We start from the raw sequence: 47,130 nt of genomic DNA, 5'->3' as shown, positions 1-47,130 counted from the left end.
TGGTAAACAATAACTCTACTACGGAAAGCCCTCTTTATTTTGGCGAAGGTATTGATTAAAAGACAATAATATCTATAAAATGTCTATTTAATCTAATCTGGTTTAGGCAAATGTAATATTTTTACACTTTTATAGTGGATCTATGGAAAAAATATTAATTTTGGCAACACACAGATAAGTATTATTTCTCTTTTTTATCCTACTACAGGAACCTTGTCACTAGTGATATTACGTAGGTAAGCGCAAAAACATGAAGTTAGCGATCGCTTCTGCAAAACCAGCAAATGAACTGTAGTTTTTGGCAACAATAGAAACATTCATACCCAAATTTTTGGCATTGGCTGCGGTGTAGGGGCCAAAACAAGCAATAACAGTCTGTTGATAATCTGCTTTTGAGGTGATCATTTGCAAGAAGCCTGAAATTTCAGCAGTGCTACTAAAAGCAATCACGTCTATTTTGCCTTGACGGATTAAATTTAACTCTACATCATATAAAGTTTTGTCTAAACACCGTGTCATGTAGGTTGGTACGGGAGTTACAGTCATACCCAAATTTTGTAATCCAGCTAGAAAATTAGGAATAATATTCGGTTGTGCTATCCCAACTACCTCTGGAACAGGAACCAGTATAGTTTGCTTGTTGATATTTGGAATTTTAGCCAACTCAGCAATAATTCCTTTGGGGCTAGGTTCTTGGGGAACTAAATCTACTTTCACACTAAAACTCGTCAATCTTTCTGCATCTTTGCCAACAGCAGAAATTCGACAATTTTTCAGCACCGAAGTTTCTATTCCCAATTGTTCTAAACGTTGAAAAAATCCATCGATACCATTTCTGCTGGTAAAAGCAATCCAGTCAAATGTGTTTATCTGTGTTAATGCTGCATCTAAAGCTGTAAAATCTGCTACCAAATAAGTTTCTATGGTTGGCATTAGCAGAGGTAAAGCACCTTTACCAATTAATTCTGGCAATAATCTAGCGGCGTAATTGCGGGGTGCTGTAACGAGAATACGCTTACCGTATAAGGGTAGTTGCACAGATGGAATCAGCAAATGGGTCTACCTAATTACAAATGTAGTTTGATTCTGACAAAAAATATGTTTAACATATCTTAATATTTGTCTCTACAAAACTGACATAAATTGACATAGAATCATTAAGAAGATAACTTAATATAACTAAGTAAAAAAGTTAAAAAGCTTATCACAAAGCTTACAAGGGGTTATAGCTCAGTTGGTAGAGCACCTCAATGGCATTGAGGGGGTCAGCGGTTCGAATCCGCTTAACTCCATTTATTTATTATTGTTGATTAACAAATTATTTGTATTGTAACTATAGGAATCCGGTTTGATTAATGTATTCCCATCCCATCTCGCATTTGATCTATGGCTTTGTAGAGAAATCGCGCGATCGCATTAATCAAAGCTTCACGCTTACCATTCATTATTTGCTAATGGATGGAAACCGTAGTCTTTGGCGATAGCATGTAAGTCTTCAAGTGATAGGACTTTAAGGTGTTCTCTTGATAGCATAATAAATGTCTACTCTTGATAGTGGACTTAGTTAGGACTTACGCACAGTCTACGAATTCTTGGCGCTCTTGGCCTCTTGGCGGTTCGATAAATTAAGCTTTTTAGCAATTTTTGCGTAAGTCCTGTTAGTAATCAATAATGAAAATTCATTTACACCTGATTTAAATCAAAACTTTGGCTGTTAAAAATCCAATAAATTAATACTATAACCACATTTGAGTACATTCCCATCTACAATGAGAATCGGAGATTAAAGATGACGGAAGCGTCGCAGCGTAAAAAGGTGATAGTTGTTGGTGCAGGTTGGGCTGGGTTAGGTGCAACCTATCACCTAGCAAAACAAGGTTACGATGTGACTCTTCTCGAAGCAGGTTCTTACCCTGGTGGACTTGTTGCAGGTTGGAAAACGCCAGGAAGACGTTCAGTAGAAGCGGGTATTCACGGTTTTTGGTATCCTTACAGAAATATCTTTGCCCTTATTCATGAATTAGGGATTAACCCCTTTACCACTTGGACTCGTTCATCCCAATATTCACCCGCAGGTTTAGAAGTTGAATCACCAATTTTTCAAAACTTACCCCAACTTCCCACACCTCTAGGGACTTTTATCTATACTCAATTTAAACGCCTACCATTAATTGACCGCCTTAGCGCCTTACCTTTACTTTACGCCGTCATTGATTTTGATAATTCTGATGCAGCTTGGCGAAGATATGATTTTGTCACGGCGCGAGAATTGTTCAAAGATTTTGGTGTTTCTGCACGACTTTACAGTGAATCCTTTGAACCAATGCTATTGGTGGGCTTGTTTGCACCTGGTGAACAATGTTCCGCAGCAGCAGCTTTGGGGATGCTTTACTATTTTATTCTGGCGCATCAACCAGATTTCGATGTGGTTTGGTGTCGGGGAACTGTTGGAGAAAAAATCTTTCGCCCTTGGATACAATACATTGAAAAGTTAGGGGGAAAATTCCTCACTAGTAAACGTGTAACTGACTTAATTATCGATAGTAATAATCAGGCGACAGGCGTAGTTTGTGGGGAAGAAGTGTTTGATGCTGATGCAATAATTTTTGCTGTCGGTGTCACTGGGATGAAAAAGATTGTCTCTACTAGCAACAGTTTGCAAACTCGTACAGAATTCCGCAATTTAAATAACTTAGGGGCGATTGATGTTTTAGCAACTCGTCTTTGGTTTGACCGTAAAATTACAATTCCTCGTCCTTCTAATGCTTGCTTTGGTTTTGATCAAACTACAGGCTGGACATTTTTTGATTTGAACGCCCTACACGATGAATATCAACATGAATCGGGGACAGTTGTAGAAGTTGATTTTTATCATGCTAATCAATTTATTCCTCTAGAAGATCAAGAAATCATACCGATAGTGCAGCGTTATTTGGCAAATTGTATACCCGAGTTTCAGCAAGCAAAAGTAATTGATGGCAGCGTTATTCGTTTACCACAGGCGGTTACTCATTTTGCACCTGGTAGCTATTGCCATATGTTACCAGCTAAAACTAGTGTAAAAAATGTATTTATGAGTGGTGATTGGATTGTTAATCGCCACGGTTCTTGGTCTCAAGAAAAAGCTTACGTCACAGGTTTAGAAGCAGCAAATTTAGTAATTTCTCACTTGGGTGAGGGTACACCAGCACACATCATATCAGTGGAAGCTGATGAACCTCACATTCAATTAGCAAGGATAGTGAATAGAACTGTAAATCATGTGAGTAAGTCTATCTTGCCTGATTTTTGGCTACCTTAAAAGGGTTATTAAACAAAAAATTATGGAAGGCGAATAAAGCCTTCCCAAATTTTAGACAACATTTCCCCAGTCTCCAAGGACTGAACAAATAACCTCTACGCCTTGTGTCCGTTGTGATGAAATTTCATACTTACCCGGACTGCAAGAAATTCAGTCATAGTTCAATCCTCCTGATGCTTTTCATAGAAATATCTACACTTCCACACAAGATTAGGTATTGCTATCTTGCTTTTTGTCTGACATTCAATCCATCAAGCCCCTGTTTTATCCAACTCAGACATTCATATTCTGATGTGAATATTTTGGGTGCTGCAATGTTATTCAATGAGTCTGGTGGATAGTGATCGTAAAAAGATTTACCTTCTTCTCGATAAACAATTATGAGGCTATTACGGTAAACATAGCGGTTCTTAAAGTAATCACTCTCGCTGACAAACTCTGAATTTTGGTCTATATGTTCTTTAGCAATCTCCAGGATATTACTGACATTGCTGCCATATATTTTTGCTGGATTTTCTATTTTGTGGAATTGACTTTTGTAACCAATTGCTGACAATAATTTATACGAATAAATTTCGTAATTATCCGCTTTCCCAAAAACAAAAGGAATGATTAAATAGCCGTTGTAAGAAAATGCGTGTTCGTAGAGTAGACGACCCATCTTTACCTCCTATATTGTCACTTTGCTAGAAAGTCTCCTCACTTTTAACCACAACAACAATTATCCCTCTTTTTGCGAAGAATTCTGAGTTAGTTCACATAAAATCAGGGCGATCGCTCTTTGTATTTTATCTGCCAAACTCAACTTACCAATAATTTATTGGTGATTTTGTCAGGAAGATTTTTCAAGCGCGATCGCTAATAATATCATTGACTGAATGTTGCAAGTACGATGGGTATCACCCATCATACCAATTTTGAATATGAGCTTTTAAATTTGAGATTCCAAAACGTAACAATTTTAACAATTATCTTCTTTCATCGATTTTAAATAATACAATCTATCAAATTTTTCTATCAATATTAGATACTAAATAAAAATTGACGCGTTTATACTTCAATAAATAGTTGAGCAAGTAAAGCAGAGACGCGATTACTCACATCTCTACTTATTTGGTTAAATGGTTGTTAAATTAAGAAGCTTTCGCATGTTTATAATTTGCATCCATCCAACAACGGGGTAAATTTTCACCAGAAGGAAAAACTAGATTTTCTTTTTTGTAAGATTCTGGTGACTGTTCTTCTTGACCTTCTTGATCTCTAGCTTGAATACTATCAATGCTAGGGTCAATTAACTCTTGAACATCAAGGATTTTCAACAATTCACCACTATCTTTAATTTGTAGCAACATATAAATAACCTCCGTAAATTTAAATTGCTTCAATAAGGGAATCAAAAAAAGCATAAAAAAACTATGTACCAATCCTGTTTCTCAATCTTTAGCAAATACTTTTGCTGCTAGAGTTGACTTATAAATAGACTGATACGCAGTTATAGTTTCTCTTTCAGAAAGAGAATGATTGATTATGAAGTCAAGTAAATTTCAAGCTATTTAACACAAAATAAAAAAAGATTAAATTTCGCGTTGGAATTTTTCTAATATATCTACCAAATTTACCTGACATTGCAGAGGTAATAAGTCAATCAGAGGAACTTCTCTTCTACCACCACCAATTTTGACAGAAATAGATTCTAAGACCTTGATCACATCGTCTTCATCTACTGGCTTACTCTCAGTGATTATGGGATAAAATTGTTCTGCAACAACAGTATGCAATTTGGCGTTTGATAGATACAAATGCCATTTGGCAATATCGATGTAAACGTTTTCGCCAATTTCATTTGCTAGGGCTTCCAGTAATTCTGTGGTGTTAGTCTTTGCCATAAAAATAACCCTAAGGAACGGAAGCGAATTTATAAACTATTACTATTATCGCTCAATTACCAGGAGACTCTACAGCCACAAGTTACAATTGCCCCAGCTTGATCAGTCCGTCTTCAGGTGGATTTAGAGGGAATTTCAGAATAATCAGCGATCGCCGCAATATAAATTAAGTGAATCAACAATACCACTGACCAGCCTGCTGTCACCCAAGGTAGCCATTCCCAGGTAGTTTTGAAGAAATTGTGAAAAAACCACAATCCTGAATTACACGCTGCAAATATTGCCACATGGACAGCAAAATTCATCCGGTCATCTAATTTGCGGTAAGCTGGGTCTTTGCGATCGGGTCTACGAGGCCAACGAGGAGGCATATACTTTGTTACAGATTTTAATAAAATTTGCTTTCTGACCCATTTTAGGATTTTTTAGGCTGTTGTTACCATCTAGCCAAAAAATCAACTGGACTTAAAATTAATAAAGATATGCAACTGGGTGAAAAGCAATGACTACCTTTTGGCAAACTGAGCCTGACCTTTTCTATCCAGACAGCGATGGCAATAAGCTAAGATTGCCGATTACTGGTGAAATGCTGTCGTCAGTATGACATTTCCTAATAGTTTAGATAAAAAAATAGGACTGACAGCACAATATTGTTATAAATTATCCTGTCAATCCTGTTATACATTATTTTCTATTATTGTTTGTTTGACAAACAATAATATCAACAGCGAATTTATTCACTAATTAATTTGAAGTAAAGTTAACTTGATTGAGATTGTAGTTGCTGTTGAGTTTGTCTATCATACTGATCGCCTATCGCTTGAGTATCTTGTCCCTTTAAATTAACGGTGACAACTTTATTTTTTTCTTCCTCAGCTTTCGGCATAGTCAAACACAAAACACCGTTCTTAAATTCTGCTTGTACTTGATCGTTTTGAATTCTACTAGGTAAAGGAATCATGCGTTGGAAACGACCATAGCGAAATTCCGAACGCCTCATCCCTTTTTCTTCGATTGTAGTTTCAGATTTGCGTTCACCACTGATAGAAACAGCTTCAGCAGTGACTTTTACATCCAAGTCTTTAGCTTCTATACCAGGAAGTTCTACCCGCAGTTGGATATTATCAGGATTTTCGTGTATTTCAGCTAGTGGCATAAAAGCAAAACCAGCCATTTCATCACTATCATCACTAGTAGTGATCATCCGATCAAACAAGCGATTCATTTCGCGTTGCAAGCTAGAAATTTCCCGGAAAGGATCGTAACGGTTAATTTGCCGGAAAGGGTCCCAACGTATTAATGCCATATTTCAGCCCTCCGATTCCATCTCAAGCAAGAAGTGCTAACCTTTTGCTTCTAATTTTAAATTATCAAGGGTAAAAATTTGCCTCATCAGCCAAATGGATGACCTTTTATTTTTCATAAATTAAAACTACTTAATATGTTGATATCTGTTCCCTATTTCCTATAGCAAATCGGTAATGGGAAAAAGCAATGATCAACAGCGAAGCATAATATTGTAAGCAATTAGCCGAACTTGGTATAACAACATAAAGTCTGTTATTTTTGGAAAAAATCACCTGATTTGCCGCCAGTTTTACTTATTAATTGAATTGCTTCAATTTGAATCGATTTTTCTAAAGCTTTTGCCATATCATAAAGGGTAAGAGCCGCAACACAAACAGCTGTCAGGGCTTCCATCTCTACACCAGTTTCGGCTTTGGTTTTAACTGTTGCCTGAATTTGATAACCAGGTAGTTGTGGATCTGGTGTTATGACTACTTCTACTTTGTGTAAAGGCAAAGGATGACATAGAGGAATCAAGTTAGCTGTCTGTTTAGCAGCCATAATTCCCGCTAGTCTTGCTGTTGCTAGTACATCTCCTTTTGGGACATTTCCTGCTTGGATAGCAGCAAAGGTTGCGCTCAACATTCGCACTCTTGCAGCTGCTGTTGCTTGGCGGGCTGTGGATGGTTTCTCTGACACATCTACCATTTGGGCTTGCCCTTGGTGATCTAGGTGCGTCAGATCAACAGAAGCAGTTTGAAAATTATCTTGCGTCATTCGATTTCCTGTGTTACTATTAGATACTGTGACAGCAAGGGCGTGTAGCTCAGTGGACTAGAGCACGTGGCTACGGACCACGGTGTCGGGGGTTCGAATCCCTCCTCGCCCGTTTATAAATTTAAAATAAAAAATTAAAAATGAAGAATGTAGCTTCCTCACTTTTAATTTGTATTTTTCAATCTTGAATTGCATTTAAAGCATAATAATCTTGACCACGACCAAGAGCGAAACGTAGGGAAGTGGGAAGGGTTTTACTGGATTGGGTAAGGAAGACAATCATACCAAGTCCGGTTAACGCTGCTGTGAAACCGAAGCTAATGCGGTATCCCACTTGTTCAGCAGCAAAACCCACAATGGGCCCTGCGATCGCTATACCAAAATCAAATCCAGCTATGCATATGGCAAAAATACGTCCCCTTTCTTGAGGAAGTGAACGATCTGCCATCAGTGTTGCAATCATCGGAATTAGTGTACCGCCTCCCACACCTTCAATCAGGGCAGCGAGTAAGAAAATACTGGCATTGTTGGCTAGATACATCAATACCATTGATATAGAGTAAAAAACTAAACCAATAGTCACAAACAATCCTCGCCCCAAGCGATCGCTTGCCCTACCAGTAAATACCCTACCACTAAAGCTAGAAATTGCCGAAGCTGTATAAAACAACCCAGGATTTAACTCAACTTGGGTAGATTTAATATACAGTGGTGCAAAAGTATGCAAAGTCCCAATAGTCAAACCAACCATTAACATTACAAATGCTGGCACTCTCACCCTGGGACTAACCAACATTTGCCAAAAATTAGAATTGGGGTTTTTGGTTTGCAGCTTGTCAATCGGTGGATTAACAATTGGCAAAATACATAACACCCCTAACCCACCCAACGCCGCAGATAACAAAAATAACGCCGTATTTCCAGCCGCAGCTTGTAAATAACCACCCAAAGCTGGCCCTACTGCTAAACCAATCGGATTCACCAAACTCATGTAGCCAATAATCTCACCACGATTACTAGTCGGGGCTAAATCTGCTACCAGCGCTATGTAAGCTGTTGCAAAAGCAGCAATACTAATGCCATGAAAAGCACGCAACACAATTAATAAAGGTATATATGTCGTGAGTTCATAACCAAGGGGAGCGATCGCCACCACCACCATCCCAATCAAGAGTACAATTTTACGACCCCGTTGATCTGCTAAACTTCCTAACCAAGGACGAAATAACAACAGTCCGATTGCAAAACTACCCATTAAAACCCCAATTTGTTGCTTACTCGCCCCTACTTCTTCTAGATAAAGTGGTAAGGTCGGCAACAAAGAAGTCAAACTAGACCAGAACAGTAAACCTGCTGTAAACAAAATCAGCAGGTTCCTTTGTAGTTGAGTATCAATTATATTAAGTACTTTCACGGTAAATGCAAGTTAATTTAAGTCAATCGTCAAGAGTTAATTGTCAAAAGTCAATTGTCATTGAATTTTAGACTTGGCATTATGGACTTGGAAGTTTTAACTAACAATTATTGTTACATTACTTAATAATAGCTAATACTTCAGGATTGTGACAGATTAGTTGGGGATCGGGGATTGAGGATCGGGGATCGGTTATTCTCCATGCACCCTGTATCATGTTCCCTGCTCCCTCCCTTTCAAGGGTAGGTTTTTTATAATCTCGAAAATAGTTGAGAAAATTCTCAATTGCTTAACGTGGTTTGGTTGTTTCAGGATTTTTAAATCGGCTGAAACAGTCAAAAAATGACCAAATACAAAATACCTACCATTGAAAGTTGCTCCATCCTCCCTAATCCCCATTACCCCTTATCCCCAGAGGGGGCCCCACCTTCCCCGATCCCATTACTACTTCCCTGACTCGATAGATAGGACGTCCTTGGGATTCATGATAAGTACGCATTAGCAACTCTGCTAACAAACCAAAGCAGAATAACTGTACCCCTGTCACTAACAACAGAACAGCTAAAATTAATAAAGGGCGATCGCCAATATCTTGACCCAAAGCTAATTTTACCCAAGTCAAATAAACGCCGATCGCACTTCCCGAAAGCATAGAAATTAAGCCCCATAACCCAAAAACATGCATTGGACGGGTGAGGAACTTTTTCATAAAGGCGATCGTAAATAAATCCATCATCACCCGAAAAGTCCTTGACAAACCGTACTTACTGTGTCCAAACCTACGCGCATGGTGACGTACGGGCATTTCGGTAATTCTTGCGCCTTCGATATACGCCAAAGCTGGTAAAAATCGGTGCAGTTCTCCGTATAGGTTCATATCTGCTACCAATTCTGCACGATAGGCTTTTAATGAACAACCATAATCATGTATATGTACGCTGGTGATCTGCCGAATTAACCAGTTGGCAATTTTAGAGGGTAATAGTCTTGTCAAAGCGGCATCTTGGCGATTTAGCCGCCAACCACTAACCAAATCGTAGCCTTCATCTAGTTTTGCCAACAGCATCGGTATATCTGCTGGGTCATTTTGTAAATCGGCATCTAAAGTTACAATTGCTTTGCCATGTGCATAGTAAAATCCAGCCGCCATAGCCGCAGTTTGGCCGTAGTTACGCCGCAGAATCACTGCTTTTAAATCGTCGCGGATTTCTGCTTGTTCTTTGAGGAACTGTGCGGAACCATCACTAGAACCGTCATCCACACAGATAATTTCGTAACTAAGATTACTAGCATTTAAAGTAGAAGCGATCGCCTCCAGTAAATGAGGCAAACTTTCCACTTCATCACGCACAGGTACCACCACTGAAACACTGGGAACTGGTGAGGAAATCGCCTCATATTGTCCAGCCATCCCATTAGAAACTAATCCACTCCTCATATTTGTCTTTGCGTCTTTTTTAAGTAGGGGTATAGGGGTATAAGGGTTTAAGAGTGTAGGAAAAAGGTTAGAGGTGTAGGGGGAATATTAAGAGAATATTTCTTTCCCCACACCCTTATACCCATACACCCTTACCTCCTTATACCCTTGCTTTCGTAACTTTTCACTACTCTGCCAGCACCGCGTAGTTGCTGATAGTATGACTGACTCACCTCATCGCCTTGTTCCGAGAGAATGTCAATCCCTATACCATTACGCCCTTTATCTTTACCAGAACTATGGATATAATAACCATCTCCTAAATAGAGTCCCACATGAGTAGCTTTTTGGGGAGTCCCAAAAAATACTAAATCACCCGGTGTCACCAGTGCTAGATCAATTGGTTGGGTAAAATCTTCTTGTTGATAAGCATCTCTAGGTAAGCAAATACCCACCGAACGAAACGCCGCCTGGATTAACCCCGAACAGTCATAATTTGGCCCAACTGTACCACCCCAAAGATAATAATTAGGTTGTTGCATCGCTTTGTGGGTAAAAGCAATCACTTCTGGGAGCAATTTTTTGATTTCTGATTCGGAAAATGATTTAGCCTGATAAGGTGTAGTGGCTATTTGTAACAAAACCAAATCTGCAACTGACAACCAGCCTGGGTAGTCATCCTCACACAAACACACTTGTACAGATGTGTCAATAGCGCTGTCGCGCATGGCTTCGCTAAGGTGCTTTTCTACATCATTTTTTGATGTAACCCACAAATGTCGCCCAGCCTGAGCTTGGGTAGCCAAGCGTGTACATTCTAAAGAATCATATATATTCAGGTTAGCTAGACACTCATACTCACCTGATTCTAAATTTGCGATTTGAGATTTGAGATTTAGAGACATTCTGCAAACACAACAATGACTTTTTTTAATCAAGAAGAACAACTCGAAAAGCTAGGTAATGGCATTTTAGAAGCAACTTGGACAAAATTTCCGACTTTAGAGCGCAACCAAATTGCTTTGACTTGGATTGTCTACGATCCACCCGTGTTGGTAAATACTGGCGGTGCGCTGACTCCAGATGCTTTTTGGAACCATCCAGTCCGTGGTTTTACGTATCGAGGCTTAGAGCGAATTTATCCAGCCAGTGTGGTGAAGCTATTTTACTTGGTAGCAGCACAGGAATGGATAGAAAAAGGTATGGTTCAGACTTCTAGTGAGTTGGAAAGAGCCGTACGTGATATGATTGTCGATTCCAGTAACGATGCTACTAGTTTGGTAGTAGATATACTGTCAGGAACTACATCAGGCCCAGAATTGCCACCAGGCCCATTTGAGACGTGGAAGCAACAGCGTCATATTGTGAATCGCTACTACCAATCCTTGGGTTGGCCAGAAATGGAAAGCATTAATGTCTGTCAAAAAACTTGGTGTGATGGCCCTTACGGACGTGAACGCGCCTTCTATGGACAGTTACTAGAAAACCGTAACATGTTAACAACTAATGCGATCGCCAGGTTGTTACATAGCATAATTGGTGGTGTAGCGGTATCTAGTACGCGATCGCAATCAATGATGAGTCTACTCAAACGTAGTCTCAATCCTGATGATTTACCAAAAAACGTAGAAGAAGATCAAGTTACAGGCTTTTTAGGTGCTGGTCTTCCCCAAACAGCACAAATTTGGTCAAAGGCAGGTTGGACTAGTCAAGTCCGACATGATGCTGCGTATATAGAAATACCCAATTATCATCCTTATCTTTTAGTGGTATTCACCGAAGGCAAAGCACACGCTCAAAATCGTGATATCTTACCTTTTGTTTCTCAGCGTATTGCTGAAGCACTTGCCAGTTTAAATTAGAGAAAGATGGGATTCCATTAGGAAATATGGAAAAGGGAGGGAGATATAAAATCAGTGAACAGTGAACAGTTATCACATCCCCAAGGATAAATACATAACTGATATACGTAAAAATAGTTTGAGATTTAAATTGTTCTTAAACAGCATACATCCTTGCTTCCAACTTAATGATTAATTAGTATTGGTCAATAGTAAGATATATGGATTTAGTTGATCGTCAGGAATGCCAATTAAGAAAATTGAGTCAGCAACTGCAAAAGGAAATCAGCAAGTGCAAGTTACTTGAGCAAAGGCTAGAAACTTCTGAAGCTCAGATGCGTGCTGTGTTTGAGGCAATGACCGATGTAGTGCTTATGATCAATTTGCACAACAATCAACTCGGAAGTATAAAAATTCTGCCAACAAAACCTAATCAAATATACACAGATGATACTGATGTAATTAGTCAGACGGTAGAACAATTTTTTCATGAACAGACTGCTCAAGTATGGCTAAAAAAAGTTAGACAAGCTGTAGAACTACAGCAAACACTTTATTTTGATTACTATTTGGATCGGCAAGAGCATAAAGTTTGGTTTAGCGCTAGTATTTCCCCGAAATCAGACCAATCGGTTCTTTGGGTAGCACGAGATATCAGCGATCGCAAGCAAGCTGAAATAGAATTACAACATGCAAAAGAAGTAGCCGAAGCAGCCAATAAAGCCAAAAGCCAGTTTTTGGCAGCCATGAGTCATGAACTGCGTACTCCCCTCAATAGTATTTTAGGTTTTTCTCAAATCATGTATGACGATACTTCCTGCAACAGTGAAAACCAGGAGTATCTTGAGATAATTAACAAAAGTGGTCAACACCTGCTGCAATTAATTAACGATGTACTAGAAATGTCAAAAATTGAAGCAGGTAAAATCAAACTGAATGAAAAAAAATTAGATTTATATAGTCTGTTAGATAGCTTAGAAGATATGCTGCGCCTCAAAGCTACAGACAAAAAACTTACTCTCGTCTTTGAGCGATCGCCATCAGTACCACAATATATCATTACCGATGAAAGTAAACTGCGACAAGTTTTATTGAACTTGTTGGGTAACGCGATCAAATTTACTCAAGCAGGAAGTGTGACTCTACGCGTCGTCATTAGTCCTACGTCATTTGTCATTGGTGAACAAGAAAAACAAATGACATATGACCAAGGACAAATGACTATTCATTTCCAGGTGGAAGATACAGGTTCCGGTATTTCTTCAGAAGAAATCAACAATTTATTTGAAGCTTTTGTCCAAACCAATACTGGTAGGCGATCGCAAGAAGGGACAGGTTTAGGATTAGCAATTAGTCGCAAGTTTGTACAGTTAATGGGTGGAGATATTACTGTCAATAGTGTGCTAGGACAAGGAAGTATATTTGCATTCCACATTCGAGCCAAGTTAGCACAGACGACACAACAGCAAAACCAGTTGTCAAGTCAACGGGTTAAGTGTTTAGCGCCAAATCAACCGATTTATCGCCTATTACTTGTGGAGGATAATCAAGATCACCGCCAGTTTCTCGTCAAACTCTTAAAACCCTTGGGTTTTGAAATACAACAAGCAGAAAATGGTCAAAAAGGCGTAGCTATATGGGAAAGCTGGCATCCCCACATTATATTTATGGATATGCAGATGCCTGTGATGGATGGTTATGAAGCCACTACGGAGATTAGAAAAAAACAAGACGCACAAAAGAATAGATCCGATCATGCGAAGAACAAAAATATCCCCACGTCTTCTTTTCATACCAAAATTATTGCCCTCACAGCCTATGCTTTTGAGGAACAGCGACAGGCTATGATATCTGCTGGTTGCGATGACTTTATCAGCAAACCATTCCGTGAAGAAGAAATATTTGATCAAATCGCAAAACACTTAGGTGTAAGCTACATTTATTTTGAATCAGGTATAGTTGACCAAAATAATGCCGTGCAATATAGAAGGTTAACTCATGAAGATCTAAAAGTAATGCCAGATACATGGATACAAAAACTATACACAGCAGCTAAAGAGTGTAACGATGAAATTATTTTCCAACTCTTGGTTCACATTCCCACACAGTATCCAAATTTAATTGAACTTCTAACGCAAATAACTTATAATTTTCGCTTCGACGAAATTATAGAAATAACTGAATTTTTAATCAGAGAAAAACTCGAATGAATTTTACATTTATAAGATAATATTTAACTACTTACTACCCTCGACCCTCTGCCTTTCTTTATAAAGATATAAAAAATCACTATTGAGAATTAATGATGACAAAAGCAAAATCTAATAATTACTAAAAGTTTATTTTTTATTAATTGAATGAATTTTATCATCCGTTGAATTGAAGATCTATCTCTATATATAGTGAATATTCAAATCTTTATATTACCTTAAAAACAGGGATGTAGAAATAGATTTTTTAATGTTAAATGTAGATATTGCCAAACATTGGCTCAATATGGGCAAAACCCATTATCTATAAAAGTAATATTGGTTGAGGAGTGAATGTGAATACGATTGTTTTTAATCCAGGAGTTGTCGGCTTAGTTAGTATAGCAACTGCCACAGTTTTAGCTGGTAGTTTGCCTGCGGTTGCTCAGACGGCTGACTCTACTAGCATTGAAACACAGGCAATTACTGCAACAAGTGATGCAGTAGAAAATCCAGTAGTATCCAATTCTAGCCAAACTCAGGAACAGTTTTCGGCGATCGCTACACCAGAGACAGATAGTCCCACATTTACACCCGTTCCTGGTACAGTAGCAACATCATCTGCGGCACTTACGACTCAAAACCAAGAGCCAAACCAACAGCCAAGTTCTCAATTATCTGCTCCTGCTCCTAAAGTAGCACAATCAGATATTCTTCCAGGTCGAGCAACTCGTGGAGGATCTAGCTATATCGGTATAGCAGCAAACATTGGTTTGAATGGTGGTGAATCCTCTTTAGGTGATGGCAATTTTATGGTCATTAGTAAAGTTGGTCTGTCAAGAACTTTATCTGTCAGACCTTCAGCAGTATTTGGTGACAACACCACAATTCTAGTTCCCATCACCTACGATTTTTCCTTCCAGCAGTTGGGAGATACTTTTAATGAACCTGTACCAATTGCTCCTTACGTCGGTGGTGGTGCAGCGATTAAAACAGGTGATGACTCTGAGTTTACTTTTCTCTTATCAGGTGGTGTAGATTTTCCACTGAGCGATCGATTTACCGCAACAGCCGCTATCAATGCAGCATTTTTTGATGACACTGATATAGGCTTAACACTCGGAGTAGGTTACAACTTCGGTATATAGAAAATTGGGGATTGGGGATTGGGGATTGGGGATCGGGGATCGGGGATCGGGGATCGGGGATCGGGGATCGGGGATCGGGGATCGGGGAAAATCAATAGAAAGTGATTTCCCCTTGTTTGTTTTATCCTCTTTATGCTTTTTGTCCTCCTTGTCCCCGATCCCCTTTCCCTACCTCTACTTCGGACTCACCTGCTCAATTGTCTTGATTTTGCCATCATCGCTCACTGTCCAAACATCGTAGACACCAATCACATCACCATTTTGGTCAATATCTACGTTACCGCTAGCTCCTTGGTAATTTATATCTTGACCTTCTTTGAGTAATTTCAAACCTTCGCACACGTCACTAACCTCTACACCGGGAGCATTAGCAACTTCACGGATTTTACTAGCAATTCCAACACCTGTATTCTCCTTCGCAGCTTGGGCAGATAAAACTAACAAAGCAGCTGCGTCCCAACCATGAGGTGTATATGGTGCTGGCGCGGATTTCCTTTTTTCTTGCCAAAGCTTAGTAAAAGCTTCTAGTCCTTTACCATTGGAACCGGGAACTGTACCTATGGCTCCATTGACAATGTATTTACCATCAGCAGTTTTGCCAACTCGTTCAGGGAATGTATCTGACTTCACACCATCAGTTAGCATGATCTGCACCCCTTGAGTCACACCTTGCTGGTATGCGGATTTCAGAAATAGAGCTCCGGTTTCTTCGTAAAATACGCCTAGTACTGCATCTGGCTTACCTGCAAAAGCTGCTTGGGCTTCGGTATCAAATGTAGTAGCTTTGGGATCATAGCGAACGGAGTTGTTTTTATTAATTACGGTTCCCCCTAATTTTTCAAATGCTTGTACAAATGCTTTTTCAAAACCTACACCGTAGTCATTGTTAATCACGACGGTAGAAACTTTTTTAAAACCTTTTTTATTAGCAAGTTGGGCTAAAGCTTGAGCTTGGTAAGTATCTGGAGGTGCAGTACGCGCCCAATAGCCTTTGTAGTCACCTTTTGTTGCTTTTTCGGTAAATACGGGGCTGGTGCTACCGGGAGAAATGAGCATAACTTTATTTGGCACAGCAATAGAGACGGCTGCACTAGAAACACTACTAGCAAAAGAACCAACTACACCAGCAACTTTATCTAAGGTCGCCAGTTTAGTCATACCAGCAGCACCAGCTTTGGGATCAGTTTGATCATCCACTGCAACTAAACTCACAGGTTGTCCATTGACGCCGCCACAAGCATTGACGGTATTTACAACTAGGGGAACAGACTCTACCATCTGCTGTCCGATCGCAGCTAAGTCACCAGTTGTTGGTAGCAGTGAACCGATTTTCAAACCTTCTGTAGTTGCAGCTACTGGGGTACTAGTAGCTCCACTATCACTGGTATTCTGGGGATTAGTAGGAGATTGGCTGTTGGTATCACCACAAGCTGCAACTAAAACGCCTGTTGTGAAAGTAATTATGGCTAAAGCAAAAGCATTTATAGTTTTTTTCATATACTTTTTGATTACACTCCCTATTTTGCTCAGAAGCTTATCAGTGAACTACAGATTGTAACACCTGTGAATAGCACTCCCCTAGCCATTCTGTTTTTTTATCTTTTTTGAGTGATGGCAACAAAGAATTTAGTCCAGACTGAGACAAGCCTTTACCAGTTGCTTTATAGGTTTCAATACATTGATTTAGCCCATAATTCCACCACCAACGCGCACATCCAAAATGTTGAGCTAACACTTGAATCTGTTCATCGGTTGGATATATCCTGACTTTTACCGCTTGTCTTCTCATCTCAACTACTCCATTTATCGACCAATTACTACTATATACATATCACAGTAACAAGATGCCGGAAATATTTTGGCAATTCCTCAAACATCTTCTCCCCCGGCTTCGCCATTGGTCGAAGATGGTTTCGTTATTGCCGTGCCAGAGGAATTCCACCACTGATTCGGAGTACCAAATGAGCGTGGGGAACGAGGGCGAGTTAGTTAAATGATGATTAACACGTGCAAATTTACTTCTTGATTGCAAGACTAAGTTTAATCACACATCACTACTAAAGGATAAATAATAGCATCTGCCAACAGGAGTAAAACAAGTTAGTTTTCCCAGAATATAAATAAAATAGAGACGCGACACATTCATCGCGTCTCTACTTCAAAAACGGAGAGGGAGGGATTCGAACCCTCGGTACGGCCTTTCGATCCGTACAACAGATTAGCAATCTGCCGCTTTCGACCACTCAGCCACCTCTCCAGGTATATCGAATATAGATATTAGCAGATGTTTAGATGTAAGTCAATAGTCATTGGCCACTAATTCATAGTTACTATTTTTTACAAATGACGAAGGACAAATGACTAATGACTAGTTTTATAGCACTTGCGATCGCAACCAGGCTAATGGCAAGCTGCCTAACTTTTGCCACTGAGGTACGTAAGCGCGCTGATTGAAAACGTTGTAGTCATTACGCTCAATCTTTTCCAAAATTCTACTGTAGTGCATGAGGGCTGCCCACACAGGCAACCGCGCATCTGGAGAGAGGTAGCTAATTCCCTTTTCTGCTTTTTTGTAAAATTGGCGAGTGCGAGCAATTAAAAAACGCATCAGGGAACGCCAGCGTTCATCCACTACCCCTTTGAGCAAATCTTGTTCAGTGTAGTTAAATCGCGCTAAATCCTCTAGAGGAATATAAATTCTTCCCCGTCGTGCATCCTCATGTACATCCCGTAAGATGTTGGTGAGTTGACTGGCTATTCCGAGTGCGATCGCTTCTTCGGTAGGAATATAAGGTGGTTGATTGCGGTTCCAGGGAGCGGTGTTTTGCTTGGTATCGACTCCCATGACCGCCGTTGACATTAGTCCTACCGTACCTGCGACACGGTAACAATACATGTATAACTCGTCAAACTTCTCGTAGCGACTGCGATGTAAGTCCATACGCTGACCGGCAATCATATCCCGAAAGGGCTGAATATCTATCGGAAAGCGCTGGAGGGTATCCACTAAAGCTACATCAAAATTATCCACTGGATATCCCGCAAAAATGGCTTCCAGCTGCTGTTCCCATTTATCTAAAGTTTCTGGTGTGGTAATAGCAGCCGCCGGGCCATCTACCAATTCATCGGTACGGCGACACCAGGCATAAATTGCCCATATGGCTGGACGTTTTGCCTTACTCATCAGCAAAGTGCCAAGATAAAAAGTTTTGGCGTACTTTGCTGTAATTTGGCGGCAAAGTTGATAGGACTCATCCACAGAGACCGGCGGTTTCATGCGCGGGGGGGAATCAGACAGTTGCAGCATTCGTTGCGGGCTGGGGGGTTTGCATTTGCAGGTTTGATGAATTTGCCACTGAGCTTCCTTCAGCAATTACCTGCGCTGTCAGCTTACCAGAAAGCACAGCACCTTCCATACTACCGAGATAGGGTTGCATAGTGTAACTCCCACTCAGAAAGAAGTTGCTAATCGGTGTTTGCTGAGAAGGACGATACTGTTGACGACCAGGAGTTGCTTTATAAACTGAACGCGGCGTTTTGACTACGTGATATTTCAGCAATTTTGCTGGATTGTCTCCGTGAAAGTGTGAGGGAAAGAGTTTTTGCAATTCGGCAAGAGTTACCTGCAAAATCTCTTCATCGGATTTGGCAATCCAATCTTTTGCCGGAGCCAAAACCAATTCCAGCATTGAGCGCTCAGGATTGGTGTACCCACGGCAGGTATTGCTCATATCAGCGTAAACGCTGAGTAGAGACGAGCGCGAAAATAGCAACTGGTCTATATCAGTAAGCTTGCGGTCAAACCACAACTGCAAGTTTATCACAGGCACGCCCTCTAACCCTTCCAGCTTTTGGAAGAAGTCATTTTCCTTCCAAGGAGCTGGTACCATCACCTTCATGACGTCTACTGGCATTGCTGAGACGTAAACATCAGCAGTTTCTATGTAATCTGCTGCTCCATTAAGTCCCCGCATCAAGAACCCTTTCACCGTACCGTCTTCATTTAGCAAAATTTCTTTTAATGGGACATTTGACCGTACTTCTCCGCCACGTGCTGTAATGTAATCTACCAATGGCTGACACAGGCGTTCTGTTGGTGAACCATCCAAAAATGCCATTTTTGAGCCATCTTTTTGTTGGAGGAAACGACTCAAGGCAGTCAGTAATACTACGGCTGAAATTTCATCTGGGTTGATAAAATTTAGCGATTTCGAGGCAGCAATAAAAATATCTTGTTGCACATCCTCGCTGACTCCTTGCTGTTTAAGCCATTCGGAAAAAGTATATTGATCTGTTGAGTCAACATACTTTTGTCCTCGGAGCATAGCGGGAGCTAATCCCTTGGCTAGCTCGATTTTTTCTCCCCAACTGAGCATATCGTTGTTCCGCAAAATTGCCACAATCCCATTTAATGGTGCTGGCAAATCTGGAAAATCAAATCTACTGTATGTTCCTGGTTTTTCTGGTTGGTTGAAGATCATAGTGTGTTTTTTCCACTGCAAATGGTCTTCAATACCCAGTTCTTTCAGTAGTTGCAACATGTTGGGGTAAGCCCCAAAGAAGACATGCAAACCAGTTTCGTACCAGTCGCCGTCTGCATCTTGCCAAGCAGCTACTAACCCTCCAAGTACGTCCCGGCTTTCCAAGACAATGGGGGTGTAACCTAAATCTGTCAGATATTTTGCACAGGAAAGCCCTGCTAGTCCAGCTCCGGCGATCGCTACTCGCATTTAACCTTACTGCTCTTTAATATTTCTTAAGGGTTTTGCCGTACTCATTATACTTTGCAAACCGTTACATTTGTGTTTTGTCATTGGTCATTTGTCATTGAGCATTGGGCATGGTATTGAGTTAGGTCGAGTGGGAGTATTATCTCCCGCCCCTCTCCTGCGCGAACCGGACATACCCGTTTGCGTGTATCCGGCTCCATCGTCCACTCCAAAGGCCTAATCACCTCACAAAAACTCTCCCCTCGCCACCATCACTACTTTTCCTCCCACATTCACATCTATGGTTGTACCTTTTTGCTCTGCTCGCAGCAAAATCAAAGAAGGTCTGTTAATTTCATATCCCTGCTCAACTCGTAAATTAATTTCTGGTTTGCCGAAATAAGAATATTGAACTAAATAGCCAGCTAAACATCCATTGGCGCTGCCAGTAGCAGGGTCTTCCGGTATGCCGATATAATCACAGAATACGCGCACATTCAGATCATTCTCTGGTTTGTATGTTTCTGGGCAAAATACAAGAATACTTTTCGCATCCATACTATTAATCAGTTCAAAATATTTCTCTTTATTGACCTGAATTCGCTTGACAGATTCCAGAGTCTTTAGAGGGACAATAATAAAGGGAACTCCTGTAGAAACTGCTTGAATTGGAAAACGAGAATCGATCTCTTGTGACTGTATTCTCAGAACTTCAGCTATTGTTTGGCTATCCAATATTTGATGAAAAGTTGGCGCTTTTTGCTGCATCCACAAATATTCACCAGCAGCATTCGTGTCATCGATTGTTACTGGTATTTGCCCAACTTCTAAGTTTAATAAAATTTTTTTAACTGAGCTTTGAATAATCTCTTTTTGGAGGATATAAGCTGTACCTAAAGTCGGATGACCTGCGAAAGGCAGTTCTTGTTTTGGTGTAAATATTCTTACGTCGTAGCCCTCAGATACTGTTTCGGTTGAAGTCACAAATGTAGTCTCAGAATAGTTGATTTCTTTAGCGATTTGCTGCATTTGCTCTGAATAAAGACTAGCGGTGTTGGTAAAAACGGCTAGTTGATTACCAGTATATTTTGCTTCAGCAAACACATCGACAATGTAAAAAAATAGACTACTCATTTTAGATTTTACGTATTTAAACTAGAGTTTCTTAGCAGATCCTTGCATGTTTTTGGGATCTTGATTTGTGTGTCTTATAAAAAATTTAAATTGAACAACCAGTATATTTTGTCTTTCATATGTAAAACTTTTATGAAACTTTGATTTGCTTATTGAGCATTAACAGTATAAGATGATCCCTGCTGGTAATCGCTCATTTGGTGTGTATCTAAACCGATGCATATTCTTTTCAAAAGGAAAGAATTTATGCACAACATAGTTGTTGAAAAACTTGGGAAAACATAAATAAAGTTGCACCTATAGGAAGGTGCTGTGTTCTGAACATTGACAATAACCATGATATTGTTTGGACTACTTTGGGTTACATCCTGGATTGGTTCATTTTTGTCGTTAAATCAAAGTTTGCCACCAAGCATGGCATCAAAAGTTGATGCGACAAAATTTTCTGCCAATATAGGTAAACTGGTTAGTAAGCCTCATCCATTTTTTGTACAGCCAAAGCAATCACTAAAATTTTGGACTACGACGCTACTACCTACACGTTTTCTGAAAATAGATTGGGGAGACAAAACATCAAAACCTATCCTAAATAAACCATCCAATGCTTTGAAAGCAAAGACTAAAAGCAGCAAAAATCAATTCTGCTCTTCCCTCCAACTGACGGAAATTCGACAGCCTTCTGTCAAAACTACCAATAATTTATCAGCCGCTACATTCATAGAAGCAGCTTCTACCCAAGCAGATTTTCTCGCAGATAAGATTTTGCGTTCGTCCTTGAGGACGCTGCATCTAGGACAATCACTGCATAATTTCTTCCGCTTTTCTAGTCATTTTGAGCCAATTTTTAGTTTTTCATCAGCTTTCCCAGTAGCTGTTGTGCATCGCGACGAAAGTAATTACGAACTCTGGGTGAATAACCGCTTGATTGCAAATTTACCCAATAGGTTACAAGCAACTTTGATGCAACAACGTTTGCGGCGATTGTTGCACTCACCAAATCTAAACGCATCAGAACTGCAACCAGCATTAGTTGATGGTGTCCCAGCATTAATGTCAGGAAATCGCTATCTGTTTGGCATTAACAAACAAATTACCCAAAAAGCCAACAGAAGCGCTGAATTATTAGCAATTGAATGGACGAATAACCTGCGTATCGCGATGAGCGCACCGACATTATCACTTGTGGAAGGTCAATTAGAGATGTATGGTTTAAAGCCTTCCCAGAAAAAAATGTATGGCTTGGCTTCTTGGTATGGTCCATTTTTTCATGGTCGCTTAACGGCAAATGGTGAAATATTCAATCAAAATGAATTGACAGTTGCTCACAAATCCTTGCCTTTTAATACCTTCTTAAAAGTGACTAACTTGCAAACAGGTAAAGCGGTGATTGTGCGAGTAAACGATCGCGGCCCTTATATTCCTCCTCGCAGTCTGGATTTGTCACAATTAGCGGCTCGTTGTATCAACAGTGAAGTAGCCGGAGTTGTACCTTATGAAGCAGTAATTATGCAACCAAGTGAAGCAAAAATAACTCTCAAAAATCTGAGTCTGAAAAACCAGAAATATAATAAAAAGCTGGCAATTGTTGCGGATTTTTGACTAAAGTAAACAGTTATCAGCAAGCCCTGAACTAAAGTTCTGGCTGAAAGTTTAAACCCGCTTAAGCGAGTTGAGATTATTGGTGTTGTTCCTACGTTTTTTCAGAGTTAAAATCAGTTAAAATTTTTTCTTAGTTAATTAGAGCTAAAAGTTTAATTTAGCTCTAATTACAAGTTGTTGCAACTGCTGAAAAAACTGAGGAGGAAGGAATCCATAATGGCAGCAGCGCCAGACATGCATCGTTTTGGACATCACTTAATAGTCGGTATTTCTGGTACTAAATTAAACGATGACGATAAACACATACTGAGTGAACTCAAGCCAGTGGGGATGATCTTTTTCGCCAAAAACTTTCGTTACGGTGTTCACTATGAAGAATGGCTGCCAATCTATCAGGATCTAGTTAATCAAATTCGGCAATATGCTGAACGTGACTCGATGCTGATTACTATTGATCATGAAGGTGGTACTGTCCATCGTCCATATTTACCAATCACTCGATTTCCCCATGCTTTTTTATTGCAGTCTCGTGCGCGTGAAGTCGCCAAAGCAGCAGGATTAGAACTGAAGTCACTAGGAATTAATGTATCTTGGGCGCCTGTAGCAGATATTTTCTCTAATCCTGGTAACCCAATTATCGGACCTCGTGCTTTTGGTATGACTCCAGAGACTGCTGCTGCTGGTGCGCGTGAATATTTTCTGGGATTGCGGGAGGCTGGAATTATTGGTTGTGCTAAACACTTTCCTGGACACGGAGATACCAGCACAGATTCCCATCTAGAGTTACCAGTACTGAATTTAACAATAGAAGAACTACGAAATCGCGAACTTATACCTTTTCAAGCACTCATCGCCGAACAAGTGCCGATGATCATGACTGCTCATATTTTATTTCCCCAGATAGATGCTAATGTACCTGCAACACTATCACAGACGATATTGACAGGAATACTCAGAGAAGAACTTAATTTTGCAGGAGTGATAGTATCTGATGACCTAGATATGAAAGCTGTCTCAAATATGTATACTAAAACTGGGACTGTGGCGCAGACATTTAATGCTGGCTGTGATTTATTCATTGTCTCCCGCAATCTACCTTCATCATCTGTGGAACGCACCTTTGCGATCGCTCAAGATTTTGTAGATTCTCTCAGCAACGCTAGCCTTGATGAACGCATTGTCGAAGCAGCAAGAATGCGAATTGATAGCCTAGTAGCCACGACTCCCCAATACTCAGTTTCAACTCTAGATCAAGACATACTCAAGCAACATGCAGAATTAGCGATCGCTTGCACTTTTAAAGTGACATAGGCTTGTATCTCGACAAGGCGATCGCCTTGCTAGCAATTTAATTTTATAATCAGTTACAGATCACGTTAAATTATTAATTATGAACTAGAGAATAAATTAATGGCTTGGGTTTTTTTGTTTCTGGCGATCGCTTGTGAAATCTTTGGAACTACTTCTCTCAAATTGGCAAATGGCTTCTCAAAACCGACTTACTTAATTGGTGCAGTTATTGGATATCCTTTAGCATTTAGTTTTTTTGCATTCTCTCTTAAAACAATTGAAGTTAGTGTTGGGTATGCTGTCTGGTCTGGGATAGGGATTATCGGAACATCAATATTGGGTGCAATCATGTTTCAAGAACATATCAGCCTAACCAAAGCTTTATGTATTAGCTTGATTTTTGTAGGAGTTATTGGTTTAAATTTAATTAAATATTAGTAAAATTCTGAATTAAATTGTTTTGTAATATCTATAAAAGTACACTATAACTTATTAGGAGAATGCTTATGGTTTCCCCTAACGAAATTGAAATCAAGTTGTATGAAGCCTATGATGCAAGCTACCAAGTTTTTCTGAAAAATTGGCAAGTAAATCGTCAAGTAGCTCTCGATTTGATGCAAAAACACCTCAATCCACAGCCCCCACAAGTAGCCGTGTTAAGTGTAGGGGCTGGTCCAGGTGATTTTGATGTACAGGTTATAGATACTCTCAAGCAAAAAATATCAAAAGAATTTAAGCTTCGTTATGTCGCTGTTGAACCAAACCATTTACATCGACAGCGTTATGAGCAAAAAATTAATCCTTCAGATTTTGCTGATGTTGATTTAAAAGTTCATCCAGAAAAAATTGAAGAATTTTGGACAGATGAAAAGTTTGATATTATTCACTATACCCATTCGATGTATCATATGCCAGATCACGAGCAGCAGCTTGTGCAAAAAGCAATGGAGATGCTGAAAGAAAATGGCTTTTTGCTACTCACACTTGATACTAGAGACGCTGTTATATTTGACACCATCTTTAAATATGCTGCTCTCACAGGAGAGGGCTTCACAGATATGCTACAAATGGAAAAAATGCAAGAAATTGTAGACAATCTAGGATTGTCCTATGAAGTGGTAAATTATCCAGAATACATGGATGTAACACTTTGTTTTGAAGAAAATTCGTCAGCAGGGAAAGCGCTTATGGATTTTTTCTGTCAATCAGATTCGAGCCAACTTTCTGATGAACAACGGCAAGAAATGTTACATTTATTAGCGTCTAATATAAGTGAGAAAGATGGTAAGAAATTAGTTCCACTACCTGCTGCAACAATGGTTATTTGCAAGTAAGTAAAGGAAAGGCTTTGACGCTTAATGAGGACTTTAGTCCTCACTACAAACTTCCCTTTCTGTTATCCTTATTCTGGTTGATTTACTTGTAGCCAATTAAATAAATCTGCGACCACAGTAAAATCTAATATAGCTTCGCCAAGTGCTTCTAATTTATTTAAAGAAAGAGACTGTATGCGCTGTTGAGTTTCTGGTGATAATTTTCCCAGCCTTCTTTGTAGTAGTCGCAAGATAATAATTTGTTCACCTTCTTGTCTGCCTTCTTGTCTACCTTCTTGTTTTCCTCGCTCGTAGCCTATACGTTCGCCCGTCGTAATATAAGTCATACTACGCTCCTGCTCAAACTGTTTAAATTCTTCCCAAAACTGATTTTCCAAGGCTTTTGGTAATATCATAACCCAATCAATAAATCGATACAGGTTGCGGATATCCTGTTCTTGTAAGCCCAAATCATAAAGCCTGCGAATCAAGCTAAATTTCCATGCTTTGCGTTGTTCTGGTTGTTTTTGTGTTTGTTGGGTTTTCAAATGCGCCATAACCACAGTTGCAAATGGGTTACGGCTATTTTCTAACTCAGTCCAGCGATTTTCATAATCCAAAAGCTTAATACTTCCAAATTCAAAAATTAGGTGAGTATCGGGATAATTGTAACTGTAATTGTTTGGTTGCCATTCACGATTTGCGCCACAGAGAATTGCCAGACTATTTGCTGGTTGATCGAAGCGGTCGAATATGCGAAAGTTGTAAGTAAACATCCGCTTGGTGAAATTATCTTCTTTTTTGGCTTGAATTTCAACATGCACTAATAACCAAAGTTCTTCTCCTTGGGTATGCCAAACTTTAACTAATTTATCAGCATATCGTTTACCTTGTTCGGCTTTACGGGCGATTTGTTGAAACTCTTTATCAAGAAATTCGTAAGGACGTTCCCAATTAATTAATGCAGCTGTTTGAGGAAAAAAGAACTGCATTGCTTGAGGAAAATAAGCTTCTAGAATTTCTTTCCAAGGACTATCAAAATCGGCGCGTTCATTAATCTCGGTCATGAATTATTGATTATTACCTAGCTGAGGATTCCTCTGTATTATTCTTTCAAAGCTAATTGATTAAAGCATGTAGAGTGGGTCAGTACAATTAAGTACTTAAATTCGAGGACTAAAGTCCTCACTACAAACGCCTCCCAATACTGCTCGGTTAAGGATTTGTCGTCGTAATTTTGGGCATGTAGAGACGTTGCACTGCAACGTCTCTACAGGTTTTAAATGTCAATCGATTTGTCTTATCCGAGCAGTATTGAGATCGATTTGTCTTATCCGAACCGTATTGAAACGCCTCCTTATCTTCCTTGTCCTCTTAAATCCCGTGACTCTTCCCAATCACCCAATGACGACGGAAAAACCGTGCTAAAGAAGACTCTTCGAGTGATAGAAAAATTGGGCGTCCGTGGGGACAGGTGCGGGGGTTGCGAGTGCGTTGCCAGTCATCTAAAATTTGTTGCATTTCTGGTAAGGAAAGGGGTGTACCATTGCGAATGGCACTGCGACAAGCAACAGCTACTTGTGCTGTTTGTAAATCTCCTCCTCGACTCAGTTCTAAAATTGCGTCTGCACAGTCGTCTCGCTGCTGTAACATTGCGGGTATACTGCGGATTGCCCAGAGTTGTTCACCAAAAGGTTCAATATCTAAACCAAGGCGCTGTAGTTGAGACACTTGCACTGAGGACAATTGATAGAGAATGATCGGTGGTTCCATCGGAGTAATTTGCCAGCGATCGCACAATTGTTCGTACAATATCCGCTCATGAGCAATATGCTGTTCCACTAACCACAAACCGCCGGGATGTTCAGCGACTATATAAGTATTGTTAACTTGTCCGACGGCTTTTAAGGTGTGAGAAGTTGAATTATCTTCAGATGAATTGGAAGGATTAATGTTGTAAGCACCGCTTTCTTCTGCTACTTTAATTAATTTCCCAACTCTACTAGTGTGAACTGCTTCTTGAATTGTGTCAGAATTAATCTGGAGTGCTTGTTCAATGGCTTGGCTGACTTGGTTTTGCCAATAATTCAAATCATTGAGATAAATTTCTGTCTTGGCGGGATTGCGGTTCCAATTAATTTGATCTGGAGAAATCACCAGATGTAGACAACAAACCGGATAGCGATCGCGTGGTAATGTTCTGTGAAATGCTCCTAAAATAGTTTTTTCTAATTCCGGCGCTTTGACTATTCTGCCGTTTACCGCAACCCGCAGCCAATCTGGACGATGGCGATGACAGCGATCAGGTAATCCCACAACTATATTTAGGGAATGTTGGGGAGAATTAGACAATTCTATTTGCAGTTCTTGTAAGTCTCCCGGACGTACCTGGTGGATCAGTTGCGGTAGGAGTTTCCCCATCGTCGCAGCTGGAGAGATGTTAAACCATTCCCGGTCATTTTGCCAAACTTGCCAAGCAACTTGCGGGTGACAAATGGCTATTTGATAGATATTTGCTTGTACTGCTTTCATTTGCTGTGCGATCGCTGGTAAACCCTGACGTCTAGCGATACAACTACCAAAGAGATTGGAGACTGTGACAACTGTACCAGGTGCGATCGCGGCTGCTTGTTGATGTAGAATTTGCCCTCCATAGCCATATACTACCCGTGTTCCCCCAGTAAACGGAGCAGATACAAGCGGAGATGGGCGACTCAAGATTTCTAACTCAGCCAAAGTCGTCAAACTGTGCAACGCTTCACCACGAAATCCCAAACTAGTGATTTTCCATAAATCTGCACAGCTATGAATTTTACTGGTACTGTGGGCTGATGCTGCTCGTTGCAAGTCTTCCAAGTTCATCCCGCAGCCATTATCAGCTACTTGGATTCGCCATTGTTCTGGCCAAAGAGAAACCACAATCCGTGTTGCACCTGCATCGAGGGAATTTTCTACTAATTCCCGCACTACAGCTGCGAAAGAGTCTATCACTTCTCCAGCTGTAATTAAATGTACGACTTCTTTTGGTAAAACTTGGATTGTGGATACCATCTAGTAGACCTTGACTAGGGTAGTCTCGCCACAGCACAGCTTGGCCGTGAGGGAAATTATGGGAGTATAAAAGGGATTTGATATCCATTTTATTGCCAAATGAACTATCTTGAGTACGCTTGATTTTCTTTAAACCCTAGTTCGACTGTTTGACGCACTCCTTCATAGCTGAGTTTTTTCAGAATTATTCATAGATTAAGTACCAAGATGTAAGTTCATGATTCTTTTCAAGATACAATACGCAGCTGTACCGACTCTGGGTTGAGATATCAGTGGGATGCCACCCTTCAAGCTGGCATGATTCAATTACTTCTGTTGGGCAATTTTTCCAGTTAGCAATTGAACTAAAGGGAAACAGAGAACTCATCACAAAAAATCTTGCGACTTTGAGGTCTTTACAAAAGCCTAGAATTTTCTTTCCTTTTGCTATACGTTTGATATTATTGCTGATTTCCAAAAGTGCTGATGTTCGGTACTGCTTTTGAACCCATAAGGTTCCCAATTCAACATATTTTGATTCTGAATTTGCTTTCAGCGAATCATGCCAAATAAAACAACAGCCAATGATTTGACCCTGAATAACGACAAAATGTGCAAAGCCGTCTTGAAATCTTTCCCACAAGCTGTCCGCTCTATTTTGAGACAAAGCAATGCCTGATTCATTTTGTAGCCTTTCTATTAGCAATGGCATCATTTCTTTACAAACCATTTAGCTTTTGCTGTATATACTGGGACAGTTTATATTTTGTCAAAATATTGAGGGGTATATGGGCTGCTCCTTGGATATATCCCAGGCAATTTTCACTTTGACAAATACAATTAAATCCTCGATCCATTGACCATTCCGTTGAGGGATAAAAGAATTTTAATTCTTCTCCAATTTCTATTTTTCTAAGAGTAATCAATATCCTATTTTTCGTATCAAAAAAAACATTAGGAGCGCAGCTATGATTGATATATTGCAAAAACTCAGGGTCGAGCATAATATGTTGATGCTCGCCAATTTGGACAGTTAAATAACTAGGACTATCAAGGATTTCTTTCGGGCTAAAATTAGCGATGATTTGTCCATCCTCAAACTCAGCAGTAGTATGTAAGGATTTGCTTTGAGTAACTGAACACTCCCAAACCTCAGCAAAGGGTGCGACTCTCTTTTTTATGATATTTTTTTCGGTTTTCTGCATTGTTTTTACTCTGGGAAAATTTAATTTCTGCTCTGATGGGGCGAATGGTCGCCCACAATCGTTGTATAGTCAAGCTTTTAGGATCTGGGCAATATAACAGCGATTTACAGAATTTTGCAGCGGAGATAAAGTAAGACACAAAAAATCAGCAGAATTGATATTAACTTGACAAGTTATAGCGTTTTCCGACCTAGTGAGGTACGGTTTTAAATTTGGTTATATTTTTGGATAAAGATTGAAAAAGATTAGGTGTACCTCAGTAGCTTAGGAAACGCTATAATATTTAATCCGTAATTAATAAGACTTTTTAACAAGGCTAAATAGTTTTAAACAGCTTATTAAACGGTTAATAAGAGTATATTTATAGGAAATTTAAAATTTAGTCAAGGAAAAATTGTTGCCTGCTTACTCGAAAATAAGCTACATTTTGTTCTCTGTGTTCCCAGAGAGCAGAGCAAAAACAGTGTGATAACTATGTCATATCAACCTGAAAAACTATTGTCATTAAGGTATAGCAACTGTTTCAGATATTGCTAAGATTGTCAAGGACTTTTTCGTTCATAACAGAGTACATCATTAATATCCCTATCTGTTTCCCTGCTCCTCTGCTCTAAAAGCGATTATTATGCGATCGCCTTGCAAGTATTGAAGGAATTTCAATTAATTGTGGACAGCATGGAATAAACTCTCACTTGTCTATTAATTAGATATACATAAATTTATATTTCTTGATATAAAAGCATATATATTTATCAATCTTCATGAAAATATTTATTCTTTTTAAAAAAAGCTCGATAAAAATAAGTTTTTTGATAGATTGCTGTTGATAGTGGAAATCAACAAACTATTAGGCAAAAACAATTAATTTAGGTGGCTATTATGCTTGATTCTGTTGCACACGACTTGAAATCTCGTCTGGAATTGGGTCAACCTGGTTTTACGATTTTGGATGTACGCGATCGCAGCAGCTACAATACAGGTCATATTACAGGAGCAGTACCCATTCCCTTAGCTGACTTGGCAGACCGCGCTAAAATTGCTTTCCATAGCAAGCGCGAGATTTTTGTTTATGGTGAAAACGACAAACAAGCAGCCGAAGCTTCACAACTTTTAAAAGAGGCTGGATTTGCTCATGTCTGTGAAATTAAAGGTGGTTTATCCGCTTGGAAAACAGCCGGAGGTGCAACAGTAGGAGCTTAGAATTCAGTTATCAGTTATCAGTTATCAAATTTAAACTGGTCACTGTTAACTGATAACTGGTAACTGTTCTAATTTTTCATAGCTACAAGCTTAGTATCTTCAGGATTCAGCAATCCATTTAATAGTGATGCTGGACGTTGACTGTAAGGCCAAGCAAAAGCATGACGGAAAGCTGCATCCTGACAAGCTTGGAGTTGTTGAAAATTAATTATGTCGTAGGTGAGAAGATTTTCGTACTCAAACGGTAAGCGGACGTTGTGTAGTCCAGCGTTATCTGTGCAAATGGCGATATCGACTCCAGCATCAAAACAACGGTCGAAGACAATCTTAAGTTGGCGGATATCTTCTAACGTACCTGTTTTTAGGTAAGTTGTGGGGCAAACTTCCAAACACTGATTCTGTTTTGCTAAATCTGGAAGTAATTCAGGGTACAACAAAGGAATTTGGATTCCATGACCAATTCGCATCAAAAATGGTAACAGTTCTGGATAACAACCGACTGTTGTTTCGTAAAGGTGTCCTGTTGTACCAATTCCTAAAGACAGCGCATAGTTATATAGTTCTACCCATTCTTCTAGGCGATCGCCATAATAACTATCTCCCCCTGCCACGTCTACTGCACAAACGTACTGCTTATTTTGTGCAGCTAAGTCTACAATCGCTTTATTCACCTCATAGGGTAGGCGCGAATGCATACAAAGAATTTGACTAGTGACAATCGGATATTCAGGTAGTTTACTTGCCTTACCTACAACTTCGACAATTTCTGCCATTTTGTCAATTCTTTGTGATTGACTCAGGTGTTCTGGTGTTCGTAGATAAGGTGTATAACGCAGTTCTAAGTAAGCCAAATTTTCAAATATATAAGCACCCCGTAATAGCCGATAAATAAAGTAGGGTAGAGTCTCTACAGTTTGTACACTTTCTACAAGAGTGTGTAACTCTAAATACTCATCTAAAGTATTACGCGGACGTGTGTAAAACTCTTCAAAACCTTCATAGTCAGCAAACCGAGAAATTAACTCCGACGAATGACGTTCAAAGTACCGCCATAAAACTCGTGGTACAACCGAACCACCAAGGTGTCTGTGTAACTCTGCGTATAAAGTCATAGTAGTGCTATTCAGAACAAATATTAATTATTATTAACAGTAACAAATAAAAAAATAATTTGCTTGTTGTCGTGTTATTTGTCATTGGTAGGGTTTGGTGTTTGTTTACTGTTAGTAACCTAGCTGTGTTTATTCCTGCTTATTTACCTTAAAAGCTTTTAATTTTATGCTTGAAATTCAGTGTTTTGTACGAAAACCAAAGTGTGATCGCTCACTGAAAAAGCTTGCAATTAATATGGGCGATCGCTCATATCAATAACTAATTTGATTTGTTCGCAAAGACACACTTGCCAATTGCTATTTCGTTTGATGTGATATCTGTCTGCGATCGCCCCTACTAATATTTTTGTTTTAAAAGGTTGACATCTGCTGCAAAATTTGGCGATAATTTCAATTTGTGAAAACTTTAGCTTTTTAATATAAACTCTTGGCTAACGTTATTGTTATAGGTGCCCAGTGGGGCGATGAAGGAAAAGGAAAAATCACCGACTTACTCAGCCGCTCCGCAGATGTGGTAGTACGTTATCAAGGGGGTGTCAATGCTGGACACACAATTGTAGTCAAGGGTCAAACCTTTAAATTGCATTTGATTCCCTCTGGTATTTTGTACCCGGATACAGAGTGCATTATTGGTTCTGGAACAGTCATCGATCCACAGGTTTTAATCGCAGAACTCGATCAAATAGAAGAACTTGGCATTTCTACCAACAATTTATTAATTGCTCAAACAGCACACGTAACGATGCCTTATCATCGCTTGATTGATCAGGCATCAGAGGAACGCCGAGGAAATCATAAAATAGGTACGACTGGTCGAGGTATTGGTCCAACCTATGCCGACAAATCGGAACGGACAGGCATCAGGATGTTAGACTTGATGGACTTCCGAGGACTACGTGATCAACTAGAGTGGACGATCAATTATAAAAACGTCATTTTAGAAAAGCTTTACAACTTACCACCGCTAGAACCCCAGAAGGTGATAGATGAATATCTGGGGTATGCGGAAAGATTGCGACCTCATGTAGTCGATACCTCCTTAAAAATCTACGATGCGATTCAGCGACGACGTAATATATTATTTGAAGGCGCACAAGGTACACTTCTTGATCTAGATCATGGGACTTATCCCTACGTCACCTCTTCTAACCCAGTAGCTGGCGGGGCTTGTGTTGGTTCAGGGCTAGGCCCGACAATGATAGACCGGGTAATTGGGGTAGCAAAAGCCTATACTACTCGTGTTGGCGAAGGGCCTTTCCCCACAGAATTAGATGGGGAATTAGGAGAATTGTTGTGTTCCCTTGGTGCAGAATTTGGCACAACCACCGGACGCAAACGCCGATGTGGCTGGTTTGATGCGGTCATTGGTCGCTATGCTGTGCGTATCAATGGCTTGGACTGTTTGGCGATTACTAAACTAGATGTCCTTGATCAACTAGAGGAGATTAAAGTTTGTATTGCCTATGAGATAGATGGGGAACGCTGTGAGCATTTTCCCACAAGCGCCCGTAAGTTTACTCAGTGTCGTCCGGTTTACAAAACCTTACCTGGATGGCAGCAGTCTACCAGTAACTGCCGTTCTTTAGATGACTTGCCACGCCAAGCGTTGGATTATCTCAAATTTTTGGCAGAATTAATGGAAGTGCCGATCGCGATTGTTTCTTTAGGAGCCAGCCGCGATCAAACTATCATTGTCGAAGACCCGATACATGGCCCCAAACGGGCTTTGCTACACGCCGATGGTTCTCCAGCTTCATTGCTGAGTGCTTAGGTTAGCGATCAGGGATCGGGGATCAGGGATCGGGGACAAGGAGGACAAGGAGGACAAGGAGGACAAGGAGGACAAGGGAGATAAGGAAGAGAATAAACACTAATCCCCTTTCCCTGATCCTGATCCTGATCCCCTTTCCCCGATCCCCCAATTTGTCAATTAACAACTCACAATTTCTATGGAACTTACGATTGATTGTAAAAAGCGGCCGGAAGGTAGCAAACCTAATGCTTTGCGTCGTTCTGGATTTATACCTGCTAATTTGTATGGTCACAAAGGTAGCGAGTCTATTTCTCTAGTAGTTGATGCTAAAACTGTTGAGAACTTGCTCAAGAAGGCTCGTGTCAATAAAACTGAGTTTGAACTCAATGTAACAGATTTGGATTGGCGCGGTAAAACGGTGATCCGAGAAGTTCAAACTCATCCAGCAAAGGGAACACCTTACCATTTGAGTTTTTTTGCTTCCAGCAAAGGTTGATACAGTTTGTCATAATTGCTGAAAAGACCAGGGTGAAAACCCTGGTTTTTTGTTGATTGAATTACATAGAATACATAGACGCGCTCATAGGCTTCTCGTAGAGTACCCGAAGGGCTTCTCGAACAGTAGGACAAGTAGGACACAAAGAAAAAATATGACTGTTTCTATTCCACCTTTAATTGAACAGATGTTACAGCCTGAGTTTTATCCTCATGCTGTACAAGAACCAGTAAAGTTAATTCAGACGCATGTTTCTTATGTGTTGTTGACTGGGGATTATGTTTATAAGTTGAAGAAGCCTGTAAATTTTGGCTTTTTGGATTATTCGACATTGGAAAAGCGCCAGCATTTTTGTCAGGAAGAGTTGAGGTTAAATCAACGAGGTGCTGGGGAATTATATCTAGAAGTATTGCCTATAAGTTTGGTAGGCGAGCAATATCAACTAGGGGGAGCAGAAGCTGTAGAGTATGCGTTGAAAATGCGTCAGTTTCCCCAGGAAGCTTTGCTGAGTGAAATGTTTGAGCAGGGGAAGTTAGAGGAGAAACACATAGCAGAATTGGGACGAATAGTAGCAGAGTTTCACGGTAAAAGTGCTACCAATGATTACATTCGTTCTTTTGGGGAAGTATCACAAGTCCGGGCTGCATTTGACGAAAATTACCAGCAAACGGAAAAATATATTGGTGGACCACAAACTCAAGTGCAGTTTGAGGAAACAAAGCAGTATAGCGATCGCTTTTTTGCAGAACGTGCAGATTTATTTAAAAGTCGCATTAATCACAACTATATTAAGGAATGTCACGGTGATCTGCATTTAAGAAATATTGCGCGATGGCAAGATAAAATTTTGCTCTTTGACTGTATAGAGTTTAATGAGCCGTTTCGCTTTGCTGATGTCATGTACGATGTGGCGTTTACAGTGATGGACTTGGAAGCACGGCAGTGCAAAGATTTAGCTAATGTGTTTTTGAATACTTATATTGAGCAAACTGGAGACTGGGAAGGTTTGCAGGTATTACCTTTGTATTTAAGCCGCCAAGCGTATGTGAGAGCAAAAGTAACTTCGTTTTTGTTAGATGATCCTGGTGTACCGCCAGAAGCCAAGCAAGAGGCGGCGAAAACTGCTGCGGCTTATTACCAGCAGGCGTGGGAGTATACTCAACCGCGTCAAGGACACTTAACTTTAATGTCCGGAGTATCTGGTTCTGGCAAAAGTACAACGGCTAGGTATTTAGCTCAACAGATCGGAGCAATTCACCTGCGTTCAGATGCAGTGCGGAAGCATTTAGCGGGGATTCCTCTACTGCAAGCTGGTGGAGATGATTTGTATACACCCGAAATGACTCAAAAAACCTATGCACGTTTGCTGGAATTGGGAATAATGCTCGCAAGTCAAGGTTTTAATGTGATTTTAGATGCTAAGTACGATCGCCAGCAATTACGACAAGAAGCGATCGCTCAAGCCCAAGATAAGCAAATACCTTTACAAATTCTGGGTTGCACTGCACCGCCAGAAGTTTTACAACAACGTCTACAACACCGCACTGGTGATATTGCTGATGCAACTGCTGAATTGTTGGATTCACAACTTGCTGCTGCTGAGACTTGGACTGAAAAAGAAAAACCACTAGTAAAAATTTTGGACACAACTCAACCAATACAGGCACAATTAAAGGAAATATCTAAACTAATGCCTTAATAGAGGATTTGAGATTTTGGATTGGAAGTTATTACTGAGTAGAAAAGTAATTTTTGTCATTGACTCCGAAATCTAAAATCCAAAATCACGCCACGTGCTACAACGGAGGGTAGACGGGAAGCGGCTTCTGAAAATACCTCCGCAACGCAGTGGCTCCAAAATCCAAAATCCTGTTAGAGGTTGACCTGATGGCACCACAAAAGAACAATTTCAACCAATTTCTATCGGTTTCGCCCAACTTTCTCAATCAAATCCTGTTTGGGGTATTTTTAACACTCATTTTTTTGGTAGTTGGTTATGCACTACCTATAAGCCTTTTCTTGGGTGTGTTGGGTGGTTTGGCTGTAGGCTGGCTGACTACTGCTAATAAAAGTAGCCCTCAGAGTGATGCAATTGCTTCTTCTGAGGGTATTGATGCAGGTTTGAAATACTGGTTATTTTTCTTACTTGGCTTTGTCTTTTTGGGATACAAACCATCTGTAAGCATCTTGCTGGGTTCGTTGGCTGGTATTGGCGGAGGCTGGCTGATTGCTTGGTGGAAAAGCAAGGAAGAAACTAGAACTCAAATTCCTGATGAATTAACAGATGAGACACAGCTAGAATTACCCCCTACCCCAACTGTCAAACGACGCATCCGAAAGCCTATACGTCGTTACCGTCGTTCATCTGATAATTCCAACTGGCCACAATTTTGGCGGAGGTAAAAAAGTTTTGGGGATCACAGATCAGGGATTGGGAATTGGGGATTGAGCATGAATCACCTTAACAGTGATCAGTTTAATTTGATCACTGATCACCGATAACTAATTAGTTGTCCCCTTTGTCTCCCTCCTCTGTTGTCCCCGATCCCTTGTCCCCAATCCCCTTGTCCCCGATTCCCGATCCCTCTTTATGTTCTTATATCTCTCAAAGTTGCTACCACTATTTTTTTATCCTTTGGGGCTAGCTAGTATTTGTCTGGTGGTAGCACTGTTTATGGTATGGAAACGCCCTCGTACAGCAGCGATCGCGATGATATTGGCACTGCTGATATTGTTATTGAGTAGTAACGCCTGGATTGCTAATCTCATGGTGCGATCGCTCGAATGGCAGTATTTATCACCCGCGCAACTACCAAATGCTGAAGCGATAGTTGTATTGGGCGGTGCTACCAAACCAGCTTTACCACCACGACCGGGTGTAGATTTAAATGAAGCTGGCGATCGTGTGATTTATGCTGCTCAACTTTACCGCCAAAACAAAGCCCCCGTGATTATTCTGAGCGGTGGACGTATCAATTGGGACGATAACCAAGGTTTAGCAGAATCTGAAGATATGGCTCAAGTCCTTACATCCATTGGTGTTCCACCAGAAGTTCTCATTCAAGAATCGGAATCTCTCAATACCTACCAAAATGCAGTAAATGTCAAAAAAATACTTGATACTCGTGGAATTCGCCAGATTTTACTGGTGACTTCAGCTATGCATATGCCGCGATCTTTCTTAATCTTTAAGCGTCAGGGCATTGACGCTATCCCTGCACCTACTGACTTTCTTGTGACTCAAAGTGAAATGGAAGCGCTAGCCCATACTCCCAAGGCTGCTATCTTGAGTTTGCTACCAGATAGTTCTAATTTATACAAATTTACTGCGGCAGCAAAAGAATATGTGGGTATGTTCGTATATCGTTTAAGAGGTTGGCTTTAATTTGAAAGCCAAATAACTGTGATCAAGAACTGGCTAAGTAATAATGGATCAGGAGTGGCACAATTACTTTTGACTCCTTATGTCTAAAGACTTACCATATATTATTCCTTTGCCTCAACCTCAAGTTGAGGAAGGTTTTGCTGTTTACCAAACAACTCACCAGTTTTATCACGAAGTTAAAACGAGATCAGAGTATCAAGAATACTGTGAGTGGTACTACGCAATAGCAGAACAGCATCGTCGAGATCTTAAAAAAATGCGCGGCGAATTTAATATAATGCAGTTTTTTCGCCGCCAATGAGGGATGTTAGATAATTTCTAACTCCTGTTCACGGAAGTGAGCTTTAAATTTTTTACTAAACTTCACTAAGACTGGCAAGTTAGCACTAACTGGTCTATCGTGCCACTGGGTAACAATATCCATCACTTCTCCCTCTGTACCTTTCAGGTCAAATGCATTACCGCGATGTTCGGGATGATGGTACACTACCACGGATTCTTTAACACGAACGCGATCGCCTTTCTTCATAACAATATTTACACCTAGCTTCTGCTTTTCCACAAGTGTCTCCACTGTCATCCCTCACTGAACTTGCTGCTGATAAATATAGACTGCTTGCAAAAGTCGATTTTTGCTTCTAGTAGTATTGAGGCGTAATTTAACGCCTCAATACTACTAGACAAACAAAGCCTGCCCATGCAGGCTTGAATATGGTTTGTTCTGTTAGTCTAAAACTCTGTTTTCCAATCGACGAAAAGAACTAACAGAGCAAGGCGACATCAAAAATCGCCTATACTTTGGCAACAGTCTCAACCATTTTATCTTCACTCTAGGGTGATACAGCAGTCAAGTTAGTGGTTGTGGTTGATAGTTGGTTGTTGATTGTAGTGAAAATCTAAAATCTTAAAGTAAGACCTCATTTTAAACATCTAGTGCCTCAAGAATCATATCCAATCGAAGCTGATCCTCAGTCCACTTTATCTTCTCTCAGAGAAAGTGCAATTTTAAGCATTCGCAATCGTCTGCGTCCTGGACAGCAACAAATGGCTGATTGGCACTCTGGGCCATTGGCTGTCTCTGCTGTTCCTGGCGCTGGTAAATCTACAGGAATGGCGGCGGCGGCGGCGATCGCGATCGCCCGTCAGTATCAGCGTTCAAATTCTTCAGGTTCGTCTCAACGTCGTCAGTTGGTAGTTGTGACATTCACTCGTTCTGCTGTTGCTAATATCAAAGTCAAAATCCGTAAATACTTGCGTGAAGAATTATCACTACCTCAAACTGGTTTTGTTGTATATACGCTGCATGGACTAGCTTTAAATATTGCTAGTCGTCATTCCGATTTATCAGGATTGCAATTAGACAATGTCACATTAATTACGCCAAACCAAAGCCATCGTTTCATCCGTACTGCCGTAGAACAATGGATTGCTAGCTATCCAGGGCATTATTTTCGCTTACTAGAAGGTATACAATTTGACGGCGAAGAAACCGAAAGATTACGCCGTCAGTCAGTATTGCGAACAGAAGTCTTACCAGACTTGGCAACAACCGTGATTCATGAAGCAAAAAGTTCGGGAATGTTGCCAGAAGATTTACGACGCTTGGGTCAACAAACCACAGATAACTATGAAATTTTAACTGTTGCTGCGGGATTATACGAACAGTACCAAAAATTAATGCGATCGCGTGACTTCATTGACTACGACGACATGATTTTAGCCGCACTGCGAGTCCTAGAAAATTCCAGCGCCCGCAAAATCGAACAAAACCAAGTATTCGCCGTTTTTGAAGACGAAGCCCAAGACTCTAGTCCCCTGCAAACCAAACTATTACAAATTCTTGCCACCAATCTCGACAATCCCAACCAACCAAACCTGATTCGTGTCGGCGACCCCAACCAAGCAATTAACTCCACCTTCACCCCCGCAGACCCGATTTATTTCCGTGAGTTTTGCGAAGATTGCAACAGCAAAAATCGTTTAGCAACAATGGATCAAGCAGGTCGCAGTACCAAAATGATTATTGATGCTGCCAATTTCGTTTTGCAATGGGTAAATAGTTCCTATCAAGCCAAGAATCAAGGATCTTTTAATCCTCCCACTTCCCCTTTCCGTCCTCAAACGATTCGCCTTGTTAACCCCAATGACCCTCAACCAGATGCGAATCCTCAACCAGTCGGACGGGGACTAGAACTGTATACTCCACGTGATATTCATCACACAGTTGAATTGCTCTCTCAAAGAGTAATTCAGTTATTTGTTCCAGAAGCAAATGCAATTAGTGCAGCTATCTTAGTGAGAGAAAACCGTCAAGGTAGATGGTTAGCAGAAGCATTGACGGCTGTATGTAAAGAGCATCAAATTACACTGTATGATGTCGGAGAACGCGATCGCCATTCCCATGTACCCCAAGAAATTTTGGCATTATTACAATTTTGCGATCGCCCCCACTCCGCCGATCACTTGAAAGCAGCCTTAGAAGTCTTTGTACAAAGACAGTTAATCCCCACTCAAGACCTCAACGCCCCTGCTTCTGTACCTGAAGAATTCTTGTACCCAGGCCCCTTGTCTGCACCCCAGCCAGAAGCAGTACAAAAAGCCGCACATCTATGTCGAAGTTTACTGCGGGCGCGGATGGAACTACCTCTGTATCAGCTGATTTCCTTCCTAGCTTTGGCATTAAATTACGACCAAGCAGAACTTGCAACTGCTGACAAACTCGCAGAAAGGGTGAATATACAAATAGCTGGTCATGCTTCAATGACAAATATGCTGAATATCCTCAGTGAAATCGTTAGTTCCGAAAGATTTGAATCCGTAGAAACAGAAGATTTAGAAGCCCGTTATACCCGTCGCGGTCAACTGACAATTATCACCATGCATAAAGCCAAGGGTCTAGACTGGGATTACGTATTTCTACCATTTATGCATGAAAACTTAATACCTGGTCGCTTTTGGGTTCCTCCCCAAAGCCAATTTTTAGGAGACTTTACCTTATCAGAAGTCGCCCGCGCCCAAATTCGAGCAGCACTTCACACTCAAGTAGATTTACCAGATGTAAGCCCAGCTTGGGAACAAGCAAAATACCTCAAAACAGCAGAAGAGTATCGTTTACTCTACGTCGCCATGACACGGGCAAAACGCCTGTTGTGGATGTCTGCTGCTCAAAAAGCGCCCTTTACTTGGAGTAAACCAGAGAATTTGCAAACCTCAACACCATGTCCTGTCTTCCCCGCATTAAAGCGACAGTTTCCTGAATGTGTTATTTAATTAATATTCTCAAAGCTACTGACATCGTGCTTTTTTCATTACAGCTTGAATATACTCACTTTTTCCCTCAGTGTAAGCTTCTCGATCTGTAGAGAAACGTACTGCTAAATCTCTTTTTAAAGCTTCATAGCGCTTTACCTCTTCAGGATGCATCCGCAAATAATCCCGGAATAACTTTCGTTGTTGCCAAAACTCTCCATACACCTCAACAATGTGAACATGATGCGTGCGCTGGTTGCCGTATGGGGGCATTCCTTTCACAAAAAACATCCTTCCTGGACGTGGATCATCTCGCCAATAGACGTATCCTAGTGCTTCCAACACAGGAATGGCCAGCTTTCCATCTTCTAGAGAACGCACTCCCACCATAATATCAATCACTGGTTTTGCTGCCAGCCTTGGTACTGCTGTGCTGCCAATATGCTCAATCTCAACAACCAAATCACTGCCTAGTGCCTGCCAAATAACTGTCGCCTCTTCCGCAAACATAACTTGCCATCGCGGATCATATTCAACAATCACCACCTCATCCATCTTTAACTTCTCCTCTTTTTCTTGGCGTTCTTCGCGTCTTGGCGGTTCGTTTCAAACTCAATAGTTTATAATGATGGATTGTGTCGAATTATAGCCATCCTCATGCCCAAACTTAAAACTCGTAAAGCTGCGGCAAAAAGATTCCGCGCCACCGGCAGTGGTAAAATCGTACGTCGCAAGGCATTCAAAAACCACCTGCTCGAACACAAAAGCTCCAACAAAAAGCGTAAGCTTTCCAAAATGGTTCTTGTTGACGAGCGCGACGCCGAAAATGTACGCTTGATGCTCCCCTATTTGTAATTTTTTCAGGAAAATTTAAGCCATGACAAGGGTAAAACGCGGTAATGTTGCTCGTAAACGCCGCAAAAAAATTCTCAAACTCGCCAAAGGTTTTCGTGGATCTCACTCCACTCTGTTTAGAACCGCCAATCAACAAGTGATGAAGGCGCTGCGGAGTTCTTATCGCGATCGCAAAAAGCGCAAGCGTGACTTCCGTCGCCTCTGGATCACCCGGATCAACGCTGCTGTTCGTCAACAGGGCATGAGCTATAGCCAGTTTATCGGTAATCTCAAAAAAGCTAACATCTTACTCAATCGTAAAATGTTGGCACAAATGGCAGTCCTCGATCCAACTGGTTTTGCTAAAGTAGCAGAATTAGCAAGCCAAGCAAAGAGTTAAAAATGGGTAATCCCAAACAGGTAATGATGGGGGGATGGGAAAATAGGGCGGTAGGGAGAAAAACCCTGCACCCAAAACCTACCACCCGCAATTACTTTTTGCGGAGTATTGGCAAAAAAATAATTCTTTTGTTGTTGCTATTTGCCCTTGTTATTGCAGATACCCAATCATCAGCATCTGCCGCAGAACTGCCAGAAATTCGGCGGCGGGGCTATTTGAATATAGCTGTCAAAGATAATTTGCGTCCGTTGGGATTTACAGATACAAAGGGTAATCTTCAAGGTTTTGAGATTGACTTAGCCCAAAAATTAGCAGCAGACTTACTTGGGAAAGATAATGCTGTTAAATTCAAACCTGTAGCGAATCGCGATCGCCTTTCACAAGTTATAGATCATAAAGTTGATCTCACTATTGCCAGAGTGACAGCAACCGAATCACGCGCCCGCTTAGTGAGTTTAAGTATACCTTACTACTTTGATGGCACGAGATTAATTACCAAAAATACCTCTATACAGAAGCTAGGCGACATAGATAAACAGAAAATAGCCGTTCTCAAAAATTCCAGTACCATAGCTGATATTAAGTATTATTTGCCACAAGCAGATTTGGTCGGGGTGAATTCCTATGCAGAAGGGCGATCGCTTTTAGAAAATAATACAGTAGTGGCTTTTGCTGCCGATACTAGCGTTCTGAGTGGCTGGGTGCAACAATATCCTCAATATCGGCTAGTGCCAGTCAAGCTATCAACTGAGCCTTTATCTGTAGTCATGCCCAAGGGATTGCAGTATGATGATTTGCGACGCCAAGTAAATGGAGCGATCGCACGGTATTTGGAAAAAGGTTGGCTCCAGCAGCGCGCTCAACACTGGGGTTTACCGTAAAATGGCCATTGGTCATTGGTCAATGGTCAAAAAACTATTTACTCTGGACACTTGACTCTTAACTATCAACTGTAGCCAAGAAGTTGATAATAGATAAAGAAGATATTTTTAATAAAGGCAATGGATAACAATTTACCAGTTATTTATCTTGCAATTTTGGTGGGTATTCTCTTATTCACCTTTATCAATGTTGTTCCCCAGATTTTCAAAAATCGCAAGATAGAAAGAAACTTTTCACGCTTGCGAAATAAGCTGGCAAAAGAAAAGGGAACGGCTCAAGAGTATTACGAATTAGCTAGTATTTATTCCGAGAAAAAAGTTTATACTCAAGCGGTGACTCTGTTTCAAAAAGCTTTGAAAGCCGCAGAAGAAGAGGAAGAAAAAAATATTGCTGGGATTTATAACGGCTTGGGTTACGTTTACTTTGCTCAAGAACAATATGATTTAGCAATTCGTCAATACAAAGAAGCGCTGAAAACCAAACCTGATTATGTCACAGCTTTAAATAATCTAGCTCATGCATACGAGCGCAAAAATTTAACTGCTCAAGCACTACAAGCTTACGAAGAAGCACTCAAATATGATCCGAAAAATGCCACTGCTAAACGCCGCGCCGAATCTTTAAGGCGTTTGGTAGCTGCATAAGTTATAACCCCTCCCGCAAGGGTTGTAGAGACGTTGCACTGCAACGTCTCTACAGTATTTAAATGTCAATCGATTTATCTTATCCGAGCAGTATTGCTTAGGGATGGGGTTTTTTCTATTTCTTATTTTTATCTTCTAGGTTCTCAGTTTTTTGCAGTATCGGGATGCACTGGTTAATCATCCAAATTAAGACTTCGATGGATGCGTCTTCTTGTTGAATACGGTTTTCAGCTTGGATACCGACAAGTAAGATTTTCAGGACTAGTAATAAAGTGATAATTTTCTGATTTAGGCTGGAAGTTTGTTTCCTTGTAGTCATTTATTTGACCTCATGTTTTTATTTACGAGGTCAATTGTTTGTTTGGGCAATTTAATTTTATTAAGATTCTCTTTATATTTGACCGATGGTAAGAAATATTCGTTGGGATGAGTCAGTTTTAGAGAATGTTCTAAGTTTGGTAGATGCTTTACTTTTATTAGCCGAACAACAACCAGAAGATTTAAAAGCAGCGCTTGTTGTCAAGTGGGAAACTAACAAATTGCGCTTTACAGGATACCAAACTAAACAAGCAAGCGGAAAAAGAAGTCGCACAATTGAGTATGGTACAAAAAAAGAAGATTTACTTCATCAGATCAAACAAACTGGTCAACAACTTAAAGCATCCTGCAAAATCTAGTCTTAACCAGCAAGAGGAATTGGAAGAAGTTCAGACAGCACTTGATTGTTTGTTGGAGTTAGGACTCCGAAATGACGAAAAATCTGCAAAGAATAAAGGCTATTGGAAATTTACCCTGACGCTTAAACATTAAACAGCCACAAGGGAAGAAAATTTGGAGGTGGTAAAGCAGAAATGGAAGAAACATCCAAAAACGAATTCTCCAGAAATTTCCCAAACCCCACCTCAAACAATAGATGACACCATCGACTTCTGCTTTCTCAACCAAGCGACGATGCAAAGACTTTGGCATCCGTACCAACAACTTACCACTATAAGTTTCATCATTACTAGGCAAAGGTATTTCATCCCCGGCTTCATACACAGTTTCAATCCACAACTCCCGCGCCTCATTGATATTTGTCATCGCCTCTTCTAAAGTTTCACCTTGAGAGAGACATCCAGGTAAATCTTTAATTTGAGCAACATATCCTCCTTCTGGATCAGGATATAAAGTCACAGGATATTGAAGATTTAAATAGTATTCTAGAGATGGTTTTTTAGTTGGTTTGTGCTTCTGATTAAGTTTCTCTATCATCACACTAATTTTGATAGGTTTAGTAGGGGCTTTATACCTCGTTTAAGCACTTCAGTGCTTACTAAGAAATTTTTAGACTGTCAAAATCTTTGTTACAGGCTACTAGGATTATATGTAGTATCACGTTATAGTCACAACTAGCTGCGATCGCCAGCAATTTACCATCATTACCTTGCAAGTTCTCGAATGCTAAGGAATTTACCGAAACGTTAATTTTTATTGAACTTTAGCAACACGAATGTTGTTTTAGTAGAGCATCCAATCCCAAGCAGCAACAACGTCTCAAGCTTTATTAGGGGATGTAAACTTACAAGAAGGCAACTACTGTCAGGCTAGAACATTTGAGAGAATCAAAAACGACTTAATAATTAAACACAAAAGTCCACCTCTTATTCGGACACGCTTGGTTTAATTTAAACGGAGAACACTATTATGAAATTGGCTTACTGGATGTATGCAGGCCCAGCCCATATCGGTACTCTGCGGGTTGCCAGTTCTTTCAAAAACGTTCATGCTATCATGCACGCACCACTGGGCGATGACTACTTTAACGTCATGCGCTCAATGCTGGAACGGGAACGAAACTTCACCCCAGTAACTGCTAGTGTTGTTGATCGCAACGTTTTGGCGCGTGGTTCCCAAGAAAAGGTGGTAGACAATATTACCCGTAAAGACGCCGAAGAACATCCAGACTTGATTGTTCTTACCCCTACCTGTACTTCTAGTATTTTGCAAGAAGATTTGCAAAACTTCGTCGAACGGGCGCAGTTGGAAGCCAAAGGTGATGTGATGCTGGCGGATGTTAACCACTATCGGGTCAACGAATTGCAAGCAGCCGATCGCACTCTGCATCAAATTGTCCAGTTCTACATCGAAAAAGCTCGCAAAAAGGGCGAACTTCCAGAAGGCAAAACCGAAAAGCCCTCTGTTAATATCATCGGTATTTCTACTCTTGGCTTTCACAACCAGCACGACTGCACCGAGTTGAAACGATTAATGGCAGACTTAGGAATTGAGGTAAATGCTGCTATTCCTGAAGGTGCTTCGGTTCATGAGTTGAAAAACTTGCCTCGTGCTTGGTTCAATCTTTGTCCTTATCGTGAACTTGGCTCAATGGCAGCTGGTTATCTAGAAGCAGAATTTGGAATACCCTACGTAGATATTACTCCTATGGGTGTAGTTGAAACTGCTCGCTGCATCCGTAAAATTCAGCAGATAATTAATGCCCAAGGCGCTGAGGTTGACTACGAAGACTTCATAAACGAGCAAACACTGCATGTATCTCAGGCTGCTTGGTTTTCCCGTTCAATTGACTGTCAGAACTTAACAGGTAAAAAAGCAGTCGTCTTTGGTGATAACACCCACGCTGCCGCTATAACCAAAATTTTAGCGCGGGAAATGGGCATTCACGTTGTTTGGGCTGGAACTTATTGCAAATATGATGCTGACTGGTTCCGGGAACAAGTCAGCGAATACTGTGATGAAATCATTATTACTGATGATCATGGTCAAATTGGAGATGCGATCGCTCGTGTCGAACCCTCTGCCATTTTCGGTACACAAATGGAACGCCATGTTGGTAAACGTCTGGATATCCCCTGCGGTGTAATTGCTGCACCCATTCATATCCAAAACTTCCCCATCGGTTACAAACCATTTATGGGTTACGAAGGTACTAACCAAATTGCCGATTTGGTCTACAATTCCTTTACATTGGGAATGGAAGACCACTTGCTCGAAATCTTTGGTGGACACGATACTAAAGAAGTCATCACTAAGGGTATATCTACTGAATCTGACCTCAACTGGACTAAAGATGGTGTAGCAGAATTGAACAAGATTCCCGGTTTTGTTCGTGGTAAAGTGAAGCGCAACACCGAGAAATTTGCTCGTGAGCGAGGTATTAAAGATATCACAGTTGAAGTGCTGTATGCTGCGAAGGAAGCTGTAGGAGCATAGTTATATAGTTCGGTTTCAGCTTTGAGCTAGGTATGACATGAGAGTGTTTCCTCCTTGGGAACACTTTTCTTATTCCTATTACTTAAGTAATTTGAAAATAGAAATTTATGAGCAGTAACAAATCACCTAACAGTTCTAATCAAAATAGACTATACACAAGATTAATTACTATTCTAAGAATAGTTCAATTTATCGGCTATTTTATTGTAATTGTTTCTTTTGTTATACAATTTTCCATCTTTCGCACTTTGACTTTTCAACCATATTATGGTGCAGTTTTGTTAGGAGCCTTACTTTATTTAGTAATTAGTTTCATCATAGTATATACTTTTACAGAAGTCTTAATAGCAATTATTGATCTCTTAAGTGTATCGGCTCAATAAACAGGGGTAGCCAAGAAAAATAAAAAAAACGAGCGAGGA

Annotated in this window: 45 protein-coding genes, 3 tRNA genes and 2 pseudogenes; 25 read left to right on the top strand and 25 right to left on the bottom strand. The window is 40.4% G+C overall.

The window, feature by feature from the left end; all coding sequences use genetic code 11:
* Positions 1 to 228 precede the first annotated feature (228 nt).
* On the bottom strand, positions 229 to 1,053 hold the full coding sequence (locus AC5JMK_RS19310; RefSeq protein WP_495910820.1) for a uroporphyrinogen-III synthase: 825 nt from the start codon (positions 1,051 to 1,053) through the stop codon (positions 229 to 231).
* A 166-nt stretch (positions 1,054 to 1,219) separates the two neighbouring features.
* Between AC5JMK_RS19310 and AC5JMK_RS19305 the strand changes: the two genes are divergently transcribed.
* Positions 1,220 to 1,292: transfer RNA gene (locus tag AC5JMK_RS19305), tRNA-Ala, on the top strand.
* A 497-nt stretch (positions 1,293 to 1,789) separates the two neighbouring features.
* Complete coding sequence (locus AC5JMK_RS19300; RefSeq protein ID WP_495910819.1) at positions 1,790 to 3,301, top strand: hydroxysqualene dehydroxylase; 1,512 nt, start codon at positions 1,790 to 1,792, stop codon at positions 3,299 to 3,301.
* Positions 3,302 to 3,521: 220 nt separating this feature from the next.
* On the opposite strand, the gene AC5JMK_RS19295 is transcribed toward AC5JMK_RS19300, so the two are convergent.
* The 6 genes from AC5JMK_RS19295 to moaC all read right to left on the bottom strand — a co-directional run bounded on the left by AC5JMK_RS19295 (position 3,522) and on the right by moaC (position 7,251).
* Positions 3,522 to 3,962 (bottom strand): hypothetical protein, encoded by a 441-nt coding sequence (locus AC5JMK_RS19295; RefSeq protein WP_096672654.1) that lies wholly within the window; start codon positions 3,960 to 3,962, stop codon positions 3,522 to 3,524.
* A 472-nt stretch (positions 3,963 to 4,434) separates the two neighbouring features.
* Complete coding sequence (locus tag AC5JMK_RS19290) at positions 4,435 to 4,653, bottom strand: acetyltransferase (RefSeq protein WP_096678636.1); 219 nt, start codon at positions 4,651 to 4,653, stop codon at positions 4,435 to 4,437.
* A 222-nt stretch (positions 4,654 to 4,875) separates the two neighbouring features.
* Positions 4,876 to 5,187 (bottom strand): DUF3181 family protein, encoded by a 312-nt coding sequence (locus tag AC5JMK_RS19285; protein WP_096672652.1) that lies wholly within the window; start codon positions 5,185 to 5,187, stop codon positions 4,876 to 4,878.
* A 113-nt stretch (positions 5,188 to 5,300) separates the two neighbouring features.
* Positions 5,301 to 5,558, bottom strand: coding sequence for a 2TM domain-containing protein (locus AC5JMK_RS19280; RefSeq protein ID WP_495910818.1), 258 nt, complete (start codon positions 5,556 to 5,558; stop codon positions 5,301 to 5,303).
* 389 nt (positions 5,559 to 5,947) lie between these two features.
* A complete protein-coding gene (locus AC5JMK_RS19275; RefSeq protein WP_096672646.1) occupies positions 5,948 to 6,493 on the bottom strand; it encodes an Hsp20/alpha crystallin family protein in 546 nt (181 codons plus the stop codon).
* A gap of 254 nt (positions 6,494 to 6,747) precedes the next feature.
* On the bottom strand, positions 6,748 to 7,251 hold the full coding sequence (gene moaC, locus AC5JMK_RS19270; RefSeq protein ID WP_495910817.1) for a cyclic pyranopterin monophosphate synthase MoaC: 504 nt from the start codon (positions 7,249 to 7,251) through the stop codon (positions 6,748 to 6,750).
* 38 nt (positions 7,252 to 7,289) lie between these two features.
* Here moaC and AC5JMK_RS19265 point away from each other — a divergent pair.
* Positions 7,290 to 7,363, top strand: a tRNA-Arg gene (locus tag AC5JMK_RS19265).
* 66 nt (positions 7,364 to 7,429) lie between these two features.
* On the opposite strand, the gene AC5JMK_RS19260 is transcribed toward AC5JMK_RS19265, so the two are convergent.
* From AC5JMK_RS19260 to AC5JMK_RS19250, 3 genes are all read right to left on the bottom strand, one after another.
* Entirely contained in the window at positions 7,430 to 8,665 is a 1,236-nt protein-coding gene (locus AC5JMK_RS19260; RefSeq protein WP_096672642.1) for an MFS transporter, read from the bottom strand.
* A gap of 388 nt (positions 8,666 to 9,053) precedes the next feature.
* Positions 9,054 to 10,103 (bottom strand): glycosyltransferase family 2 protein, encoded by a 1,050-nt coding sequence (locus AC5JMK_RS19255; protein ID WP_096672638.1) that lies wholly within the window; start codon positions 10,101 to 10,103, stop codon positions 9,054 to 9,056.
* A gap of 131 nt (positions 10,104 to 10,234) precedes the next feature.
* Entirely contained in the window at positions 10,235 to 10,987 is a 753-nt protein-coding gene (locus AC5JMK_RS19250; RefSeq protein ID WP_096672636.1) for a C40 family peptidase, read from the bottom strand.
* A 15-nt stretch (positions 10,988 to 11,002) separates the two neighbouring features.
* Here AC5JMK_RS19250 and AC5JMK_RS19245 point away from each other — a divergent pair, with 15 nt between their 5' ends.
* The 3 genes from AC5JMK_RS19245 to AC5JMK_RS19235 all read left to right on the top strand — a co-directional run bounded on the left by AC5JMK_RS19245 (position 11,003) and on the right by AC5JMK_RS19235 (position 15,260).
* Positions 11,003 to 11,944: a serine hydrolase gene (locus tag AC5JMK_RS19245; RefSeq protein WP_096672634.1), complete on the top strand. Its 942-nt coding sequence runs from the start codon at positions 11,003 to 11,005 to the stop codon at positions 11,942 to 11,944.
* A gap of 200 nt (positions 11,945 to 12,144) precedes the next feature.
* Positions 12,145 to 14,133 carry an ATP-binding protein gene (locus AC5JMK_RS19240; RefSeq protein WP_495910816.1) on the top strand — a complete coding sequence of 663 codons (1,989 nt, stop codon included), beginning with the start codon at positions 12,145 to 12,147 and terminating at the stop codon, positions 14,131 to 14,133.
* A 335-nt stretch (positions 14,134 to 14,468) separates the two neighbouring features.
* A complete protein-coding gene (locus tag AC5JMK_RS19235; protein WP_495910815.1) occupies positions 14,469 to 15,260 on the top strand; it encodes a hypothetical protein in 792 nt (263 codons plus the stop codon).
* Positions 15,261 to 15,434: 174 nt separating this feature from the next.
* Here the strand turns inward: AC5JMK_RS19235 and AC5JMK_RS19230 are convergent, their stop codons facing one another.
* From AC5JMK_RS19230 to AC5JMK_RS19205, 6 genes and pseudogenes are all read right to left on the bottom strand, one after another.
* Entirely contained in the window at positions 15,435 to 16,757 is a 1,323-nt protein-coding gene (locus tag AC5JMK_RS19230; RefSeq protein ID WP_096672628.1) for an ABC transporter substrate-binding protein, read from the bottom strand.
* A 49-nt stretch (positions 16,758 to 16,806) separates the two neighbouring features.
* Positions 16,807 to 17,049 (bottom strand): annotated as a pseudogene (locus tag AC5JMK_RS19225) (helix-turn-helix domain-containing protein); the annotation flags it as partial.
* A gap of 376 nt (positions 17,050 to 17,425) precedes the next feature.
* Positions 17,426 to 17,517: transfer RNA gene (locus tag AC5JMK_RS19220), tRNA-Ser, on the bottom strand.
* Positions 17,518 to 17,634: 117 nt separating this feature from the next.
* Positions 17,635 to 18,567, bottom strand: a complete 933-nt coding sequence (crtB, locus tag AC5JMK_RS19215; RefSeq protein WP_096672626.1) for a 15-cis-phytoene synthase CrtB — start codon at positions 18,565 to 18,567, stop codon at positions 17,635 to 17,637.
* Positions 18,551 to 19,990: a 15-cis-phytoene desaturase gene (gene pds, locus AC5JMK_RS19210; protein ID WP_096672624.1), complete on the bottom strand. Its 1,440-nt coding sequence runs from the start codon at positions 19,988 to 19,990 to the stop codon at positions 18,551 to 18,553. Before pds ends, crtB begins: the two co-directional genes overlap by 17 nt.
* A 225-nt stretch (positions 19,991 to 20,215) precedes the next feature.
* A complete protein-coding gene (locus AC5JMK_RS19205; RefSeq protein ID WP_096672622.1) occupies positions 20,216 to 21,103 on the bottom strand; it encodes a PhzF family phenazine biosynthesis protein in 888 nt (295 codons plus the stop codon).
* 336 nt (positions 21,104 to 21,439) lie between these two features.
* On the opposite strand from AC5JMK_RS19205, the gene AC5JMK_RS19200 reads away from it, so the two are divergent.
* The 4 genes from AC5JMK_RS19200 (at position 21,440) to AC5JMK_RS19185 (ending at position 25,326) form a co-directional block, all read left to right on the top strand.
* On the top strand, positions 21,440 to 22,702 hold the full coding sequence (locus AC5JMK_RS19200) for a septal ring lytic transglycosylase RlpA family protein (RefSeq protein ID WP_096672620.1): 1,263 nt from the start codon (positions 21,440 to 21,442) through the stop codon (positions 22,700 to 22,702).
* 216 nt (positions 22,703 to 22,918) lie between these two features.
* Positions 22,919 to 24,013, top strand: coding sequence for a beta-N-acetylhexosaminidase (gene nagZ / locus AC5JMK_RS19195; RefSeq protein WP_495910814.1), 1,095 nt, complete (start codon positions 22,919 to 22,921; stop codon positions 24,011 to 24,013).
* A 99-nt stretch (positions 24,014 to 24,112) separates the two neighbouring features.
* Positions 24,113 to 24,430, top strand: coding sequence for a DMT family transporter (locus AC5JMK_RS19190; protein ID WP_096672616.1), 318 nt, complete (start codon positions 24,113 to 24,115; stop codon positions 24,428 to 24,430).
* A gap of 68 nt (positions 24,431 to 24,498) precedes the next feature.
* A complete protein-coding gene (locus AC5JMK_RS19185) occupies positions 24,499 to 25,326 on the top strand; it encodes a methyltransferase domain-containing protein (protein ID WP_096672614.1) in 828 nt (275 codons plus the stop codon).
* Between the two features lie 68 nt (positions 25,327 to 25,394).
* Here the strand turns inward: AC5JMK_RS19185 and AC5JMK_RS19180 are convergent, their stop codons facing one another.
* From AC5JMK_RS19180 to AC5JMK_RS19165, 4 genes are all read right to left on the bottom strand, one after another.
* Positions 25,395 to 26,372 (bottom strand): Rpn family recombination-promoting nuclease/putative transposase, encoded by a 978-nt coding sequence (locus AC5JMK_RS19180; RefSeq protein WP_495910813.1) that lies wholly within the window; start codon positions 26,370 to 26,372, stop codon positions 25,395 to 25,397.
* A gap of 307 nt (positions 26,373 to 26,679) precedes the next feature.
* A complete protein-coding gene (mutL, locus tag AC5JMK_RS19175; protein ID WP_495910812.1) occupies positions 26,680 to 28,356 on the bottom strand; it encodes a DNA mismatch repair endonuclease MutL in 1,677 nt (558 codons plus the stop codon).
* A 184-nt stretch (positions 28,357 to 28,540) separates the two neighbouring features.
* Entirely contained in the window at positions 28,541 to 29,065 is a 525-nt protein-coding gene (locus AC5JMK_RS19170; RefSeq protein ID WP_096672608.1) for a hypothetical protein, read from the bottom strand.
* Positions 29,055 to 29,540: an SET domain-containing protein-lysine N-methyltransferase gene (locus AC5JMK_RS19165; protein ID WP_495910811.1), complete on the bottom strand. Its 486-nt coding sequence runs from the start codon at positions 29,538 to 29,540 to the stop codon at positions 29,055 to 29,057. Before AC5JMK_RS19165 ends, AC5JMK_RS19170 begins: the two co-directional genes overlap by 11 nt.
* 879 nt (positions 29,541 to 30,419) lie before the next feature.
* Here AC5JMK_RS19165 and AC5JMK_RS19160 point away from each other — a divergent pair.
* A complete protein-coding gene (locus AC5JMK_RS19160; protein WP_096672604.1) occupies positions 30,420 to 30,740 on the top strand; it encodes a rhodanese-like domain-containing protein in 321 nt (106 codons plus the stop codon).
* 68 nt (positions 30,741 to 30,808) lie between these two features.
* Here the strand turns inward: AC5JMK_RS19160 and AC5JMK_RS19155 are convergent, their stop codons facing one another.
* Positions 30,809 to 31,852, bottom strand: coding sequence for an adenosine deaminase (locus AC5JMK_RS19155; RefSeq protein WP_096672602.1), 1,044 nt, complete (start codon positions 31,850 to 31,852; stop codon positions 30,809 to 30,811).
* A 427-nt stretch (positions 31,853 to 32,279) separates the two neighbouring features.
* Between AC5JMK_RS19155 and AC5JMK_RS19150 the strand changes: the two genes are divergently transcribed.
* From AC5JMK_RS19150 to AC5JMK_RS19125, 6 genes are all read left to right on the top strand, one after another.
* Entirely contained in the window at positions 32,280 to 33,623 is a 1,344-nt protein-coding gene (locus tag AC5JMK_RS19150) for an adenylosuccinate synthase (RefSeq protein WP_096672600.1), read from the top strand.
* A 178-nt stretch (positions 33,624 to 33,801) separates the two neighbouring features.
* Positions 33,802 to 34,101 carry a 50S ribosomal protein L25 gene (rplY, locus tag AC5JMK_RS19145; protein WP_053455620.1) on the top strand — a complete coding sequence of 100 codons (300 nt, stop codon included), beginning with the start codon at positions 33,802 to 33,804 and terminating at the stop codon, positions 34,099 to 34,101.
* Between the two features lie 154 nt (positions 34,102 to 34,255).
* Positions 34,256 to 35,800 carry a bifunctional aminoglycoside phosphotransferase/ATP-binding protein gene (locus AC5JMK_RS19140; protein WP_495910810.1) on the top strand — a complete coding sequence of 515 codons (1,545 nt, stop codon included), beginning with the start codon at positions 34,256 to 34,258 and terminating at the stop codon, positions 35,798 to 35,800.
* A gap of 188 nt (positions 35,801 to 35,988) precedes the next feature.
* Positions 35,989 to 36,504: a hypothetical protein gene (locus AC5JMK_RS19135; RefSeq protein ID WP_096678632.1), complete on the top strand. Its 516-nt coding sequence runs from the start codon at positions 35,989 to 35,991 to the stop codon at positions 36,502 to 36,504.
* A 187-nt stretch (positions 36,505 to 36,691) separates the two neighbouring features.
* A complete protein-coding gene (locus tag AC5JMK_RS19130) occupies positions 36,692 to 37,486 on the top strand; it encodes a YdcF family protein (RefSeq protein ID WP_495910809.1) in 795 nt (264 codons plus the stop codon).
* Positions 37,487 to 37,565: 79 nt separating this feature from the next.
* Positions 37,566 to 37,787, top strand: coding sequence for a hypothetical protein (locus AC5JMK_RS19125; RefSeq protein ID WP_096672594.1), 222 nt, complete (start codon positions 37,566 to 37,568; stop codon positions 37,785 to 37,787).
* Between the two features lie 6 nt (positions 37,788 to 37,793).
* Here the strand turns inward: AC5JMK_RS19125 and AC5JMK_RS19120 are convergent, their stop codons facing one another.
* Complete coding sequence (locus AC5JMK_RS19120) at positions 37,794 to 38,066, bottom strand: ferredoxin-thioredoxin reductase variable chain (protein WP_096672592.1); 273 nt, start codon at positions 38,064 to 38,066, stop codon at positions 37,794 to 37,796.
* A gap of 353 nt (positions 38,067 to 38,419) precedes the next feature.
* On the opposite strand from AC5JMK_RS19120, the gene AC5JMK_RS19115 reads away from it, so the two are divergent.
* Positions 38,420 to 40,756: an ATP-dependent helicase gene (locus AC5JMK_RS19115; protein ID WP_096678628.1), complete on the top strand. Its 2,337-nt coding sequence runs from the start codon at positions 38,420 to 38,422 to the stop codon at positions 40,754 to 40,756.
* Between the two features lie 15 nt (positions 40,757 to 40,771).
* Here AC5JMK_RS19115 and AC5JMK_RS19110 read toward each other — a convergent pair whose 3' ends face one another.
* Positions 40,772 to 41,290, bottom strand: coding sequence for a GrpB family protein (locus AC5JMK_RS19110; RefSeq protein WP_495910808.1), 519 nt, complete (start codon positions 41,288 to 41,290; stop codon positions 40,772 to 40,774).
* 102 nt (positions 41,291 to 41,392) lie between these two features.
* Between AC5JMK_RS19110 and rpmI the strand changes: the two genes are divergently transcribed.
* The 4 genes from rpmI (at position 41,393) to AC5JMK_RS19090 (ending at position 43,495) form a co-directional block, all read left to right on the top strand.
* The gene (gene rpmI / locus AC5JMK_RS19105) at positions 41,393 to 41,590 is read left to right on the top strand and encodes a 50S ribosomal protein L35 (protein WP_026720095.1); all 198 of its coding nucleotides are present in this window, start codon (positions 41,393 to 41,395) and stop codon (positions 41,588 to 41,590) included.
* A gap of 22 nt (positions 41,591 to 41,612) precedes the next feature.
* The gene (gene rplT / locus AC5JMK_RS19100; protein ID WP_026720096.1) at positions 41,613 to 41,969 is read left to right on the top strand and encodes a 50S ribosomal protein L20; all 357 of its coding nucleotides are present in this window, start codon (positions 41,613 to 41,615) and stop codon (positions 41,967 to 41,969) included.
* A gap of 2 nt (positions 41,970 to 41,971) precedes the next feature.
* Positions 41,972 to 42,850 carry a transporter substrate-binding domain-containing protein gene (locus AC5JMK_RS19095; protein ID WP_495910807.1) on the top strand — a complete coding sequence of 293 codons (879 nt, stop codon included), beginning with the start codon at positions 41,972 to 41,974 and terminating at the stop codon, positions 42,848 to 42,850.
* Positions 42,851 to 42,970: 120 nt separating this feature from the next.
* Entirely contained in the window at positions 42,971 to 43,495 is a 525-nt protein-coding gene (locus AC5JMK_RS19090) for a tetratricopeptide repeat protein (protein WP_096678624.1), read from the top strand.
* 115 nt (positions 43,496 to 43,610) lie between these two features.
* On the opposite strand, the gene AC5JMK_RS19085 is transcribed toward AC5JMK_RS19090, so the two are convergent.
* A complete protein-coding gene (locus AC5JMK_RS19085; RefSeq protein WP_495910806.1) occupies positions 43,611 to 43,814 on the bottom strand; it encodes a hypothetical protein in 204 nt (67 codons plus the stop codon).
* An 85-nt stretch (positions 43,815 to 43,899) separates the two neighbouring features.
* Here AC5JMK_RS19085 and AC5JMK_RS19080 point away from each other — a divergent pair, with 85 nt between their 5' ends.
* Together AC5JMK_RS19080 and AC5JMK_RS19075 are read left to right on the top strand one after the other, a co-directional pair.
* Positions 43,900 to 44,172 carry a hypothetical protein gene (locus tag AC5JMK_RS19080; RefSeq protein WP_495910821.1) on the top strand — a complete coding sequence of 91 codons (273 nt, stop codon included), beginning with the start codon at positions 43,900 to 43,902 and terminating at the stop codon, positions 44,170 to 44,172.
* Positions 44,096 to 44,305: a hypothetical protein gene (locus AC5JMK_RS19075; protein WP_495910805.1), complete on the top strand. Its 210-nt coding sequence runs from the start codon at positions 44,096 to 44,098 to the stop codon at positions 44,303 to 44,305. Before AC5JMK_RS19080 ends, AC5JMK_RS19075 begins: the two co-directional genes overlap by 77 nt.
* 105 nt (positions 44,306 to 44,410) lie before the next feature.
* On the opposite strand, the pseudogene AC5JMK_RS19070 reads toward AC5JMK_RS19075, so the two are convergent.
* Positions 44,411 to 44,746: pseudogene (locus AC5JMK_RS19070) on the bottom strand (type II toxin-antitoxin system HicB family antitoxin); the annotation flags it as partial.
* A 435-nt stretch (positions 44,747 to 45,181) separates the two neighbouring features.
* On the opposite strand from AC5JMK_RS19070, the gene bchB reads away from it, so the two are divergent.
* Positions 45,182 to 46,708, top strand: a complete 1,527-nt coding sequence (gene bchB / locus AC5JMK_RS19065; RefSeq protein ID WP_096678622.1) for a ferredoxin:protochlorophyllide reductase (ATP-dependent) subunit B — start codon at positions 45,182 to 45,184, stop codon at positions 46,706 to 46,708.
* The last annotated feature ends 422 nt before the right edge of the window (positions 46,709 to 47,130 follow it).

The organism is Pelatocladus sp., from assembly GCF_059505505.1.
The sequence above is the reverse complement of the archived record's forward strand: the minus strand, read 5'-3'. Positions and strand labels throughout refer to the sequence as shown.

Excerpts from the sequence above, each read along its gene's own strand:
- AC5JMK_RS19300 (WP_495910819.1), top strand. The coding sequence starts at position 1,790 with ATGACGGAAGCGTCGCAGCGTAAAAAGGTGATAGTTGTTGGTGCAGGT.
- AC5JMK_RS19295 (WP_096672654.1), bottom strand. The coding sequence starts at position 3,962 with ATGGGTCGTCTACTCTACGAACACGCATTTTCTTACAACGGCTATTTA.
- AC5JMK_RS19290 (WP_096678636.1), bottom strand. The coding sequence starts at position 4,653 with ATGTTGCTACAAATTAAAGATAGTGGTGAATTGTTGAAAATCCTTGAT.
- AC5JMK_RS19285 (WP_096672652.1), bottom strand. The coding sequence starts at position 5,187 with ATGGCAAAGACTAACACCACAGAATTACTGGAAGCCCTAGCAAATGAA.
- AC5JMK_RS19280 (WP_495910818.1), bottom strand. The coding sequence starts at position 5,558 with ATGCCTCCTCGTTGGCCTCGTAGACCCGATCGCAAAGACCCAGCTTAC.
- AC5JMK_RS19275 (WP_096672646.1), bottom strand. The coding sequence starts at position 6,493 with ATGGCATTAATACGTTGGGACCCTTTCCGGCAAATTAACCGTTACGAT.
- moaC (WP_495910817.1), bottom strand. The coding sequence starts at position 7,251 with ATGACGCAAGATAATTTTCAAACTGCTTCTGTTGATCTGACGCACCTA.
- AC5JMK_RS19255 (WP_096672638.1), bottom strand. The coding sequence starts at position 10,103 with ATGAGGAGTGGATTAGTTTCTAATGGGATGGCTGGACAATATGAGGCG.
- AC5JMK_RS19250 (WP_096672636.1), bottom strand. The coding sequence starts at position 10,987 with ATGTCTCTAAATCTCAAATCTCAAATCGCAAATTTAGAATCAGGTGAG.
- AC5JMK_RS19245 (WP_096672634.1), top strand. The coding sequence starts at position 11,003 with ATGACTTTTTTTAATCAAGAAGAACAACTCGAAAAGCTAGGTAATGGC.
- AC5JMK_RS19240 (WP_495910816.1), top strand. The coding sequence starts at position 12,145 with ATGGATTTAGTTGATCGTCAGGAATGCCAATTAAGAAAATTGAGTCAG.
- AC5JMK_RS19230 (WP_096672628.1), bottom strand. The coding sequence starts at position 16,757 with ATGAAAAAAACTATAAATGCTTTTGCTTTAGCCATAATTACTTTCACA.
- crtB (WP_096672626.1), bottom strand. The coding sequence starts at position 18,567 with ATGCTGCAACTGTCTGATTCCCCCCCGCGCATGAAACCGCCGGTCTCT.
- pds (WP_096672624.1), bottom strand. The coding sequence starts at position 19,990 with ATGCGAGTAGCGATCGCCGGAGCTGGACTAGCAGGGCTTTCCTGTGCA.
- AC5JMK_RS19205 (WP_096672622.1), bottom strand. The coding sequence starts at position 21,103 with ATGAGTAGTCTATTTTTTTACATTGTCGATGTGTTTGCTGAAGCAAAA.
- AC5JMK_RS19200 (WP_096672620.1), top strand. The coding sequence starts at position 21,440 with ATGATATTGTTTGGACTACTTTGGGTTACATCCTGGATTGGTTCATTT.
- nagZ (WP_495910814.1), top strand. The coding sequence starts at position 22,919 with ATGGCAGCAGCGCCAGACATGCATCGTTTTGGACATCACTTAATAGTC.
- AC5JMK_RS19190 (WP_096672616.1), top strand. The coding sequence starts at position 24,113 with ATGGCTTGGGTTTTTTTGTTTCTGGCGATCGCTTGTGAAATCTTTGGA.
- AC5JMK_RS19185 (WP_096672614.1), top strand. The coding sequence starts at position 24,499 with ATGGTTTCCCCTAACGAAATTGAAATCAAGTTGTATGAAGCCTATGAT.
- AC5JMK_RS19180 (WP_495910813.1), bottom strand. The coding sequence starts at position 26,372 with ATGACCGAGATTAATGAACGCGCCGATTTTGATAGTCCTTGGAAAGAA.
- mutL (WP_495910812.1), bottom strand. The coding sequence starts at position 28,356 with ATGGTATCCACAATCCAAGTTTTACCAAAAGAAGTCGTACATTTAATT.
- AC5JMK_RS19170 (WP_096672608.1), bottom strand. The coding sequence starts at position 29,065 with ATGGTTTGTAAAGAAATGATGCCATTGCTAATAGAAAGGCTACAAAAT.
- AC5JMK_RS19165 (WP_495910811.1), bottom strand. The coding sequence starts at position 29,540 with ATGCAGAAAACCGAAAAAAATATCATAAAAAAGAGAGTCGCACCCTTT.
- AC5JMK_RS19160 (WP_096672604.1), top strand. The coding sequence starts at position 30,420 with ATGCTTGATTCTGTTGCACACGACTTGAAATCTCGTCTGGAATTGGGT.
- AC5JMK_RS19155 (WP_096672602.1), bottom strand. The coding sequence starts at position 31,852 with ATGACTTTATACGCAGAGTTACACAGACACCTTGGTGGTTCGGTTGTA.
- rplY (WP_053455620.1), top strand. The coding sequence starts at position 33,802 with ATGGAACTTACGATTGATTGTAAAAAGCGGCCGGAAGGTAGCAAACCT.
- AC5JMK_RS19140 (WP_495910810.1), top strand. The coding sequence starts at position 34,256 with ATGACTGTTTCTATTCCACCTTTAATTGAACAGATGTTACAGCCTGAG.
- AC5JMK_RS19135 (WP_096678632.1), top strand. The coding sequence starts at position 35,989 with ATGGCACCACAAAAGAACAATTTCAACCAATTTCTATCGGTTTCGCCC.
- AC5JMK_RS19130 (WP_495910809.1), top strand. The coding sequence starts at position 36,692 with ATGTTCTTATATCTCTCAAAGTTGCTACCACTATTTTTTTATCCTTTG.
- AC5JMK_RS19125 (WP_096672594.1), top strand. The coding sequence starts at position 37,566 with ATGTCTAAAGACTTACCATATATTATTCCTTTGCCTCAACCTCAAGTT.
- AC5JMK_RS19120 (WP_096672592.1), bottom strand. The coding sequence starts at position 38,066 with ATGACAGTGGAGACACTTGTGGAAAAGCAGAAGCTAGGTGTAAATATT.
- AC5JMK_RS19110 (WP_495910808.1), bottom strand. The coding sequence starts at position 41,290 with ATGGATGAGGTGGTGATTGTTGAATATGATCCGCGATGGCAAGTTATG.
- rpmI (WP_026720095.1), top strand. The coding sequence starts at position 41,393 with ATGCCCAAACTTAAAACTCGTAAAGCTGCGGCAAAAAGATTCCGCGCC.
- rplT (WP_026720096.1), top strand. The coding sequence starts at position 41,613 with ATGACAAGGGTAAAACGCGGTAATGTTGCTCGTAAACGCCGCAAAAAA.
- AC5JMK_RS19095 (WP_495910807.1), top strand. The coding sequence starts at position 41,972 with ATGGGTAATCCCAAACAGGTAATGATGGGGGGATGGGAAAATAGGGCG.
- AC5JMK_RS19090 (WP_096678624.1), top strand. The coding sequence starts at position 42,971 with ATGGATAACAATTTACCAGTTATTTATCTTGCAATTTTGGTGGGTATT.
- AC5JMK_RS19085 (WP_495910806.1), bottom strand. The coding sequence starts at position 43,814 with ATGACTACAAGGAAACAAACTTCCAGCCTAAATCAGAAAATTATCACT.
- AC5JMK_RS19080 (WP_495910821.1), top strand. The coding sequence starts at position 43,900 with ATGGTAAGAAATATTCGTTGGGATGAGTCAGTTTTAGAGAATGTTCTA.
- AC5JMK_RS19075 (WP_495910805.1), top strand. The coding sequence starts at position 44,096 with ATGGTACAAAAAAAGAAGATTTACTTCATCAGATCAAACAAACTGGTC.
- bchB (WP_096678622.1), top strand. The coding sequence starts at position 45,182 with ATGAAATTGGCTTACTGGATGTATGCAGGCCCAGCCCATATCGGTACT.